Here is a 57,671-nt window from a genome sequence, read left to right on the forward strand (position 1 = left end):
CCGCGATTGCTGATCAGATCCGGATCCGCAAGCACGTACCGCTGCGCGTCGCCGAGCCGCGCCAGCACGATGCCACCATTCCCATCTGTGACGAGTGGGCGGAGGACGAGTGGTTCTGTTTCCTCTTCGTCTTCGTCCGGTTCAGGCGCCGTGATGCCAGTGATGACCTGCAGGATGCGCGGGCTGCGGAGCGCGACGGCGGGGGGCAGGCCGACGGTGACCAGCTTGCGATCGGCCATGCGTTCACGCCGCATCGTGAAGCGTACGCCGGGGGCGAGGACGCCGATCGGTTCGGCCAGCGGCAGCAGGCCGATGCGCTGCACCCAGCCTGCGTGCTCGGGATCGGCCTTCGTCTGCCATTTCGGAAGCACGAACAGGGTGGGCTTATAATCACGGTCCTGCAGCGCGGCGGTAATGTTCGTGGCGCCGCTTTCGGGCGTGACGACGAGCAGATCTGCCGTGTTGAACAAATGCGGATCGCGCACGATCCGCGGGTTGCGCCCGGTCGCCTCGGCCAGTTCGACCAGCGCGCGATAGCCGGTTGCGGCATTCGACAGGGCATGCGCGCCGCCATTCTGACCCGAGCGCAAATCCGGTGCGTAGGCGCCCAGCACGAGCATCCCTGCGAAGCCGATGATGCCGAATGCCAATAACAGCGCGACGGTGCGTGCGCTGAACAGCGCGTCTTCCTGACGATCGGGCCTGTCGGTGGCGCTCATCCGCGCCACGCCTGCGGAAGCGCGAATTCGGTGTAGGCGGCACGGCACCGGCCCCAATCATCGGCATCGACCGGCGCGCCGCCGAACAGGCTACGCTCGACGACGGCGGCGAGCCCCGCGAACAGCCCGCGTGGCGCGTCTGGAATGGCATCGGCGCGGGCGATGTCGCGGCTGGTGAGCGCCGGACGCACCAGGCGGGGACGGCGGCTTGCGATGTCCTCGACGCTGCGAAGCAGGATATGGTGGATCGCCTCGCCGTAGCGCCCCTCCGCCGCCAGCCGATCGGCCTCGTCGAGCCAGCGCCGTGCTGGGGCCGCGTCGGGTGCCCAGTCGGCGGGGGTTTCGGTGTCGTCCGTCGCGAGCGCGGTCGCGCGGCGGCGGCGCGGCAGCCGCCATTCACCGCTGCGCACCCGCGTCCAGATCATCCATGCAACGAGCACGGCGAGTGCGGTGATCATCGCCCAAAGCGCGATGCGCGCATAGGGCGCCTCGGGCATCAGGCCGGAGATCCAGCGAATCAGCCGGCCGATCGGCGAGAGCGCCCATTGCAGCCACTCGCCAAGCGCCTTGAGCCAAGCCGGCGGTGGTGCGGGCGGGGTAGCGGGCGGCAGAATGAACTGCACCTCGCCGCCCTCGCGCAGCGCGCGATGCGCCGCGGTTAGCCGCTCGTCGAGGGCACCAGGCGCCGCTTCAGCCATTCGTTCGTGCTTCCCCCGAGCGCCCGGATCAATCCTAGCCGCGGGATGGGTGACAAGGCTATCGATTTACGACAACAATTGCCGACAGGTGGCAAGCAGGGGCGGCGAGATGGCAACGAAGGGGCAGGCCGGCGAGTCGCTCGCAATCGGAGCGGTGCTGGGACGGGCGTTCGGGGTGATGCGCGGTAATCCGCTCACCGTGTTCGGCATTGCCTTCCTGCTGGGTGCCTTGCCGCAGGGGATCCTCGGGTATGCTGTCCGCGCCGAGGCGACGTCGCCTGATCCGGCCGCGCAGGCGGGGCTGGTTGGTCTCTACATGGGATATGGCCTCGTCGTGCTTTTGTGCAGTGCGCTGGCGCAGAGCGCTTTGGTGCGCGCAAGCAGCGCGTATCTCGAGGGGCGATCAGCCTCGATCGGCGAATCGCTGTCGGTCGGCCTTGCCAAGGTGCTGCCGGTGATTGGTGTCTCGATCTTGTTGTCGCTGGGGCTGATGGTCGGATTTTTGCTGCTCTTTGTCCCTGCGATCATCCTCGCGCTGATGTGGATCGTGGCCATCCCCGCGCTGGTGGAGGAGAATACCGGCGTGATCGGCGCATTCGGACGAAGCCGTTATCTCACCAAGGGATCGCGGTGGCAGATCTTCGCGCTGATGATCGTGCTGCTGGTGATCATCTGGCTCGTTGCGCTGCTGGCGTTCATTCCGGGCGCGATCCTGGGTTTGGGTGTGGTTGCGGCGGCGGTTTCACCGGCGGCCACGGTGCTCTCGCTTGTCACCACGACCGTGACCACGGCGCTGTCGTCCACGCTGATCACCACCCTCTATTTCGCGCTGCGCGAGCGGCAGGATGGGCCGCAGGCGGCGCAGCTTGCGGACGTGTTCGCCTGAAGCCGGATCAGGCGGGCTGACCCGCCTCCATCTCCGCGACGAGCCGGCGCCCGATGATGTTGGGCGAGGCGGCACGGCGGGCGAGCAGGCGGTAGAGAACGGGGATCAGGAACAGCGTGATCGCGGTGGCGATCGAGACGCCGGCGACGATCACCACGCCGATCGCGCTGCGCGCACCCGCGCCGGCGCCGTGGCTGAGCGCAAGCGGGACAGCGCCGAAGACGGTGGCGATCGACGTCATCAAGATCGGGCGCAGGCGGCGAGTGGAGGCTTCGCGAATCGCGGCATCGAGCGTTTGGCCGTCGTCGCGCAATTGATTGGCATATTCGACGATCAGGATGCCGTTCTTCGCCGCGAGCCCGACCAGCATGACGATGCCGATCTGGCTGAACAGGTTGAGCGTCATCCCCGCGAGCCATAGCCCGATCACGCCGCCGCCGGCCGCCAGCGGCACCGTGGCGATGATCACCGCGGGGTGGACGAAGCTTTCAAACTGCGCGGCGAGCAGCAGGTAAATGATGACCACGGTGATGCCGAACACCAGCCAGATGGCATTGCCGGTCTGCTTGAGCGACTGGCTCTCGCCACGATAACCAATCGCCTGGACTTCGGGCGATCGGCGCGCGAGATCTTCAAGGAACGCGAGCGCCTCGCCAAGCGAATAACCAGGTGCCAGGCCACCCTGCAGCGTGATCGCGCGCATCTTGTTGAACCGGCCAAGCTCGCGTGCGGCGGCTGCTTCGCGCACGTTTACGAGGTTCGACAGCGGCACGAGATCGCCCGAACGCGCGCGAACATAGACGCTGGCGAGCCGCGATTCGTCGTTGCGATCGGCCGCGCCGGCTTGCACCATCACGCGGTATTCCTCGCCACGATCGACATAGGTCGAAACGCGGCGCGATCCCATGGCGGTCTGCAATGCCTGGCTTACATCGTCGACCGAAACGCCGAGATCGCCGGCTCGGTTCGCATCGACGTCGATCAGCAATTGCGGCTTGGATTCGACATAGTCGGCGTCGAGGTTGACGAGGCCGGGATTGTCGCGCGAGGCGGCCAGGATGCGATCACGCGCGCGGGCGAGATCGGCGTAGGTCGCGCCAGCGATAACGAAGGCCACCGGCTGGCCGCGCCCGCGGCCGAGCGAGGAGCGGACGTTGGCGTTGCCGCGGACGCCCGGGACGTCCTGAAGCTTAGCGGTGATCTTGCGGGCGACATCCTGCGATTCCTGGCTGCGTTCCTCCCACGGCTTGAGAAAAACGGTCATGCTCGAGGCGTTGAAATCTTCCGACAGGCCGTTGGTGACGGGAAGTCGGGAATTGAAGCCACGGATCGGCGCCTCTTTCGCGGCGAGCTCGGCGACCTTCGCTTCGACCTGTATGGCGTAGCGGTCGAGTTCGGCGAAGCTGGTGCCTTCGGGCGCATTCACGCGCACTTCGATGACGCCCGTGTCTTCCGGCGGCACGAGTTCGCCGGCAAGCCCCACGAAAAGAAACGCGCAGCCGGCGAGGAATGTGGTGACGCCTGCGAGCACGGGAAGCGGATGTGTGAGCGCGCGTCCGAGCGCGCGACCATAGCCGTGCTCGAGCCGGCCGAAACCGCGCTCGATCCGCTGCGTGAACTTGCCGCTCTCTTCCTGCTTGAGCAGCTTCGACGACAGCATCGGCACGAGCGTGAGCGCCAGCACGCCCGACAGCGAGATCGAGGCGATCATCGCCACGGCAAGCTCGCGGAACAGCAGCCCGGTCTGCCCCGTGATGAACATCACCGGCACGAACACCGCGCAGACCACCGCCGTGGTGGCAACGACCGCGAAGCCTACCTCGCGCGTGCCGCGGAAGGCGGCCACGAGCGGCGTCTCGCCGGCCATGATGCGGTGATGGATGTTCTCCAGCACCACGATCGCGTCATCGACCACCAAGCCGATCGCCAGCACCAGCGCGAGCAACGTCAGCAGGTTGATCGAATAGCCGAACGCCCACAACACCGCGAACGTACCGAGCAGGCAGATCGGCACCGTGATCGCGGGAATGATCGTCGCGCGCCAGCTGCCGAGGAAGAGGAAGATGACGATCACGACGAGGATTACGGCTTCGACGAGTGTACGCCACACTTCCTTGATCGCGCGATCGATGAAGAGCGAATTGTCCGAGCCCATCGTCAGCGAAACGCCTGGCGGCAGATCCTTCCGCGCGGCGGCGATCACTGCCTTCACGTTGTTGGCGACTTCGAGCGTGTTGGCGCCGGACTGACGCACGATGCCCAGGCCGAGCGCTGTCTGCTGCTGGAAGCGGAAGGCGCTGTAGGGGTTCTCGGCGCCGCGTTCGACCTTGGCGATGTCGCCGAGCCGGACGAGATAGCCGTCGACGCCGCGCCCGATCACGAGGCCGCCGAAGGTTTCCGGGCTGGCGAATGCGCGATCGACCCGCAGCGACACGTTTTGCGCGGAGGATTCGATCCGCCCGGCGGGCAGCTCGACGTTCTGGCGGCGGAGTGCATCCTCGACATCGCGTGGCGTCAGGCGGAACGCCGCGAGCCGGCCGAGGTCGAGCCATACGCGCATCGACGGCCGCGCCTGGCCGGTGAACTGGACCTGCGCGACGCCGTCGATGGTGGAGAAGCGATCGACCAACGCGCGCTCGACATAATCGGATAGCGCGATCTTGTCCCACGACGGCGCCTGTACGACGATATACATGATCGGCTGCGCATCGGCATCGACCTTGCGCACCTCGGGCGGCAGCGCTTCATCCGGCAAATCGGCGAGGGCGCCGGAGACGCGATCACGCACGTCGTTTGCGGCCGCGTCGATGTCTCGCGTGGGACGGAATTCGATCGTGATATCGGAGCGACCGTCGGTCGAGCGCGAGGACAGCGTCTCGATCCCTTCGACGCCGGCGAGGCGCTCTTCGAGCGGTTGGGTGACCCGGCTTTCAACGACCGTCGCGGCGGCACCTACATACGTCGTGGAGACAGAAACGACCGGGGGATCGATTTCGGGGAACTCGCGCACCGACAGATTGAGGAAGGCGACGATGCCGACGATGACGATCAGAATCGCCCCCACCGCCGCGACAACCGGTCGGCGGACCGAAAGGTCGGATAACATCATGTGCCGGACTGCCGCGTGATGCCCGGTTTGCTTGCCGACTTCGCGGGTTTGTCTTTGTCACCCTCGACTTTTACTTTTACGCCGTCGTCGATCTTTACGACGCCTTCGGTGACGACGCGGGCATTCGGCGTGATCCCGCGCAACTCGATATAACCGCCGTCGCGCGCGCCCGTGGTCACTTTGGTGCGGCGCGCCACGCCCTCCCGATCGATGACATAGACGTAGCGTTCGGCGCCGTCGCCGAGCACGGCGAGTTCGGGGACGGCGGGCGCGTCGCGCTCGCCAGTCACGAGCGAGACGGTCAGCAACATGCCCGGCTTCAGCCGGTTGCCCGGATTGGGCAGGATTGCGCGAATGCTCGCCGCGCGCGTCGTCGGGTCGATCACCGGGTCGATCGAACTGACCAGCCCGACGAACGGGACATCGGGATAAGCCGCCGAGCGCGCGGTGACGCGTTCACCGATCCGCAGGCTCGCCATCGCGGTTTCGGGAACGCTGAAATCGAGCTTGATGCGCGCGATATCGCTGATCGTCGCGATCGGTGTACCTGCCGAAATGATCGTGCCCTGCGAAATCAGGCGCTGCGACGCAAAGCCGGAAAATGGCGCACGGACAACGCGATCGGTGATTTGCGCGCGTGCCGTATCGGCATCGGCGCGGGCGCGCTGGGCGAGTGCACTTTGCTGTTCCACCGTTGCGGGGGTGACGAAGCCGCGCGAGGTGAGCGCGTTCAACCGGCCGAGCTGCGCCGTCGCCTGGCGTTCGGCCGCAACCGCACCTGCCAGTGCAGCGCGCTCCTGCGCCTGCGCGAGCACGGCGATCACTTGCCCGGCGCGGACATAGCCGCCGTCGGTGAAACTGATCCGCTCGATCCGCTCGGTGACGGGCGACGAGAGCGTGACCTGCTCGTTCGCACGCGCGGTGCCGACCGCTTCCACCACGTCGACGAAGTGACGCGTCGTCGGGGTCGCGGCGCGCACCAGCGGCGGTGCCTTCGCCTGGGCCGGCTTGTCACCCTCGCCGCAGCCGGCAAGCGCCAGCAGAACGAGCGCGGCAGCGCTGTGATATCGAGATGATCGCGCGGTCATCGCCTTGTCCAGCATGTTCGGATCGGGCGACGTGCGACCACCCACGACCAACAAACCACAAATAGCCGGGTGGCTGCAACAGTTTTCGCGAGCGATCACGACAATATTCGTGCGACGTACGCAAGCAACTAGGCCGGTTCGGGCAGATCAATAATAAGATGGCGCACGTCCGCGCGTGTAAGAAATATCCCGCGCGCGCGAGGCCGTGAAAAGGCGGTTGGCAGACCGTCCCGCCGTGTTATCGTCCTGTCATAAATATAGATTCGCTGGAGAGGCCAGGACATAGCAAACGGGGAGCCGCGATGAATCTTCGCCATATCGAGGTGTTCCATGCCGTCTATTCGGTCGGCTCGATCAGCGGCGCCTCACGGCTGCTGAACGTAAGTCAGCCGTCGGTGAGCAAGATCGTCAAGCACGCCGAGACGCGGCTTGGCTTTCCGCTGTTCACGTTGGTGCGTGGCCGGCTGACCCCGACCGACGAGGCGCACATCCTGTTTCGCGAGGTCGACGACCTGCACAGCCGGATCGATACGTTCCAGCGCGCGGCACGCAACATGCGGTCTACATCTGAAGGGCATATCCGCGTCGGCGTGCTGCCGTCGCTGGCGTTGGCGGCAACACCGATGGCGATTGCGCGTTTCCGACGTCAGCTTCCGCTGGTCACGTTCGAAGTATCGGCGATTCACCACGACCAGTTCCGCGAAGCGCTGATGTCGCGCGAATGCGATTTCGTGATTGGGCATGCGGCGCCGCCAGATCTGGAAATCGCCTCGGTGCCGCTTGGGACCGGCCGGGTTGGCGTGCTGTTCTGCGCGGGGATGTTCCCGCTCGACCACGACACGATCTCGCTCGAGCAACTGCGCCATCACGAGTTGATCGGATTGGCACCGAGCGTTGCGATCGGTGATCTGGTTGGGCCGATCGTGTCTGCGGCGACCGGTGGTGCGCCCGCGATCCAGGTGAGATCGGTGTTCATCGCGGCTGGCTTGGCACGGAGTTGCGCAGGTGTGGCGATCGTCGATGAGTTCACCGCGCAGGCGTATGTCGATGATACGCTGCACTTTCGCCCAATTGCGCCAGCGAGGACGTTCGACCTGTCGGTACGCCACCTTGCGTCGCATCCCTTGTCTCGGCTTTCGCGCAGTTTCATCGCCTTGAAGCGCGAGATGCTCGACACAGCTGCGACCGAGGGGGAGCGGCACGTGGGTTGCACAAATGCTATGGTTGCCCACCAACACTGAATAGCCCGGCGCATTGTGCCGACAGCCGCGTCGTGGAAGTTTCGGGCGGGACGGAGACTGGCGTGATGACCCGGACGGCAATCGCAATCGCAAGCGCTGCAGGCTTAGTGTTGGCCTCCGGTGCGCACGCTGGGCCACTCGATCCGGCTGCGCGTGAGCAGGTGCTCGCCGGGGTAGACGCCAACCAGGTCGAGGCGAACGGCAAGGCAATCTGGGGCTTTGCCGAAACGGGCTATCAGGAACAGAAGAGTTCGGCGCTACTCGCCAAAACGCTGAAGGATGCCGGGTTCGAAGTGATGATGGGCGTCGCGGGCGAGCCGACCGCATTCATCGCCCGCTTCCGCAGCGGTGCGGGGCCAGTGGTCGCGGTTACCGCGGAATATGACGCGCTGCCGGGGTTGGCACAGCAGGTCGCGCCGACCAAGACCCCGATCGCAGGCCAGGCGCACGGCCATGGCTGCGGCCATAATCTGCTCGGCTCCGCCTCGGTAGGGGCGGCGATCGCGGTGAAGCGCTGGATGCAGGCGGGCAAGGTGCCGGGCGAGGTGCGCGTTTACGGTACGCCAGCCGAAGAGGGTGGCTCGGGCAAGGTCTACATGGTCCGGGACGGGCTGTTCAAGGATGTCGATGCGGCGGTGCACTGGCATCCCAGCGGTGTGAACTCAGCCGCGCAATCAATTTCGATGGCCAACACCAACGGCAAGTTCCGCTTCCGCGGTATATCTTCGCATGCTGCCGGCAACCCAGAAGCAGGCCGATCCGCTCTCGACGCGGTCGAGATCATGAACGTCGCGACCAATTATCTGCGCGAACATATCCCCGATCGCACGCGCATCCACTACGTCATCACCAGCGGCGGCGGCGCGCCCAATGTGGTGCCCGATTATGCCGAGGTCTTCTATTACGTCCGCTCGACCGATCCGCAGGTCGTCCGCTCGGTGATGGAACGGGTGAAAAAGGCGGGCGAGGGCGCGGCGATCGCGACCGAGACCAAGATGGAGTTCGAGCAGATCGGCGGCGTCTATTCGATGCTGCCCAACGACACGCTCGGCAAGCTGATGGACCGCAATCTGCGCTCGCTCGGCGGGATCGAATGGACGCCCGACGAGAAAGCGTTCGCAACCAAGATGCGCGAGAGCGTGCCCAATGCGCGCAGCACGATCGCGTCGGTCGGCGAGGTGCAACCTTATGCGGTGCGCACCGACGCCGACGCGGCCGGGGGATCGACTGACATGTCCGACGTATCGTGGGTCGTTCCCACCGTCGGGCTGGGCACCGCGACCTTCGTGCCGGGCATGCCGGGACATAGCTGGCAGAATGTCGCTGCGGCGGGCGCGAGCATCGGTGCCAAGGGATCGGTGCTCGCCGCGCGCACGCTGGCACTGACGATCGCCGAGATGCTGTCGAGCCCCGACGTGCTGGCGACGGCCAAGACCGAGTTCACGGGGCGCCGTGGCCCCAATTTCAATTATGTCGCAATGGTCGGCAATCGGCCGCCTGCGCTCGATTATCGGAACAATGACCGGGTCGAGTGAGCGATCGTCCATCCGAATTAGGAGTATCAAACAATGAATCTCGCGCGTTTCGCGCGCCGGCGCTACACGCCCGGCGCCACGGCGATCGAACCCATGCCGCATCTGTCGAAAGCGCTGGGCGGCGCCGATTTGTTCATCAAGCGCGACGATCTGCTCGGCCTGACGGGCGGCGGCAACAAGACGCGCAAGCTCGAATTTCTCGTTGCCGATGCGCTGGCGCAAGGCGCCGACACGCTGATTACGGTCGGCGCGGTGCAGAGCAACCATTGCCGGCTGACGCTGTCGGCGGCGGTGCGCGAAGGGCTCAAGTGTCGGCTGGTGCTCGAGCAGCGCGTCGCCGGAAGCTATAGCCCGGAGGCGTCGGGCAACAATTTCCTGTTCGACCTGCTCGGCGTCGAGGCGGTGACGGTGGTCGATGCCGGAACCGATCTCCACGCCGCGATGGAGAAGGTGGCAGCCGATCTCGCGGCCGACGGCCGCAAGGGTTATATCATTCCCGGTGGTGGATCGAACGCGCTGGGCGCACTGGGCTATGTCGCCTGCGCCGAGGAGATCCTGACGCAATCGTTCGAGATGGGGATCGCCTTCGATCGCATCGTCGTGGCGAGCGGCAGCGCGGGCACGCATTCGGGGATCGTTGCCGGGCTGATCGGCAACAGTGCCGGCATTCCGGTGACGGGCATCAACGTGCGCCGGCCGCGCGCCGAGCAGGAAGGCAATGTCCACAAGCTGGCGGTCGCGGTGGCGGCGCTTGCCGGTGTCGAGGCCGAGATCTCGCCCGACGCGATCGTGTGCCGCGACGAATGGGTCGGGCCGGGCTATTCGCTGCCGACACCCGAGATGATCGACGCGGTGCGGATGTTCGCCAGCCACGAAGGCGTGCTGCTCGACCCGGTTTATACCGGCAAGGCGGCGGCCGGGCTGATCGCGCTCGTCCAGTCGGGTGAGATCGCCAGGGACGAACGCGTGCTGTTCCTCCACACGGGTGGCTCGCCGGCGTTGTATGCGTATCAGCCGATCCTGTCGGGCGCTGTGGCGCATTGAGCGAGCATACAAGCCGGATCGTCGGGGTGCTTGGCGGCATGGGGCCGGCGGCGACAATCGATTTCATGGGCAAAGTGCTGCGGTATTCGCAGGCAGGTGCGGCGAGCGAGCAGGACAATGTGCGCCTGCTCGTCGACAGCAATCCGTGGCTCCCCGATCGCAATGCGGCGATTGCGGGGACCGGCCCGTCGCCGGCGGCCGAGCTCGCGGCAATGGCGCGCGGGCTGGTGGCGGGCGGTGCCGAACTGCTGGTGATGCCGTGCAATGCCGCACACGCCTTTGCCGATGCGGTGGTCGCGGCGACGCCGGTGCCGTTCCTGAACCTGATCGACGAGACGGTCGCTGCCGTGGCGCGCGATTATCCGACGGCGCGGCGGATCGGCGTGCTCGCAGTGTCGGGCGCTGTGCAGGCGCGGCTTTACGAGGATGCGCTGGCGGCGCGGGGGCTCGAACCGATCGTGCCGATCAATGAGGAGCGCGCGCATTTCATGCAGGCGGTGTGGGCGATCAAGGCGGGGGATCTCGCCTGCGGTGGCGCTGCCGTGCGCGAGACGGCCGAGCGGTTGATCGCGCGGGGGGCGGAGGTGATCGTGGCCGGCTGCACCGAGGTGCCGCTGGTGCTCGGGCCGGCTGACCTTGCAGTGCCGCTGATTGACTCGACCGACGTGCTGGCGCAGCAGGCCGTCCTCACTGCGCGCAACAATGTTACGTCTATAGCCTGACGTTATATCCTTCCGAACAGTGGGAAGGGGCGATCTGCAACTAAAGGACTCGTGCTTCGGCGAAGTGTCGATAGCATGACGGTGGTGGGGGATTTTGCGTGTTCGACGAGCGCGGCCTCAATCGGCCGGCTCGGCGGCGGGCGTGCCAGGCGGCGATCGATCGATCCGGCATGCGCGTTTATCAGCAAGATCCCGTAAGGTTCGGTGATGGGGGTCGCGCGTATGAAGACATCGATGATGCTGGCATTGTTGGCCGCGGCGGCGACGCCCGCGGTGGCGAGTGCGCAATCGCGCGACGCGGCGGCCAAGGCGCTGCTCGCGAGCCCCAAGTTCGCCACCGCCAAGGCGTCGCTCGCGGCGGATCACGAGCGCATCGTCGCCGACGTGATCAAGCTGACCGAGATCGAGGCGCCGCCGTTTAAGGAAACCGCGCGCGGCGCTGCCTTCCTCGAGATGCTGCGCGCCGAGGGGATGAGCGATCTGACCACCGACGCCGAGGGCAATGTCTATGGCACGCGTAAGGGGACGGGTGGCGGACCGCTGATCGTCGTCACCGCGCATCTCGATACGGTATTCCCGGCCGGCACCAACGTGAAGGTCCGGCGCGAAGGCAACATGCTCTACGCGCCGGGGATCGGCGACGACACGTGCAGCCTGCCGGTATTGCTGGCCTTCATCCGCGCGATGAAGGCGGCAAACTATACCACCAAAGCCGACATCATCTTCATGGGCAATGTGGGCGAGGAAGGACCGGGCGATCTCCGCGGCACTCGCTATCTGTTCACGAAAAGCCCGCTGAAGGACAAGATCAACTATTTCATCTCGTTCGAGCCGGGGCGGGCGGGCGAGATTACCGACGCGGGGATTGGATCGAAGCGTTACAAGGTGACGTTCACCGGGCCGGGCGGGCATTCGAATGGCGATTTCGGGATCGTCAATCCGGCCTATGCGATGGCCAATGCGATGGTCGCGTTCGGCCAGATGAAGGTGCCGACGCAGCCGCGTACCGTCTATAATGTCGGGCTGCTCGAAGGCGGAACCTCGGTCAATTCGATCCCGTTCTCGACCGCGATGACGATCGACATGCGCTCGCCGGGTAAGGCCGAGCTCGACGCGGAGGAACAGGCATTCCTCGCGCTGCTGCCGCCAGCGGTCGCCGCGGAAAATGCCGCGCGCTCGACCGCGAAGGGCAAGATCGCGTTCGATGCCAAGAAGGTCGGCGACCGGCCGGTCGGCTCGACCGCGCACACCGTCGATATCATGCAGATCGCGACGGCGGTGACCAAGGCGAGCGGCTTCACGCCGACCTATGGGCCGGGATCGAGCGATTCGAACATTCCGATGAGCCTCGGCATTCCGGCGGTGACGCTGGGATCGGGTTTCGAGAGCCAGCGAGCGCACTCGCTCGAGGAATCGATGATCGTCGACAAGGACAAGGACGTGGCCAGCATGGCGGTGGGTCTCGCCACCGTCCTGATGCTTGCCGGCGCGAAATAAGGGGAGAAGAAAAGATGCGTGCATTGATGTTGACCGCGACGGGACTGTCGCTGGTGATGGCGGCGACGTCGGTCGCCCAGACGCGACCAATCACCGATCCGGTAACCGTGCTGAAGACCAAGCCGGGCTCCGATTATTTTCTCGCCAATTACAAGCAAGTGACCGAGTGGCTCCAGCGCGTGGCGCAGGAGAGCGACCGGATGAAGCTCGTCAGCATCGGCAAGACCGCCGAGGGCCGCGAGCAATATATGGCGATTATCTCCTCGCCCGAGAACATCCGCAACATCGACAAATATCGCGGCATTTCGCAGCAGCTCGCGCTGGCCAAGGGGCTCACCGACGATCAGGCGAAGGCGCTGGCGGCTGATGGCAAGGCGGTGGTGTGGATCGACGCCGGGCTGCACGCGACCGAAGTGGTCAATGCGCAAAGCCACGTCCAGCTGATCCACGAAATGCTGACCGGCACGGACGCCGAGACGATGCGCATCCTGAACGACACGGTCGGGCTGTACGTATTCGCTAATCCTGACGGGCTCGATCTGGTCGCAAACTGGTATATGCGCCCCACCGACAAGACGAAGCGCAACACCAACTCGATCCCGGTGCTGTACCAGAAGTATATCGGGCACGATAACAATCGCGACAGCTACGCCTCGACCCAGCCCGAAACGACCAACCTGAACCGCGCCGCGTATCGCGAATGGTTCCCGCAGATCCTATACAATCAGCACCAGACCGGGCCAGTCGGCACCGTCGTGTTCATTCCGCCGTTCCGCGACCCGTATAACTTCAACAACGAGCCGCTCGTCATCAACCAGACGGACGCGGTCGGCACCGCGATGCACGCGCGACTGATCGCCAAAGGCATGGGTGGATCGGTCTCGCGCTCTGGCGCGCCGTATTCCACCTGGTTCAACGGCGGCGTGCGCACGATCGGCTATTTCCATAACCAGATCGGTATCCTGACCGAGATCATCGGCAGCCCGACGCCGATGGAGATCCCGCTCGTACCGTCAAAGCAGATCGGCACGCAGGATGCGGCGATGACGATCGCCCCACAGAAGTGGCATTTCCAGCAGTCGATCGACTATGTGAAAGAAATGTCGAAGTCGATCCTCGACTATGCTTCGCGCAACCGTGAGGTGGTGCTCTACAATCGCTACATCATGGGTAGTAACCAGATCCAGAAGGGCAGCGAAGACAGCTGGGTGATCACGCCCAAGCGCATCGACGCCGTGAAGGCCGCGGCCGAGGCGATGAAAAAGCCCGGTGAAGGCAGCGCACTCGACGATTTGGCCGGGTACAATACGCGCGATATCGTGCCGTCGTCGCTGTACAAGACGGTGCTGCAGGATCCCAAGCATCGCGCGCCACGCGCCTTCGTCATCCCCGCCGATCGCCAAGCCGACATGCCCACCACGGTCGCCTTCCTCAACTCGCTGATCAAGACCGGCATCGAGGTGGAACAGGCGCCGTCGGCATTCAGCTATGGCGGGAAGCGCTACCCCGCCGGCTCCTATGTCGTGCGTTCGGATCAGGCGTTCCGTCCGCACGTGCTCGACATGTTCGAGCCGCAGGATCACCCGCAGGATTTCGCCTATCCCGGCGGCCCGCCGATCCGGCCGTACGACATCACCGGTTACACGCTGGCGTATCAGATGAACGTCACCTTTGATCGGCTGCTCGACGGCGCGCCCGCGCACTTTCCGCAAGTGCCTGACGTCATCGAGACGCCGCCTGCCGGCCGCGTGATCGGCAGTGGCTCGGGCGGCTATGTCGTCAGCCACGCGGTCAACAACGGCTTCATCCTGACCAACCGGCTGTTGAAAGCCGGCGCCCCGGTGTTCTGGATCAAGCAGGGGATTACGGTGGGCGGCGAGACGCTGGCGCCGGGCGCCTTGTGGATCCCGGCCGGCGGCGCGGCGAAGGGTATCGTCGATACCGCGGTTCAGACGCTCGGCATTGATGCGCTTGCGGTTGCGGCCAAGCCGGCGGGTGACGCGGTAAAGCTGAAGCCGGTGCGGATCGCGTTGGTTGATCACTACGGTGGCTCGATGGCGTCGGGCTGGAACCGCTGGATCTTCGAGAAGTACGAATTCCCTTATTCGGTCGTTTACCCACAGGAGCTCGACAAGGGCGGGCTCGACAAGAAGTACGACGTGATCGTGTTCCAGTCCGACGTGCTCGGGCGCGAAGGGCGGCCGCCGCAGAGGCAGCCCGACCCGGCTGATCTGCCGGCCGAATGGCGCATGGCGCTCGGCCATGTGACGACGGAGAAGACGGTGCCGCAGCTCACCGCCTTCACCAAGGCTGGCGGCACGGTGATTGCGGTTGGCAATGCGACGCGGCTTGGCGCCGAAATGGGCCTGCCGGTGTACAATGCGCTGACCAGCGTCGATGCGGCGGGAAAGCGCACCCCGCTGCCGGGCACGAAATTCTACGTTCCGGGTTCGGTGCTGCAGGCGAAGGTCGATCCGACTGATCCGCTGGCGTACGGCGTGCCCGCGACGCTCGACGTGTTCTACAACAACAACCCGACCTACAGCTTCACGCCGGGACAGGCTGGCGTGCGGCGCGTGGCATGGTTCGCGAGCGAAGATCCGCTGCGCTCGGGCTGGGCGTGGGGGCAGAAGGCGTTGAATGACACAGCAACCGTGATCGACGGGTCGCTTGGCAAGGGCCATGTCTATCTGCTCGCCAATGAAGTGACGCAGCGTGGCCAGCCCTATGCCTCGTTCAAATTCCTGTTCAACGCTGCACTATACGGCCCGACCCAAGTTGGGATGACGACCAGCGCCGACAATTAAAAGCGTCGCTGCCGAGGGAGTCGGGCCCATTGCGCGGATATCGCGCGGTGGGCCCTTCTTGATTCAGCGCTGCGTCAGCGGATCAGAGTGTAATGGGATCAACGTCGGCGAGGAACACCGTGCGGCCCCAGTGGAAGCGACCTGCCGCCGCGCGCGCCGCGCCAAGTCTTAGGCTTGCCGGACAGCTTCGATGACCGGGGCAGTCTTGGCCGAGCCTAATCAGAACGACGTCTGGAGACGAATCGTCAGGCTAATGAAACGGTGGCGGTAGAAATGGTGCCCAGGGACGGGTTCGAACCGCCGACACTGCGATTTTCAGTCGCATGCTCTACCAACTGAGCTACCTGGGCCTGTCCGCGGATTGCGCGGGAAGCGGTCCCCTAGTCAGCCACGGGGCGGCTGTCCAGCCCATCCGGATCTAGCGGCGGCCCTGGAATGAGGTAGCCGTCGCTGAGCCATTGCAGCAGATCGCGATCACGGCAGCGTGGCGAGCAGAAGGGCGCATGCGTGCGGTTCGCCGGTTGAGCGCAGAGCGGGCAGGTGGTGATCATGACGCGTCTACCTTGCGCAACCATCGATGCGCGATGCCGGCCGCCGCTTCAGAAGGGCAGCCAGTTCGATTTCTGGGTGAACTTCATATAGCCGACGTTGATCCCGGCGCGATAGCCGACGCCAAGCCGCACCGGGATCAGCACTACGTTACCGCGGCGCAGATAGGTCGCTGCGAAACCGCCGATAAAGTACAGTCGGCCCTCGGCAGCCGGGAAGCGGCGGTACAGGTCTGCAGTGTCGTAGAGATTGTAGACCAGCACGAACACCTTGTTGGCATCGCCACCGACGTCGAAGCCGATCGACGGCCCGGTCCAATAGACGGGCATCTGCCCCTCGATCTTGTGCGTCATTACGCCCGAACCATATCGCACCCCGACGACGAACGCGCCCGCCGCCTCGCGGCCAGCGATATAGGCATTGGGTTCGCCCTGTTCGCTAAGGATTTTCTCGATGATCGAGCCGAACCCCGCGGCGCCCTTCCCGAACACGTCCTCGCCTGCGCCGATAAGGTCATCGCGTTTGAACGTGCCATCGGCCTGGGTAGTCGCCTCGGCACGCTGTTCGGCGGCGGGGATGCCGACTTCGCCGCCCGCCTGCGCTTGCGCGGCTGCCTGAGGTGGGACTGGGTCCGTTGGCGCTTCGCCAGTGTAGGTTGGTTCGCGATACGTTTGAACCGGCGCGCGCGGTGTGGTGCGCGGCGCGGCCGGCGAAACGCGTGTGCCGGGAAGATCACCATCGATCGCCTGATTGGGATCGATCGTCTTCACCTGGGCCATCGCCAGCGCGGGCGCGACCCCGGTGACAGCCGTCGCCATCATTCCAACCGCGATCAACAACCTACGCATCGTCACATCCCCCGTTCGCCGGGCGCAACCCGATCACCGACGTTAACCCCGCTAAACCTGTCCGGGCAATGAACGCTGCGCCGGCCCGAGTCCCTGCCACGCCAAAGCGAATCGCCATGCGATGTTGCTCGCCCGCGGAACGCCCGCTATAGCCACCGCTCCGCAAGACCCGGAGACGTGGGTGAGTGGCTGAAACCAACGCTTTGCTAAAGCGTCGTACGGGAAACCGTACCGAGGGTTCGAATCCCTCCGTCTCCGCCAGAAATCATTGATTATGCTGCTCTTTTTGCCAACTTTGGGCGCCGTGCCCACTGGCATGCCCACTTGCGGATTGGCTCTCGGCGCACGCTGACGTTCGTTGGCGGGCAACCGAGCGCTGACAGTCCGTGGATGGATAGTTTGGACTTATGGGTCCGTATCGCGCCTTATCAATGATATATGAGTCTTCGGGGGACGGAACGTTGGCGAGCAGCCCAATTATCGAGAACGGCGAGCTGCCGATCTCCGTTTTCCAGAGCGATTTGCCGATCGACGAGAAGCTCGATCGCGCCCGTACCGAACTCCTCGACCTCTCTGCTCGCAACCGATTGCTCAACATGCCGCGGTCATCGAAGGGTGCGAAGGCTGTGGAGGTCGTCGATGAGGTCGGCACCGAGGTGTTCCGGCTGCTCGTACAGGAGGGTAAGCCATTCACCTTTCTTGCTGGGAGGTCGGCTCAGTCCGGGGAGCCGGTGGACGGTGAGGCCGCCGCCGAGGAGGCCGACGAGATCGCGGACCTCGCGCAGCCCGAGGACGACATTATCGATGGCCGCGGCATCTTCTCGCGGTATGCCGACACGCGATTGCAGACACGGCTTACCCCGAAGGGGCTGCAGAAGCGCCTGCTCGAACTATACTTCGACGCGCGGACGCTTGAGGAGGAGCAGGGTGTCAACATCCTTTACCTGGCGCTCGGGGCTCTCAAGTGGATCGATCCAAATAACGCGGCGAATATCCGGTTCGCACCACTCGTTCTCGTCCCGGTCCAGCTCGAACGCGGCAACGCCGGCGAGAAGTTCAAGCTGCGGATGCGGCAAGAGGACTACGCGTCCAACCTTTCGCTGGAGGCCTTCCTCGACCGGGTGCACGGTATCCGGTTGCCGGCCTTTGAGGCGAACGACGGGTTTGATCCCGCCAGCTACTTCGGCGAGGTCGCCGACGCAGTCTCGGCGAAGCCGGGCTGGGAGGTACATCCCGACGTTATCGTGCTCGGCTTTTTCTCGTTTGCAAAATTCCTGATGTACCGCGATCTCGATCCACAGACGTGGCCGAACGGGGGCAGGATCACTGACCGGACGCTGGTGCGCGGGCTGCTCTCCGACGGGTTCGACGGCAGTGAGGGGATGATCCCCGAGGATGCGAACATCGATCCGTTCATCCCGCCATCCGCGATGCTCCACATTGTGGACAGCGACAGTTCGCAGGCACTTGTAGTGCACGAGGTCAGGCGCGGACGGGACATGGTCATACAGGGCTCACCGGGCACCGGGAAAAGCCAGACCATCGCAAACATTGTTGCATCAGCGATCGCTGACGGACCAGATCAAGGTAGAGCCGGAGCTCGGCACCTTCGACGGAACGCTGCACGGCCGACTGGCGCGCGATTTCGCGGACATGGATCGGCAGCGCATTGCGTCGGCGAGTTTTGAGGTCGTGCGCGCCCACCATGACGCCGTCCCAGCCCGCGATGGCGGCTCGGTGGGGCCGTTGGGAGTGCTCCGCGCCGAGATAGCGCGCAAACGCGGGCACATGCCGATCCGCCGGCTAATGGAAAAGGCGGCGCCCGCGGTGCAGGCGCTCAAGCCCGTCTTCATGATGAGCCCGCTGTCAGTCGCGCAATTCCTCGCGCCAGGCGTGTTCGAGTTTGATTTGCTCGTGATGGACGAGGCGAGTCAGATCCAGCCCGTGGACGCTCTGGGAGCATTAGCGCGCGCCAAGCAGGTGGTCGTCGTCGGTGATCCGAAGCAGCTACCGCTCACGGCATTCTTCTCCAAGATGACGGGGGGCGGCACAGACGACGACGACGACGCGCGCACCCGCGTGGCGGACATCGAAAGCATTCTTGGCCTGTTCACCGCCCGTGGGCTGCCGATGCGGATGCTGCGCTGGCACTACCGCAGCAAACACCAGTCGCTGATCGCCGTCAGCAATCGCCAGTTCTACGAGAACAAGCTGTTCATCGTTCCCAGCCCGTACACCGCCGAGGCCGGGATGGGCCTGCGCTTCCATCGGATCGCGCAGGGCGTGTTCGATGCGGGCGCCACAAGGACGAACACGGTCGAGGCGAAGATCGTCGCGCAGGCGATTGTCGCGCACGCCCGCGAGCATCCCGAACTTTCCCTCGGCGTAGCTGCTTTCTCCGCCGCGCAGCGCCGGGCGATCCTGGATCAACTGGAGTTGCTTCGCCGTAGCCTGCCTCGGAAGGTAGAAGGCTTCTTCCAGACCCATCCGTCGGAGTCGTTCTTCGTCAAGAACCTTGAGAACCTGCAGGGGGACGAGCGCGACGTCATCTTCATCTCGGTCGGCTACGGACCAACCGTTCCCGGGGGGAAGGTGCCGATGCGTTTCGGTCTACTTGGGACCGACGGTGGCGAGCGCCGCCTAAACGTGCTGATCAGCCGCGCAAAGCAGCGCTGCGAGGTGTTCGCCTCCATCTCGGACGAGGATATTGACCCGAACTTCGCCTCGACGCGCAAGGGCGTGCTGGCGTTAAAGCTCTCCCTGCATTTCGCCCGCACTGGGCGGATGACGATGGCCGAAAGCACTGGACGCGACCATGACAGTGTCTTCGAGGAGCAAATCGCGAAGGCGCTTCAGGAAAAGGCTTACCAGGTACACCGGCAAGTCGGCCTTGCCGGGTTCTTCATCGATCTTGCAGTCTCCGACGCCGACCGGCCGGGGCGCTATCTGCTAGGGATCGAATGCGACGGCGCGTCGTATCACGACGCCCGTTCGGCCAGGGAGCGGGATCGTCTGCGCCAATCTGTCCTAGAGAGCCGCGGCTGGACGATCCAACGTGTCTGGAGCACCGACTGGTTCCAGCGGCCCAATGAGCAGATCGACCTTGTCGTGGCGCGGATCGAGGCGGCCAAGGCCGAGCACGACGCCGAGGCGGCGGGAGCCGCAGCTCGGCGTACCGTTGGCGTCGAGATCGTCACCGTGGAGCGGGAGGGCTTCACCGAAGTCGGTTTGGCCGCAGCAGACGCACCGGTGGCCTCGACGATTTACGAAGAGGCAGTGCTTGAACGTCCTCGTCATCTCATGGGCGAACTCCACGAGACGCCGCGTGGCGCTCTCTCGGCGTTGGCTGAGGAGGTCGTCAGGATCGAAGGGCCTGTCCGCATCTTCGAAGTCGTCAACCGCATTCGGGACGCATGGGGCTTGAAGCGTGCAGGCGGTCGGATCCAGGAAGCAGTCGAAAAGGCTGTTGAGGTGTCGGTCCGAGAAGGGCGCATGACTCAGGAGGGTAACTTCCTGAGCATTTCAGTGAAGACAGCGAAGGTCCGCGACCGCAGCAACGTCCGTTCGCCTTCCCTCCGGAAGTCCGACAGCTTGCCGCCGGCGGAGCTCGCGATAGAAATTCTTCGCGTCGTCCTCGAGAACTATGGCGCCACTGACGATCAGGTCGTCCAGGCGGCGGCGCGCGCCGTCGGCTTCAAGTCGACAAGCGGACAGCTTCGCGACTTGCTGTTGGGGATCATCGCCGAGGCGGTGAGCGGCGATAGGCTCGCGCGGCGGAATGGAATGCTGGTCACGGGATCGGCTGCGCCAACGATCACGAAGGCCGAACAGCGACCAAGTCCGCTTGCGGCGTTGATCGTCGAAGGTGAGAGCGAGCGGCTCGAGTTCAAGGAGACACTCCGCTGGGACGTCGCGCTCGCCGAAACCAACAGGAAGTTGGAGGACGTGGTCATCAAGACGCTGGCCGGCCTCGCAACCCGTTCCGGGAGGATACTGCTGATCGGCGTGGCGGACGATGGGACGGTGCCCGGGCTTTCCAAGGACTACGCCAGCATCGGAGGCGGCCGTGACAAGCTGGAACTACACCTCACGAACCTGCTCGCCAAGCACTTCGGCTCGGCATTCCGGGCGTCGAAGATCAGGATATCATTTCCTCAACAGGACAGCGTCGAAGTCTGCCGGGTAGACATAGAGTCGGCAAACTTAGCGGTGTTCGTATCGCTCTCTGATTGCAATGGAGCGACCACCGAACGGTTCTTCGTTCGCTCGGGAAATTCGACCCAAGACTTCGGTCCGAGTGAAACCCATGCTTATGTCAGGGAAAGATTTCCATCCTAGTCCGGCAGGCGCACCGTACACCGGCACCTCGCTCGGTTTGCATGCAACCATTGGTGATGGGGTGGACGCCCCCCGACGGCATCGATGTGCCAAAGTGGAGGTGTTGAACACCACTTGAGGGAGGCGTCCGTGTCGGAAGTTACCACAATCGGTTTAGATATAGCCAAGCATGTTTTTCATGCGCACAGGGCGGATGCTGCCGGACGAGCAGTGTTCAGCCGCAGGCTCACGCGCGGCAAGCTGCTCGACTTCTTTGCGGCTCACCCGCGCTGCCTGGTGGCGCTGGAGGCGTGTGGCGGTGCGCATCACTGGGCACGCGAGCTGCAGGCGATTGGTCATGAAGTTCGGCTGATCCCGCCGGCGTACGTGAAGCCGTACGTGAAGCGGCACAAGAACGATGCGGTGGATGCCGAGGCGATCTGCGAGGCGGCACAGCGGCCGAGCATGCGGTTCGTGGCGGTGAAGACCGAGGAGCAGCAGGCGGCGGCACTGGTGTTCCGCACACGCGACCTCGCGGTGAAGCAGCGCACGCAACTGGGCAACGCCATCCGCGGTCACCTGGCCGAGTATGGCTGGGTCGCGCCGAAGGGCACAGCGCACTTGGCGATGCTGGCGGACCTGCTCGAGGGCGGCGAGATCGGCGAGACACTACCCGAGGCGGCGCGGCCGATGTTCGCGATGATGGTCGAGATGCTAGCCGAACTCGACAAGCGGGTAGCGGCACTGGACAAGGAGATCGCCCGGCGTGCCCGCGAGGACGAGGTAGCACGCCGGCTGATGACCATCCCTGGGATCGGTCCAATCACGGCCACAGCCATCGCCGCGATAGCGCCGCCGGCCGAGATGTTCGCCAAGGGGCGCGACTTCGCTGCCTGGCTCGGCCTGGTGCCAAAGCAGGCATCGACTGGCGGCAAGCAGAAGCTGGGCGCGATCTCGCGGATGGGCGAGCGAACGCTGAGGCGCCTCCTCATCATCGGTGCCAGCGCGGTCGTGCTCCAGGCAAGCAAGCGCGGTGCGCCGGCCGGCTCATGGCTCGAAGGCATGCTCGCCAGAAAACCGCGTATGCTGGTGACGGTTGCGCTGGCCAACAAGATGGCGCGCACCGTGTGGGCGTTGCTGGTCAACAAGAGGATTACAGAGCTCCGGTCGTCGTCGCGGCGTAAGCCGAGGCGGGCCAGAGGCGTCGGAGGGCGCAGTCGGTCGAAGGAGGGTATGGCACAACAGTCGGCGAGACGGGGCCGGAAGAACCAGGGCTTTCCACCGTGCCACGAGCACGCCGTTGGTGATATGGTTCCGGTCCGCGAACTCCCATACGGGCCAGCAGCTCACCGCTGCATTACAGGCCGGACAGATGGCAGCATCCGACTACGTGTCAGAACCTCCAGAAAACCGCTTGCAATCGAAGGGGCGTCCACTGGTGGAAAGCTGCCCGTCCGCTTACCGGCGGGGGCGGCCGTAAATAGTCTTTCGTTCAGGCGGATGGGCACACCCGTCGCGTCAGTAATCATTTCGTCCCGCAATCTCGAAAAGAAATCCTGAGCCTCAGCGCTCAAGTAATCTCGCGCGAACTCAAATAGTTGCCGATGAGGAATCCTGACTATGACCGCGATGTCGCTGCCACATCCTCGGAAAGGTTCTCAACTCTCTGCATAACCGAGCAGGCGGGCAGCCATCGGCGCGGCGGCGAGATCCTCAGGTACGTATGTGTCAACAAAGCCGAGAAGAGCCTCTAGGGTCATCGGACGGGCGATCTGGTGGCCTTGGATGATGTCGCAACCCATAACCTTCAGCAGCGCCATAATCTCAGGTTTGTCGACTCCTTCCGCCGTCACCCGCAATCCAAGACTATGCGCGAGATCAATTGTAGAGCGGACAATAAGCGGACCGCGGTGGCTGTCCGCCAAGTCCCTGATGAAGCTCATGTCAATCTTGAGTTCGTTTGCAGGCATCTGTTTAAGGTAGGTAAGCGAGGAGAGCCCCGCGCCATAATCGTCAATTGCGATTGGAACGCCGGCGGTCGCAATGAGTGAAAGATTATCAAGCGCACAGGCAGGGTTCTCAAGAACTGCAGTTTCCGTCACTTCGATGCCGATCCGACCGTTGGTTGAAAGCAAGGCGGCGATAAGCCGTTTCGTGAAGGCATCATCACTTACCAGCCGCGCCGAGATGTTAATGTATAGAGGTTGCATGATCTTGAGTTTGTCGAGTATTACCCGATCAGCACACGCGCGCTCAAGGACCCAAAGCGTCAGTGCTCGTATGTCGCCGCTTTCTTCAGCTACCGGAATGAAGTCTGCCGGTGAGATCATCCCGCGTTTAACACAGGGCCATCGGACCAGTGCTTCGAAGCTATCGATCAAGTTCGTTCGGGCATCAACCTTTGGTTGATAGTAAAGTTGCAGCGCGTTCATAGTGATCGCATTCTGCAGATCGTTCATTAGCTCGACATTGTCCCGCTGTCGCAGCTGCGCGTTATAGTCAAAATTGACGCTTACGCGACCCAGGCGGCGCGCTTCATCAAGCGCAAATTGTGCTTGCTCGACCGTGTCGCGCAGGCCGGCGTCGCCTCTGGGCACCGCATGGCCGAATGCCATTCCGCTTTCGACGGCGACGCCTTCAAGGAGATAGCTGCCGGAGAGCATCTGGAGCGCTGCGATCGTTTCCTCGACTGCCTCGACCGGGACTAGGACGCCGAGGACGTCGGAGCTTAGCCGCTCGACTGCCAGGTTGGGAAAATGCGCTTGAACGCGTTCCCGCATTGCGCGCGCCAGCTTGCCGGCGTGTCCATAGCCGAGCGCATGCTTCACACTGCGGAACTGCTCTACACCGATCGCGACGACTGCGTACGTCGCGGCGACGAGGGGATCGTGAGCGGGGTCGCGCTCGAAAGCGCGCTCGGCGGGATGATCAAGCGAGGCGCGCGTCAGGGCGCGATCGCGCTTGGCTTTGTACATGGCGAGATCGGCGGATTCGAGCGCCTGTTCGACGCTGTCGATATCATCGCAGCGGGCAGCGCCAACCGACACGTCGACCGCGCCGATGCATTCGAGGAAGAGCGGTGCGGACAAGCGCTCGCGGATTACTTGCTCGTCGGGGATTGGCGGGGCGACGAACACAAATTCGTCGCCGCCCAGACGCGCTGCGACTCCACCGAACGCAGTTTGCATCGAGCGCAAGCGGTCGGCCAGGCGTTGAAGCAGTACGTCGCCGACCGCATGCCCATGGGTGTCGTTGAACGCCTTGAACGTATCGAGATCAGCGACGAAGACCAGCCGGTTTCCGCTGCATTGTGTTGCCAGTGCATCATCGAGCCCGCGGCGGTTGAAGAGCCCGGTGAGCGGATCACGCAGCGCCAGATCACGCGTGCGCGCGCTTTCGCGGTCGCGGCCGGCAATGTCTCGGCGAAGCTGACCGACTGCGCGCCCGCTGATCGTTAACAAAGCCAATAATGGTACCAGGAACAGGAGCAGCAGTTCGTCGAGGTGCCACCCGCCCGATGCCAGCGCCTGTCGCCACCGCTCAATTACACCTGCTTGCCCTGCAGTCTGCACCGTGGCGAACGCGGCCGCGACTACGCCCACGACCAGCGCAGCACGGTCACGTTGGACATGCGAGACGAGGGAAGCGTGCGGCGGCATCGGTGCGCTTAGAACGCGATCTGAAAATGGCTACCCAACATCAGGCGCGGCGTGCCCGCTTCGAGCGCGCGCAGCTCGCCGCGACCGAACAGGCTGACTTGGCCACGGCCATCGAGGATCGAAGCGCCGTAATTGCCCTCGATCACCAAGCGACGCGCTTGAGCGTCACCGATCGCATAGCGCTGCGTGACGAGCCCCTTTTCGCCCGTGTCGCGATCGATCACCTGCATTTCGGTAAGCTCGATTGCGCCGCGGTCGTAGCTGAGCGGCTGGGCCACGGTCATCCGGAGCGCGTCGGTCTTGCCGAGCAGGCCAAGCTTGGCGATGCCGGCCTGGAACGAAGTGCCAGACACACCCTCCGCGCCGATCCGTAGCGAGCTGTCGTTGACGGCCGACCGGCTCGTCGCGGTCGTCGCCGAGCCGAACAGCGAGACGCCGCTGCCGAGCGTCGCATGGCCGCCGATGGTCATGCCGCGGCTGGTGGTGCCGCCGGCCAGATCGTCGCCGACGATTGGACGTACGCCGAGGAAAGCGGTCGGCTCGCGCAAATTGGTCGCGGATGCCGAGAGACGCAGCCATGGTGCGGCCTGATATTCGACGCCGACAGCGGTTGCGCGGGCGCTGTACCGCGGCACGCCGCCCAGTGCGCTGCGATCGATCAGTGTCGGCATGTCGGCCAGATCCGCGCCGAGTGCGCGACGCTGCTCGGTGTAGCCGGCGCGCAGCTGCAGGCCTGGTAGAACCGCCACTTGAGTTGCAGCATGTGCACCCCCGCTGGCGAAGCCGAGCAGCGGATTGACGCCGCCACTGCGCGGATCGAAATCCGCTGCAAGCCCGAAGCCGGGCTGACCACCGACCGCGACCGCACCGTCACCGCTGCCGAAGCTGAGCCCGAATCCACCCGACGGCGCGCTGAGGCTGACGGTGGAGCGGAGCAGCGCGCGGCGCGCCGTGCTGTCGCCCGCATAGCCCGACAGGACGCGGCCGCTCATCTGCACGTTCCAGCCGTCACCTGCGGGCAGCGCGCCGGTCTGAATGCCGTCGGCAAAGCCGACCGCGCCTGAAGCGAAGCTTGGCCGGCTGAGCCAACTCACCATCCGGTTGTAGACGAACTCCTGAAAATACTCGCCGCCGCGCCGCTGACCGTAAAGTCGCGACGATAATGGGATCAGGAAATCGCGTTCCACCTGATCGAGCTTCTCGAACGCGGTGAAATACATGTTGTTGAACGCCCAGGTAGACTGGAGCCCGCGGTTCTTCAGCGTCGAGACGGAAACTTCGGACTGCGACGTTCCGGACGTGTTGTTGAGATAGAACTTCAGATTGTTGAAGTTCAACGGCGACATCGCTGCCTCGACATCGAGCATGCCGACGCCATAGACCGGATCGATCCCGGGCGCGCCGATATCCTTAGCCGAGCCCAGGATCACCATGGCGATGTCGCGCGGCTTTTCGCGCATCCACGGCCAGCGATCCTGGATCAGCGCGACTGCGCCAGTGACGAGCGGCGCGGCGAGCGATGTACCGGACTGGCGGACGAGCCCGCCGGCGCCGTCCGACACTAGGATCAGCTCGCCAGGCGCGACGATGAAGCGGTTCATCAGATAGCCGCTCTCTTTGAGCGACGTGCTCGCCTTGCATTCGGTGCCGCCGTCGGTGAGGCAGACGGTGCCAGGGCGGTTCGAGAATTCGGAGATGCCCGATGGGCCGACCGAGCCGACCACGATGAAGGTCGTGTCGAGCGCGCCGGCCATGTTGACGATGCCCGACTGGCTTACGCCATCGTTCCCCGCCGCGATGACGTAAAGCGTCTTGTCCTTGTGGGTGTTGATCTCGGACTTCGTGAAGATCCGTCGCCATTCGGGCGAAAAGGTGACGCCGGGTTCGCCCAGCGACAGGTTAATTACCGTCGCGCCTTTTGCAGCGACCGCCTGAATGCCGGCCGACACGGTGGTCCAATCGGCCGATCCGGTCGCGTCGAATGGATTGTAGGCGACGACCTTGGCGGCGGGCGCGATCCCCATGATGCCCTTGCCGTCGTGCGGCGACACGATCAGGCTGAGCACGCCCTCGCCATGGCCGCCCGCCGACCCGGCCTTTTTGGAAAGGTCGTCCACCTTGGCGACGACGCTGACCGTCTTCGCCGAATAGTCGTCGACCAAGCCCAGCGTGGAGCCAGCACCCGCGCCCATCGTTTGGGTGAGCTTCGGCGTCCAGTTGACCGACTTCATCCACCAATCGGCGTGATCGGTGCCCGAAAAGGCCATTAGGCCGTCGTACCATTCGATAAAGAACTGCGACTGCCGCGACGCGTCGAGCTTGGCGAGCGATGCCGGATCGTTGAGATTGATGCCGTACTTCGCGAGGAACGGGTTGGCAAAGGCCGCATCGAAGCTCTTGCCGGTTTGCTTCGTGACGGCGGCGCCCCAGAACGAGCGCGACGTCGAGACGAGCGTCGACATTTGTGACGCGATCAATCTGTAGCGGACGGCGGTCAAAAGATTGTAGTCGCCAGCGGTCTGCCAGGAGGTGGCGATGCCTTCCCATTGCGTTCCGAGGCCCTGCCAGAAGGGGCCGACCAAGGAATAGGTAGGTGAGCCGGCGGCAGTTGCCATCGTGGCCGGGTCCATGTCGCCCCAGAACGCGCGGACGTTGCGGTAGAAGGGGTCGACGTCACCCCAGAACGCGCGGACGTTGCGGTAGAACGGGTTCACGTCGCCCCAAAACGCTCGGACGTTGCGGTAGAAGGCGCGGACGTTGCGGTACAGCGGCTTGAGCGGCTTCGTGGTCGCGGTTGTTGTTGGAGTGGGCGTCGGCGCGGGCCGGGTCTTCGACGCGTCGACAGCACCGGGGATCGTCTGCGCCACCCCAACTGTGGACGTCCCGAGTGCGAGCACGCTCACACCTGCTGCCAACATCACTCGATACCTCATCGGACGGCCCCTGTGCGAATCGCATACCTTGCGGTTCAGCAGCCGTTCTGAAGACTTTCCCCTTGGAAAAGGGAATCAAACGGGGTGAAGGACCAATTAACCCGTCGATCAATAACGTATGCTGTGAGGGTGATCTTAACGTCATGTGACTAAACCCACCCGATCTATGATGGGATGACGGCTACATGCGTTCGAAACTGCTTGCGGGATTGATCATGCCGGCGCTGATCGCGGGCGCGATACCTGTGTGGGCGGCGGCACCGGCCGCGACACTCGATCGGGCGCGCGCGGCGATGGTAGTCGATCCGCACAAGGTGGTCGCGCTGGTGGCGCAAGCGCGGCGCGAGCTGGCGTCGGCGCCGGGCGATGTGGCCGGCGAGCGAATCCGTGCGGACTGGCTCGAGGCGGAAGCGCTCGGCCGGCTCGGCGAGCTCGATCGGGCGCTGACGATCAGCGCGCGGGCCCTGGCAGACGCGGAGCGGCTGCAGCCCGGCACCAAGCTTCACGGCGACATCCTGATGACGCAGGGCGCGATCGCGCTCGATCAGAACCGCGTGCGCGAGGCGTTCACGCTGTTGCGGCGGGCGCATGCGATCTTCGCGAAGCTAGGCGAGACGCGGTCGCAGGCGATCGCGCTGCAGAATATCGGCACGATCTACAGTTTCGCGGGCGATCAGCGGAGCGTGCTGCGCTATTATGCGCAGGCCGCCGAGGTGCATGCCGACGATCCCGCGCTGTTGCAGGCGGCGGCGAACAATCTTGGCCTCGCCTATCGCGAACTGGGCGAGTATGACCGCGCGGAGGCGCAGTTCCGCACGGCGCTGAAGCTTGCGAGGACGCTCGAGAGCCCGGTGCTCGAAGTGCGGGTGTGGAACAACCTTGCCGCGGTCGCCCTGCTCCAGAAGCGCTATGTCGAGGCCATTCGCTTTGCCGATCGCGGGCTGGCCGCCGCATCGGACAGCGATACCGCGGAGTGGCGGCCGTTCCTGTGGGGCGTAAAGGCGCAGGTCGCGCTGGCGCGCGGCGACGTGCCGCAAGCAGTGGCGCTGTTCGACCGCACCTTTGCTGGCGTCGAACTCGCCAAGACCAATTTCTACTTTCGCGATTTTCACGCGAGCGCGATGAAGGCGTTCGAGGCCAGCGGCGACATGCCGCGCGCGCTGCAGCATATGGCGGCGTTCAAGCGGCTCGACGACGAGGCGCGCGAGATCCGCTCCTCGACCAACGCCGCGCTCGCCGCCGCGCAATTCGACTTCTCCACGCAGGAATTGCGCATCGCCAGGCTGCGGCAAGGGCAGTTGCAGCGTGACATCGCGATCGAGCGGGCGCGGGCGCACCAGCAGTTGCTGCTGCTGCTCGGCGCGCTTGCGCTGGCGATCGTCAGCACGGCGGCGTTCTTCTGGATCCGCCGCAGCCGCAACGAGACACGCGTTGCCAATCGCCAGCTCGAGACGACGAATACTGCGCTCGACAAGGCGCTGAAGGCGAAGTCCGAATTCCTCGCGACCACTAGTCACGAAATCCGCACGCCGCTCAACGGCATCCTGGGCATGACGCAAGTGATCATGCAGCGGCGCGACCTGGATCGCGGTGTGCGCGATCAGGTGCGGCTGATCGACAGCGCGGGCAGCACGATGCGGGCGATCGTCGACGATATCCTCGACATGGCGCAGATTGAGCAGGGCCGTGTCCAGGTCGAGCGCAGCGACGTCGCGTTGCCGGGGCTGATCGAGGACGTCGCCGGGCTGTGGCGCGCCGCGGCGGAGCGCAAGGGCCTTACGTTCGAGGTCGACCTGACGGATGCGCCGGCGATGATCGAGGAGGACGAGCGCAAGCTGCGCCAGATCGGGTTCAACCTGCTCTCCAACGCAGTCAAGTTCACCGCCGCCGGCACGATCCGGGTGCGCGCGGCGGCGGACGGCGACCGGCTGGTGCTGGCGATCACCGACACCGGAATCGGCATCGCGCCGGCGCAGCACGAGGCGATCTTCGAGCCGTTCCAGCAGGCCGACAACAGCACCGCGCGGCAGTTCGGCGGGACCGGGCTTGGCCTCGCGATCTCGCGCAAGCTCGCGCAGGCGCTGGACGGCGACATCTCGGTGGTCAGCGCGCTGGGGGAGGGCAGTGTGTTCACGTTGAGCCTGCCGCTGCGCGTGATCGACGCGCCGGCGGGGCGTATGGCGGGCGGCGATGGGACGGTGTCCAGCGTGGCGGATGCGTGCGTGTTCGTTGTCGAGCCCAACCCGCTGTTCGCCGCGATGATCGAGGCGTGCCTGGGGGAGGCGGCGAAGGTCGTCATGGTGGACGAGGTGGCGGAGGTTACGGACGCAGCGGATGTGATCGTCGTGGACGAGGAGGCAAGCGTCGATAAGATCGCGCGGCTGCGCTCTATCGCTCCGAACGCGCTGATCGTGGTGCTTGGCGATGCGGCAGGCGATGCTGACGGGGCGGTCGCCCGGACTATGCCGCCGCTCCACCTGCCGGCTGCGCTTGACGAGCTGCTCGCTCAGCCCCGTGAAATGCCGCTTGCGCGCCTGGCAGCTGCCTGATGCGACCGCGACAATACTTTCTTCGGATTCTGCCGCTACGGCGGTGGTCATCGACAGGGTAAAAAGCGATGCACGTGCTGTTCGTTGAAGACGATGCGATGAATCGCCGGGTCGTTCGCGACATGCTGAAGGTCGTGGGCGCGGAAATGAGCGAGGCGGAGGACGCCGAGACCGGCCTGCGGATGATCGAGGATGACAGCTACAACGTCATCCTGATGGATCTGCGGATGCCCGGCATGGACGGCCTCACCGCGATCCAGCAGATCCGCGCGCGGCACGACACCAAGGCCGCGCTGCCGATCATCGTCGTGACGGCTGACACTGCACTCGACATCCGTGCCAGTTGCCTTGCCAAGGGCGCGGACGACGTGATTCTGAAGCCAGTGGCAATGAAGCAGCTGTTCGCCGCGATGGGCAAGCTGATGGTCGCGGCGGAGCGGCGGAAGGCGTCATAAGAGCCGTACCCGCTTCAGCGTAGCGTCGCGAGGGTGCTGTCGGCTCTGTCAGACCTAATGCGCCGCTCGTTGTAGGAGCATGGCTAGGCGCCGCGCATACCTTGCTCACAGATCCGCCAGTCCGCTTAGCTCGTACGGGCTTTCACGAAGGACTTCGGCAACGCCAAGATCCGTCAAGTCCGCTGCAGGGCCAACAATCGCGTCGAGGACAGCCATCTCTCGTTCCGACGACGCGAAAGTAGACGCTCGAGGAGCTGGCCGCAGCTGTATCATCATCCGGGGGCTCCGCGGCAACTGCCAGCAGTATACCGCCTTCAACAAGGTCTGACCTTCACCTTAACGCGCGCCCTGTTCCGGGGTGCCGTAAGCGCCGTCTGAACATCCGACCATTGGTTAGCCGGTCATCGGCGCCCGCTTACCGGGGCAAGAACTTGGGCAATCGCCTGGGTCGCGCACCTCTGGTCATTGGCCGCTCCGCCCGATCCGGCGACGCCGATGCCCCCGATAACGTCACCGTCGATGAGCAGCGGCATCCCCCCACCGAGCAGCAGCAACTCCGGAATGGTCAGGAGATTGCGCGACGTTGGATCGGTCACCGCACGTTCGGCTAATGCGGCAGTGCTCGTCTTCGTCGACAAGGCGGTGAACGCCTTGCGCTGGGCGGCAAGGGTGTTGTGCGGACCGATGTCGTCACCGCGTTGCAGGGCGACGAGGTTCCCGGCGCGATCAACTACGGCAACCACCGCTTCCTTGCCAATCGTGCGACATGATGCGACCGCGGCATCAGCCAGCCGTTTAGCCAGTGCCAGCGACACCGTTTTGCGCTCTAGCGGAACCACCGGACTGGATGCTGCCACGGCCGCTGAAAGTAGGAGGAGTATGCTCGCCAAGGCGACAGGCCTTTCAAATTCAAGCAACGCAACATCATCGACAGGGAAACTCAGGGCGCGCTCGCCGCATATGACGCCCGAGCCAAGCGCGGCGAGAAGCTGCCGCCGCGATACCAAGTGGTCGCACTGCTTTGTGAGCGGCAACGTGCGCTCGAGGCGCGCGCGATGCTCATGAGAAGCGTCAGGACGAGGCGCACGACGCCGCCAATAATGCGGTAGCTGTGCAGGAGAAGGCCGCGCGCGCTAGGCGCGCGAGACATCAGGAGTGGCGTTGCAGCACGCGATCCGGAGCCGCTGCTAGCCAAAGTTGAACGGATGAACCAGTCGACGATGGCGACGAGGTAGACGAAGCCACGCGCCATCGGCACATACGTAATGTCCGTCGCCCAGACCTGGTTCGGCCGGATCACCGCGAGCTTGCGCAGCAGGTACGGATAGATCTTGTGCCCCGGTGCCGGCGTCGAGGTGTTCGGCCGGCGGTAGATCGCCTTGATCCTCATCCGCTTCATCAGCGTCGCGACATGCAGCCGACCGACGCTCACGCCTTCCTGCCGCAACAGGTCGCGCAGCATCCGGCTACCGGCAAACGGGTAGAGCAGGTGCAGCTCGTCGATCCGGCGCATGACCGCCAGATCGGCCAAGGATACAGAGCGAGGCAGATAGTAGATGCTGCCGCGGCTGATGCCGAGCTGCCGCGCCTGGGCGACCAGCGGTAGCGAATGACCACGGTCGATCATCGCTTTGCGCTCGGCAACAGACCGGCCTTCCCGAGCGCACCGGCCAGAAAATCATTCGCCAGCGTCAGCTCGCCGATCTTGGCGTGCAGTACCGTCACGTCGACCGCCGGCTCTACCGCCGACGACGCCGCGCCGAACCCGTCCGCCGCGCCCTCCAGCAGCCGCGACCGTGACCCGGCACGGCCTAACAGCACCATACCCCGCAGCATCCATGCCTGCGGGGCCGATGTCACCTGTGCCGATCGCCGTCAGCGAGGTCCCTACCTTGAGCCAAGCTGAGCTGCCCACGCAAGTGAGCCCGTCATGGCCACCTAGATTCAGACCGCCCGCATCCAGGGTCGCGCCCGCACCCACCGTGCCGCTCGTCACCCTTGCGGGTCGAAAACCGAAAACCCCATAGCACACCGCTCTTGGCCCGCGGGTTTGGGCCTCCAAGACTTTCGTACGCCTGCCGGCATCCGAAACTCTTCAGGAAAATCAGCCCGGCCGCTTTCGGGTGCCAGCGGCCGCTTGTTCATGCGAGTGGCAGGAGCTTCACCGGCCACCGGGGGTCCAATTAAGCTCGCCCTTTACCTTGCCCGCGCTCATGTTCGCCGACACTGGTGGATATCTGGTTGCGGCTTGATATAAATCGATATCACGTCACATCTCATCTACGCACGGGGTGCGCGTGCCTCGATCAGGCGGATTAGTTCTGGATCTGCTCGCCAGATCGTCCGAATCCGCGACAGCGCACCGACACTAACCCACCGCTCCCGATCGATTTCGGCTTCGTGCAACAGACGAAGCACGGTGGCTCGATCCCGTGCGATGGACGCGGCTGCGACGGCCCAGACCCGAGTTCGGGTTCCAGCGGCGAGCTCCGCCAGCGCCTGGCTCAACGCGACGCTGTGCAGCGCCTCGGTGCCGATCTCGAGTGCCGAGCCGAGTTCGCCTGCACGCGCGACCAAGAGGGGAACTCGTCGCGCGCGCGCGAACTCTGCGAAGTGGCGGACATAGCCCGCATCGTCGCCCGACAGCAGCGCGATGGTGGCAAGGCAATCATGCGCCACCGGAAAGCTCGGGTTGCGCCGGGCGATCTCTTTCAGGGCAGCAATCGCGGGCGCCTCTTCGCCAGCCGCCCAGCGCGCCCAGGCGAGATCGGTCCTGATCGCGACCGATCCGGGCAGCATCAACCGCGCCGTGTTCAGCGCCGTCAATGCAGCCGCATGGTCGCCGTGGTCCGATAGGATGTTGCCCAGCCAGAAATGCGAAAGCGCATCGTCGGGATCGAGCTCCAGGGCTTCCTCGAAACGGACCTGCGCCTCAGCGAAATCATTCTCCGCCCAATAGGCGATAAAGCCGAGCAGGCGATGTCCTGTTGCGAGTGCCGGGTCCAGCCGGATCGCGGCCCGCGCGGCATGGCGCGCGCGACGGAAGGCGTCCGCATCATCGCGCTTGCCGAACTCGCGAGACAGCAAGAGCGCCTCGCCAAGCGACGCATGGCCCGGCGCGAAGCCTGGTGCCTGCCGGGTGACGCGCTCCAGTATCGCAATGGCGCGCTCCAGGCCTTCCGCCTCGCGACCCGCGACAAGATCGCGGGCATCGAGGAACGCGCTCGCGATGGCGGGGGTGAGTGGCAGTCCGTCCGTCACGGAGCGGCGCGGCGCCGCGTGCGGTCCGCTGGCCGCCGCCACAAGCGCGAGTGCGCCGAACAGCAGCCACGGCCGGCCAACCGACCTACGGTGCACGGGCGCCAAGGACGGCGGAACATCCGGAATCGGCGCCGCCGGGGGCGCAGCGTCGTGATCGATGGTACTCTCGCACAATCCGGCCCAAGCATCGAGTTCGTGGCGCAACGCATAGACCGTGCCGGACCGACCGCCTGGAATCCGGTGAACTGGCAGGCCGCGGTCGCGTGCCCAGCGGATCACGGTCGTCCGGTCGCGTCCGAAATGGGCGGCGATCAGCTTCCATCCGTCCAGCCGGTCCCCGCCATGCGGGCCGCGCGCGGATCGCGTGGAGATCGGCGTGTCGGGAATGCCACTGATCGCGACGTTCATGGCCTGGATCACCACCCCTGATGCGTGCGCCGCCCTCAGCGCCTACGCAGAAGTTTAGGCAGGTCCGCGCCGCGCCGCATCCATCATCTGTTTACCCGGGTCGATACCTGCGGCGCGATCCGACCGAAGCGATGAACGAGGTTGGAGAGGCCCGCGAAGCTGCGCGTGGCCGTCTTTTCATAGATGCGGTGGAGGTGCGTTCGGGCGGTGGCCCGCGCCATCCCCAGTCGATCGCCGATGGCGGTGATGTCGCCCGTCTCGATCGCATCGCGCAGCACGCGCGCTTCGGTCGCGGTCAATCCGTAGAGGCTCGCGATCGCGGGAAAGGCGATCGCCCGCCCGCGATCGACGCGGCTTACATGAATCGCGTGGGTCGCGCCCGGGCCGCTGGCGAGATCGCCGAAGCGCTCGGTGTCGAGGGCTCGCGCTTCGATCAGCAGTCTAAGGGTGGCGCCGTCGGCGTCGCCATCGTCTTCATGCGTAAGCGCGATCGCCACCGGCTCGTCGCGGCGGATAGCCTCCGCAACCGCCGCACCGAATGGCCCATCGCCAAGCGGTTCGCCAATCCGCAGTCGCAGGGGCGCGATGAGCGACGCGTCCGCCTCCAGCAGCAGCCGGTCCGCCGCCAGCAACAGCATCGAACTGCCCGCGCCGCCCGCGAATGCGAGATTGCCGGCGGTGCGATCGGCGGCGCGGACCAGATGACTCTGGATATAGATTGCGCGGCGGAAATGCGGGACCAGAGTGGCCATTTCCGCGCATTCCGCGGTGGTAAAGGCTCCGGCGGGTGCGCGGCGCAACAGCGCAAGATGCGCGACGATCCCTGATCGCGCGATCAGGTTGATCGCCAAATTGTCGACGATGCCCTGCGGTTGCAGAAACTCGCGATAGAAGACGCTGGCCTTCACTTCGTCGGTCTGGAGCAGCGGCCAGACCGACTGGCACACCCCTTCCGGTATCGCGTGCAGGTGCGGCCGCAGAATGTCGTGTGCGGCATAGGTCTCGACATAGCGGCGCAGCCAGACCGGATCGTTGCCGTATTGAAACTGGAAACCGGCGTCGCGATCGGCATCGCTCCAGCCGATGAACCCGGCCTGCGCGCCAAAGGCATGGACCAGCCGTTCGATCACCGCCGCGAAGCGCGCGCGATCGAAGGCCGCATCGTAGATCTCCTCGATCGCGAACATAGCGCCGACGTCCCGTCATCCCAGGCCCGTACCAAGCGCGTCGGCCCCGGCTTGTCGAGCATCGCCAGACCCGATGCGACGATTTGCCACAGGATGCGACATCTTGCCCGGTTCCGCCCCTCCCCCTTCGTGGCGCACTGCCCTCGCGACACACGCGTCGTCGCATCGCGGATCGCACTCCGGCCAAGGGAAACAGACATGGCATCGCAACGGGCACCAACGAACGGGCATCGTCTGGCGCGGCGCGGGCTCTTGATCGCCCTGATGGCCGGCAGCGCGCTGGCCGGAACGGCGCAAGCGCAGACATGGACCGGCGCGGTCGACGATGATTACGCAAACGGTGCAAACTGGTCCGGCGGCGTCGTACCAGTTCCTGCGGCTGGTCCCGCTGTGGTCGCCATCAACACCACCGCCGTCGCTCCGGTTGTCGACGCTGGCGACATCGTGACCGGAAAGGAATTGCGCATCGGTGCCTTCGGCCCGGCGACCCTGACGGTCCGCAACGGTGGATCGCTGACAGCGGCTTCCACTACAGTCGGCGGTTCACTCGACGGAGGAAGCAACGCCGATGCCGACGGCACGTTGCTGATTTCAGGCGCCGGAACACAGGTTTCCGCGGGACGACTGCTCGCCGCCTTCGGTGACGGCTCGGTCGGAACCATCAGCGTAACCGGCGGCGGCGTGCTGAACAGCGCCAGCGGCGAAATCGGCAACCGCCTTTCGATCGGCGCGGTCACCGTTTCGGGCGCAGGTTCACAATGGAATGTCGAAAGTGGCGTGCGCCTCGGCACGGGCATTGACACCGGCTCGCGTGGCTCGCTGACGATCCTTGATGGTGGCGTGATGACGTTGGGCGTGAACAGTGCCCTGACAGTCACCGATGGCAGCGTTTTGCGGGTTTCAGGCGCGAACTCGCGGATCGATGGGGCTGCAAATTCCCAGCTCACGCTGGAAAGGTCGACCACCGGCGGCACGTTATTGCTGGAGAATGGCGGTGTGATAAGCGTCGAAAGCGCCGCATTCGGCAATACTTCGGATCTCACGATCAGAAACGGCGCACGGCTGGAATTGTCTGGCGGTTCCACGACATTCAATGAAACGGCGCGCGTACTGGTTACGGGCGTCGGTTCCAGGCTCACTTCAGGCGGCAACTTCGGCTTCAATGCCAACGGGATTGGTGCCGACGTCGTCTTTGAAGACGGTGCGATCGTCACGTCTACAGCCAACGTTAACAGCGCGCTGTCGTTTGGTGGCAATCGTCGCCTGATCGTCAGAAGCGGTGCGCAATTCAACCTGACCGGCGGATCCGCAGCCAGCTTCTCCATTGGCGGCGGAACGCTGGACGTCAGCGATGCATCCGTATCGTTCAGCGGTGGCCTGATCACGGGAAACGGCGGTGGCAACAACACCGTCATCCTTCGTAATGCCGATTTCGTGGCCAGCAGTGTCACACTCAACGGCGCCAACGATCGGCTGATTGTTGGTGCAGACGTCGGCCAGGCAGCCGCCACAGCCGGCATCTTCGACGTCGATGGCAACATCGGCGTGGTCACCGACGCCACGCTGGTGCTGAACTACACTGGCAATCCCATCACTATCGAAGGGCCTTTTTCAAGGGACGGCACAATTCGCCATCTGGCGGGCGACACACGCCTGACCGGTTTCTCCAATCAATGGCGCGGCATCACCGACCTTTCCGGCGGGAGCCTCGCGGTCGACAATCTGTTCGGAGACAGCAGCGGGCCCATCACCGCGATGAATGTCAGCGGCGGCGCGATCCTTTCGGGACGCGGGACGATCGGGGGCGTGGTTAGCGTGGCCGACGGGACGATCCGGCCCGGTGGCGATCCGGTGGAGGTGCCGGAAGCGGGAACCCTGCTTGCGGCTGCGCGGGTGTCGGCCGCCGCGGCATCGCTTGGCGGCGAAGCTGTCGGGACGCTGACCTTTACCGGGCCGCTCGCCCTGAGCAGCGCGTCGCGCCTGGAGTATCAGCTCGGCGCGCCGACCGGTACCGCGGGGACGGACAGCGACCTAATCAACGTCAGCGGCAACCTGACCCTCGACGGAACGCTGGACGTTACCGACACTGGTGGTTTCGGCGCAGGGCTGTATCGCCTGTTCAACTATGGCGGGGCACTGACCGACAACGGCCTAGTGGTCGGTGCGACTCCGACAGGCTTCGTACCCAACGACCTGACGGTCCAGACCTCGGTGGCCAGCCAAGTCAATTTGCTGGTGGGAACGCCAGTTGGTCCGAGCATCTTCAATTTCTGGGACGGCGCAAACACGACGGCCAACAATCAGGTCGATGGCGGGACCGGAACGTGGAGCGCTGGCCGAATTAACTGGACCAATGCGGCTGGCACAGCGAACGGGCGCTATAATCCGAACGCGACGTTGATCTTCGCAGGCGCGGGCGGCGTCGTAACGATCGACAACAGCAGCGCGCCGGGCGTCGACAGCCCCCAGGTAATAATATTCGACACCAACCAGCTCGCGCCGACGGGCCTGCAATTCGCCAGCACGGGCTACCGCGTTCAAGGCGGGGATCTGAGCTTTGGAGGCGGCGCCGGTATCGCGACGGTCCGCGTCGGCGACGGGACAGCGGCCGGGGCGGCGATCAATGCGACGATCGCATCGAATCTGATCCTCGCTAACCGGCTCGACAAGATCGACCTGGGCACGTTGACGCTAACGGGGCAAAACCTGTTCATCCCCGATGGCGGGCGATCGCGGGTTCTGGGCGGCACGCTCGAAATTGCGGGCGGCGGCCAGATGCTTACCGGCGGCCTGGATATCGCGTTGGCGCAAGCTGCGACGTTCCGGGTTACCGGCGCAGGGTCGATCGCGTCGGTCGGCACCGGCATCAGCACCGGCTCTGTCACCAACGGGCCCGGCACGATCGAAGTTCTGGACGGCGGCACGCTGCGCGACAGCGAGCGCGGCGGCAATGGCTTCGGTACGGGCTCGCTGGTGCGGGTAAGCGGGGCCGGGTCAATCCTTGACCTGGCCAATAATTCGACCTCGCAAGGATCGTTCCTGGTCGAAAACGGCGGGCTCGCCAGAGTTGCGCCGATCGCCTTCTCTAGCACCGGTTCGCTCGTGGTTCGCAGCGGCGGGCGTATCGAGCCGACGCGCGGCGATACAACGTTCGGGAGCGGACCTTTTGTGGTGACCAACGGGTTGATCCAAGGCGCGGGCTCGGCGTTCAATTCGGTGTTCGCGCTATCGATCGCACCGGCGATACCGACGAATCCAGCGGCAAACTTCATCGTAGAAGACGGCTCGTCGGTGACCGTGAACACGAACACCAATTCAGGATTGGGGTTCGATGGGCCGATCTCCACGCTGGATATCCGCAGCGGCGCATCGTTCACCCTGACGGGTGGAACAGACGCCGGACTGTCGATTGAGAACAGCCGCCTGACGGTCGATAATGCCACGCTTAGCATCGGCGGCGCGCTGCTGGGTGGGCAACGCTTCGGCAACAACACCGTGATCCTGCGCAACGCCGATGTCTCCGCGCGTCAGGTTGAACTGCGCGCCGCGACCGATCGCATTGTGATCGGCGGGAATGCAGGCGAGGCAGCCACCGAGGCCGGTCGGTTCAATGTTGGTCAGGTGTCGCTGGGCAACGCGGCGACATCGTTGATCCTGAATCACACTTCGACCGGTTTCACGATCGGCTCGGAATTTCAGGGCGCCGGCGCAATTCGCCACATGGCTGGCGACACCCGCCTGACCGGCAGCTCCCCGTTCTGGGGCGGTACAACCCAGCTCACCGGCGGCAGCCTGGCCGTCGACGGCGTGTTCGGCGGGGCGGCGCACCAACTGGCAGCGGTCGGCGGGGCCGTGCTCTCCGGGCAGGGAGCGGTTGGCGGCGCGGTCACGGTGACAGACGGTACGATCCGTCCTGGCGGCGATGCGTTGAATGCGACTGGCGCACTGCTGGGCGGCAATTCAGTCGGCACGCTGACAGTCGGCGGACCCTTGGTACTTGGCGCGACATCGCGACTGGCATTTCAGCTCGGCGCTCCGGACACGCCTGGAATCGGCAGCGATTTGATCAACGTCACGGGTGACCTGACGCTCGACGGAACGCTGGATGTTACCGATGCGGGCGGCTTCGGCGCAGGGCTTTACCGCCTCATCAACTATGGCGGCAGGCTGACCGACAACGGGCTGCAACTGGGCGCGTTGCCTTCGGGCTTCGATGACTTCGAGATCCAGACATCGGTCGCCCGACAGGTCAACCTGATCGTCGCCGCGACGCCTGCACCCACATCCTTCCCTTTCTGGGATGGCAGCGCCACGACGGCCAACGGTAGGATCGATGGCGGCAGCGGCACGTGGACGGCGGCGAACACGAACTGGACCACCACGGCGGCAACTGACAACGGTGCTTACAACCCGGAGGACCTGCTGATATTTACCAGCCCCACGGCGGGCGAGGAGGCGCAAGGTCAGAGGTTGCTGCGGGTATCGACGCAGGTCACTGCCGCCGTGCCATCCGCCAGCGCCGGGACGGTGACGGTCGATGATTCGGCAGGCGCGATCACGCTGGAAAACGGGATGCAGTTTGCTGTCACGGGTTACACCCTGAACGGCGACGACATCGTTCTGGCGGCGACCACGCCTTGCGGGGAATGCACGCCACTGCCGGGGCAAACCATCGTGCGCGTGGGCGATGGCACTGACGCCAGCACCGGCTTCGTCGCCACCATCCGGTCGCGGCTCATCGGTGAATCCGGTCTGCTCAAGACCGATCGCGGCACATTGATCATGTCGGGTGCAAACTCCTATTCGGGCGGCACCGAAGTCGCCGATGGCAAGCTGCAGGGCGATGCCACCAGCCTGCAGGGCGATATCGCCATCGGCGGCGCTGGCACGCTGCTGTTCACGCAAGCCGCTGACGGCGAATATGCGGGCACGCTGTCCGGGTCCGGCGTCTTTGCCAAGCAGGGTACGGGCAAGCTGCGGCTGAGCGCTGACTCATCGGGATTCGACGGTACTTCGGTGCTAACCGGGGGCGAACTGGCGGTCGACGGCACCCTGGGCTCGGCGCTGTCCACCGTGCAGGCCGGCGGGGCCGCGACGCTTTCGGGCGCTGGCCGGATCGGTGGTTCGGTGGCGGTGGACGATGCCACCGTGTCGCCCGGCGGCCTCCCGGTTCCGCCACCGGTGGATACAGTCTTCACCGCTGCCGCACTGGCGGAAGCTACCGGCTCGGTCGGTCTTCTCACGATTGACGGCGATCTCTCGCTGACCACCGCCTCGATCCTCGCCTTCCAGCTTGGCGATCCTGCCGGTCTGGCAGGAGTCGCCGGCGATCTCATCAACGTCGGTGGCAGTTTGACGCTGGACGGCACGCTGAACGTACGCGACGCAGGCGGCTTCGGCGCGGGCCTCTATCGGCTGATCAATTATGGGGGCACGCTCGCCGACAACGGCCTGGATATCGGCCTGACGCCGACCGGCTTCGCATCGAGCGACTTTGCCATCCAGACAACGAGCGTAGCGGTCAATCTGCTGGTCGTCGCGCCGGTCTCCAGCTTCACGTTCTGGGATGGAACGGATGCAGGCGCGAATGGTGTCGCGGCCGGCGGCGCCGGTACATGGACCAATGCCGCCACCAACTGGACGACCGCCGACGGCACCCGAAACGGCGCCTATGATCCGGCCGCGTTGCTGATCTTTGCCGGCGCGCCGGGTGCGGTGACGATCGATAACAGCGGCGGACAAGTCGCGGTCGGCGTGGGTGCGCAATTCGCGGTCGATGGCTATTCGCTCGGCGGCGGCGGGCTGCGGATCGACGGCGCGGAGACGGTCTTCCGTGTCGGCGACGGCACCAATGCGAGTACCGCTTATGTCGCCACGATCGGATCGGCGATCAGCGGCGCGGGCGGTCTCGTCAAGACCGATCGCGGCACGCTCGTGCTGACCGGCGCGAACAGCTACACGGGCGGCACAGCGATCCTCGGCGGGACGGTCCGCAGTAGCGCGGCGACCATCGGCGGGCCGGTCGCGATCGCGGGCGCGGGTACGCTCCAGTTCGAGCAACCCGGCGATGGCGGCTTTGCCGGGGTGCTGTCGGGCGATGGCAGCGTTCGCAAAACCGGCGCGGGAACACTGTCACTGACCGGCGATTCGCGCGGCTTCGCGGGCGGTACGACGATCGAGGCGGGCACGTTGGTGCTCACCGGCCAATTGGGCGGTACGACGAGCGTTGGCAGCGGCGCGACTCTGACGGGTAACGGTACGCTGGGCGGCCTCGACGTCGCCGGGCGGGTTTCGCCGGGCACCGGTGCCGCGACGTTGAACGTGGCGGGCAACCTCGTCTTCCGTGGCGGATCGACCTATGCCGTCGATCTGGCGGCCGCCGGGGGAGCCGACCGCATCGCCGCAACCGGTACGGCTCGCCTCGAAGGCGGAACCGTTGCGATCACCACGCTCGATCCGGAAACGGACTATCGCGGCGGATCGCTGTACCGCATCCTCGATGCGGCGGCGGGCCTGAGCGGTACGTTCGGTGGGCTGACCGAACAATCGGCGTTTCTCGATTTCGCGCTTGAGTATGACTTAACCGGGGCATCGGTGCGCGTCGCACAGATCCGCACCTTCCCCGACGTCGCGCTGACCTTCAACCAGCGGCAGGCGGCTGGTGCGCTCAAGGACCTGGAGCGCACCGCAGGCTCTGATAGCCTGGACGTCTACAACACCCTGTTGATGCTCGACGCATCCGCAGCGCGCGCGGCATTCGACGCCAGTTCGGGCGAAATCTACGCCACGCTGCTTGCCACCGAAGAGCGCGGCACATTGGACCTCGCCAACCGGTTCACCGCACGCGGCAACGCGGCGATCGGCGAAGGCTTCGGGATCTGGGGCGGTGTCACCGGAGAGGTCGGCCATGTCGACGGCGACGGGAACGGCGGTCGCATCGGGCACGACGGCGCAGGCGGTGAAATCGGCATCGATTACCGCGGCCCCGACAACGAATGGGCGGTGGGCATCGGCGGTGGCTGGCAGTCCGGTGGGGTCGATCTGCCGTCGCGCGGATCGCATGCCGAAACCGACACCTGGCACATCGGCGGCTACGCCCGTTACGGCAGCGGCGGGGCTGGCTTCACCGCATATGGCAGCGCGGTCCACGCAGCGACCGACGCCAAGGCTACGCGCACGATCGCGTTCGGGACGCTCGCCCGCTCGGCCCGCGCGGACGCCGATATGCGGACCACGGCGATCGGAGGGGGCGTCCGCTACGGTCTATCGCAAGGCAATTTGTCGCTCGGACCGACCATCGGCGTGGACTATGCCAGCAGTTCGCTCGACGGCTTCCGCGAGGAAGGGGCCGGCGCGCTGAACCTGTCGGCGGGGCGCAACCGCGACGGCTGGGCGCGCTATGGCGGCGGCGGCTTTGTCCGGATGGAGAGCGCCAGGGGCCAGTTCGACCTGACCGCCCGGTTCGTCACGGGCGCCCGCAACGATGCCGGGGTATTTCTCGACATGGCGGGATCGTCGCGCCGCTTCGAAGTCCGCGCGGCGCGGGGCTCGGCCTCCGGTGCTCAGGTTCATGCAAGCGGCCGCTATGACCTCGGCGGCTACTGGACACTCGGAGGGCAAGCCGGAATGCTGGCGGCAGGTTCGGAGCGATATGTCAGCGGCAGCATTCGGTTGGGGTGGACATTCTGACGTGATTGCTTGGACGGTCTCTGCACGGATGTAGCTGTGAGGACTGTCGCAGCAACGTGGTAGCCCCTCGCCTAGCATAAACTCGAGTCCAAGCCTTCGCGCGGCGGACGAGCGCCAAACTTGCGGTCCTGTCGGCATGCAACACCCCGGCCGCGGACGGCAGCCCGGGCAGCGGAGACTTGCCCGGGCCGGTCAGGGGTTCCTTCCTAGCGCCAGAAGCCGCTCTCCAGCAGTTGCGACATTCGCTATTGAAAGCCAAGTACCAGAACTGGTCACAGCGGCGAGATGAATGAAGGTCTGAAGTCGCGGAGCGGGGAAGGGGACGTGAATGGGAGATTGTGGGTCACTCATCCCTGGCGTTGGGGTGAGCATTTGGCGTAACCTGGCCCGCGCACTGCGCGACCAGGGGTTGCGCCGGTGTGCTCTTCGTCTACAAGCACCAGCACACCGTTAACAAAGACGTCGCGAACGCCTGTAGAGTACGCGTGAGGCTTTGCAAACGTCGCGTGGTCCTGGATCGCCGCCGGATCAAACACCACGACATCGGCAAGATACCTGCGTTTCAGCGATCCGCGATCCTTAATGCCGAGATTGCTAGCCGGAAGCGAGGTCAATCGCCGAACCGCGTCGGCGATGGTCAGCCGCCTTTCGTCACGGACGTATCGCGCGAACAAGCGTGCAAAGTTGCCATAAGCGCAAGGGTGCGTGCTCGATTGGAGGAAAACACCTTCCGCCGCGATCGAGGCTGCATCCGAGCCAAAGCCCATCCACGGCAGTGCAGCCTGTTTCGCAACATTACCTTCGCTCATCAGGAAGTAGATGGTGCCGACCCGGCTCCCATCTTCGATCACGAGGTCCATGGCGGTGTCCGCCGTGCTTTTGCCACGGAATTTGGCGACATCGGCCAGCGTCCTGCCGGCCAGCGGCTTGAGCGAAGGGTTCTCAAAGTCCGACAGGATCATCCCTTCTGCCCCGGCCCCCAGGTACAAGTTCTCCCAATCTTTTCCAGGCATCGCCATCTCGGCTGCCACGCGGCGGCGCACTGCTGGCTGCTTTAGCCGCGCGATCCATGCTTCAAGTCCACCATCCTGTACCCAGGTCGGCATCGCGGCATCGAGGCCCGTGGCGCCAGCAGGATAGGTGTACATGTCCGCGGTTATGCGCAGGCCCGCCTTTCGCGCTGCCTCGATCCGGTCGATCGCGGCGTCATACTTCGGCCAGTTGGACTTGCCGGCCATCTTGAGATGATAGATCTCGGCCGGGGCACCTGACTTGCGTGAAATCTCGATCAACTCGTCGATCGCTTCGAGCAGTCGGTCGCCTTCCGATCGCATATGGCTGATATACATGCCGCCACATTTCGCCGCAGCGGTGGTGATGGCGATCAGTTCGGGGGTCTTGGCATAGGGCCGGGCGCGTAGATCAGCGAGCTTCCCACCCCCATCGCGCCCTCGTCCACCGCCTCGCTGACGAGTGCCTGCATACGCCGCAACTGCGCCGGTGTGGGATCGACTCTGGCCTCTCCTAGCTCATGCACCCGCACCGTTTCTGCACCGACGAAGCTCGCGACGTTAGGAGACACGCCGTTGCGCGCGAGCACCTCGAGGTACTGACCGAGTGTAGTCCAGGTGATCGGGTAGCGTATGTCGCCCTGACGCTTGAGGTCATTCGCCCTCATCGTCGGCGAAAGGGGCTCCATCGAGCTGCCTTCCCCCATCACCTCGAGCGTCACGCCTTGGCGAATCTCGCTCTGACTTCGCCCGTCGGCAGGCAGCGAGACAGTGGACCAACTCAGCATGTTGATAAAGCCAGGTGCCACCGCCATGCCGCGAGCGTCGACCTCGCGCTTGCCGTGACCCTCCACCGTGCCGATCGCCACGATGCGATCGCCTTTAATCCCTACGTCGCCGGGATATCCCGAACCCCCCGAGCCATCATAGATAGTGCCACCGCGGATCACGACATCATAGGGCAGTGGTGGTGCCGGCGCCGCGCTAGGCATCGTGGACAAAGGGTATCCACAGCTTTGCTGATGCGAGGGTGACGAAGCCGAGGTAGGATTCTGCGGTTTTGTCATAGCGGGTGGCGACGCGCCGCCAGTTCTTGAGCTTGCTGAACAGGCGCTCGATAAGATTGCGCCAGCGGTACTTCTGCCGGTCGTGCGGGATGGGCGTGCGACGGTTGCTCCTGGCGGGGATCACCGCCTCGACATCGGCCTTGGCGAGCGTCTCGCGGATGGAGTCTGCATCATAGCCCTTGTCCGCGAGCAGCGCTTCGACCCGCTCGGCCAGCATGCAAAACAACGGCCCGAAGCCTTGCACGTCGTGCGCCTGGCCGGGCGTCAGGACAAAGCAGAGCGGCCGTCCCTGTCCGTCGCACCGCGCGTGGAGCTTGGTGGTGAACCCGCCACGCGATCTGCCGAGCGCCTGGGTGTCCTGATCCCCTTTTTTAGTCCGACGGCGCAATGGTGCGCCCGGACTACCGTGCTGTCGATCATGTCGGCGGTCGTGTCGCGCTCCACTGCCTCGGCGAGGCTCTCCAGCATGGCATCGAATACGCCAGTCTCGAGCCATCGCCGGTAGCGACGGAAGACGCTGTTTCATTTGCCGTACTCGTCAGGCAGGTGTCGCCACTGCGCTCCAGTCCGCGCCATCCACATCATGCCCTCAAAATACGGTCGGTTGTCACCAGCAGGGCGACATCCCCTGCCACACTCGGCCGGCAGCAACGGCCCAATCAGAGCCCACTCGTCATCCGACACCCCGATCCGCTCGCCCAACGCCGCCTCCAAAAGACAGCCTTGAATCAACCGCAGAGTCGCTCGTCAACCTTTGTCCACCATACCTAGGCCAGCAATGTGGCAAGCGTCAGCAAGACGATTTGGCGTTTCATGGACGAGACTATACCGGACGTGTGCGGCGCGGTCAGCATCCGGCACGCGACCTAGGCGAAAGTGCTCTTAAAAGCCTCTTTCCGATCGAGATGAGTCAATGTCCGCAATCGGGGAGCCGCACGTCCGGACGTGGGTCAGTCGGCCCAAGGATCGTAGCTTCCGAAGCTCCAGACGTTCCCCTCGGGATCGCGCGCCGTGTAGCCGCGGCCGCCATAGTCCTGATTGGATGGCTCAAGGATGATTTCCGCGCCCGCGGCGCGGGCGCGATCGGCGTGCGCGTCGACATCGTCGACGATGAGATAGAGGGAGACGGTGGACCCGCCCGCCTCGGCGGCAGTCTTCATAATAGCGACTTTCGCAAACTCGCTGTCCTTGACGCTGGACAGCATGAGCATGCGATCGGCCCATACAAGCTGCGCGTGCTGGACGACCGCCGAGTCCTGCTCGTCCAGATAGATTGCCTTGCGCTCGAACCCGAACGCCTCACACAGGAAGTCGATCGCGCGCGGCGCGTCGGCGTAGCGCAGGTTTGGGATGATCTCGTGTCGCATTTTGGTCCTCCGTTCTGCCACGTGAATGGCATCTAACGGGCCAGCGGGATTGGACGAAACGAACCTCAGGCCTCGACCAGCCCGCCGCCATTCGGAAGCGCGCGGGCTAGGTACGTGCCCGGCGTAAGCCCGCTGAACTCGCCGAACTCGCGGATCATGTGCGACTGATCGTAATAGCCGGCCTCCAAGGCCAGTGCCGCCCAGTCGGGCCGGCCCGCCGCCGCCCCGATCAGGCCGGTGAGCGTCTGGAAGCGGAGCAGCCTGCGGAACGAGCGGGGACCCACGCCGACCGCATCGCGAACGCGAGCCGCCAGATGCTTGCGGCTCCAACCGACATCGTCGGCGACTCGCGCGATGTCGCGGTCGGGTCGTTCACGCAGTACCGCCAGCGCGTGCGTCAGCCGCCTATCGAGGGGTGTGGCGCGGGCAAGGGCCATCTCCAGAACCTGATCGAGAATTTCCGCGCGCGAGTTCGCGCCGCGGGCATCACCAAGCGCGTCGCCAAGTTCCCTCGCGCTACGCCCCAGCAGCGCATCCAGCGGCACGACACGGTCGACGAGCTCGTCCATCGGCACGCCGAGCAGTCGGCGCACAGTCGCGAGCGGAAGGAAGACATGGATGCCCGCCTGAGTACCAGTCGAGTGCGACAGCGCGGAGCGGGTGTGGACGCCCGCCACGAACGCCTCGCCGGCTAGCAGTCGGATTGCGCATCCGTCGCCACCCGTGATCTCGATCGGATCGGCGAAGTTGACGATCAGCACGCCCTCGGCATGAGGAAGCTCGCGCCGCACGGTGAAGCCTCCGGTCCGCTCCCAATAGTCGGCGTAGCCGTGAATCTCGCCTTCAAGCTGAGCGGATGCCGCCATGCGCGTGGTGCGCCACGCGTTAACCTCGTCGACGTAGGACAACTCCACGGATCGACGTTGCGCGGCCATCGAAGACGTTGTCCTGCAGCATCAGCTTCGATGCAAGCGCGTCGATGCATGTGGCACCAATCAACCCGCCTAACGCCTGTCGCAGACGACATGAACGAATGGCGAGATCTAAGAAACGGTAGGTCGCCGCTGAACGTCCACAATTGAGTCAGTCGTAGCCACTAAACTGCCCGGCGGCTTTCGGCCCAGCTTCAGTCGTAACGCCACGTCGCGCGGACAAGCGCTGAACGTCGGCTTCCGACAAGAGCTGACGCTCAACTTGCGGCATCGGAACGACGGGTTTGTCCCAACCCAAGCCCTTCCAATCGGTCTCATACAAGAGGAACAAGTGGCCGGAATTGAGAAGCTGAAAAGAGCTGGTGAGCGTCCGGTTGTGTGTCTAAGAAACCGCTGAGCCTCGGCAGCTAAATCGCCTTCTCCGCGGCTAACAAACATGCCCGTCAGGCAAAATGAGCTGCTGCCGGTTCCGTGGACACCGAGATAAGGTGTTTTTGGAACCGGAGGATGGAGATGCAACGACGGAAGTTCAGCCGCGAGTTCAAGCTCGAAGCGGTGAAGCTGGTGCGGGAGCGTGGCGTGGCGGTGTCGCAGGCAGCCCGCGATCTGGACCTGCACGAGAACGTGTTGCGCAAGTGGGTGCGCGAGCAGACGGCTGACCCGGGATCGGCGTTTCCCGGGCACGGCGTGATGAAGCCCGAGCAGCAGGAGATTGAGCGGCTGCGCCGCGAGTTGGTTAGAATGAAGGCCGAGCGCGACATCCTAAAAAAAGCGGCGGCCTACTTCGCCAAGGACTCGATATGAGGTTCGAGTTCATCGCGAAGCACCGAGGGATCCGGCCTGTCTCGTGGATTTGCGAAGCGCTCGGTGTTTCGCGCAGCGGCTTTCACGCCTGGCTGGTTCGCGCGCCCAGTTCCCGCGCTCGGAGCGATGAGGAGTTCGGCGCCAGAGTCCGCGCCAGCTTCATTTCCAGCTATCGGACCTACGGCGCGCGGCGCGTCTGGCACGACCTTCTGGCCGAAGGCCAATCATGTGGCTTGCATCGCATCGAGCGGCTGATGCGTGTCCACGGCCTGAAGGCCCGTCCGCGACGTTGTGGCCTGCCCAAGGACGACGCGGTCATTGCAGACAACATCCTCGACCGCCAGTTCACCGCCGAGACGCCCAACCAGAGGTGGGTCGCCGACTTCACCTACATCTGGACCGCCGAAGGGTGGCTCTACGTCGCTGTCGTCATCGACCTGTTCTCGCGCCGCGTGGTCGGATGGTCGATGAGCGACACCATGACCGCTCAGCTCGTGACTGATGCGCTGATGATGGCGATCTGGCGACGCGGAAAGCCCGACGCCCTGCTGCATCACTCGGACCAGGGCAGCCAATACACGAGCGAGCAGTTCCAGCGGTTGATGGCCGACAATGGCGTCACCTGCTCGATGAGCCGGTCGGGCAACGTCTGGGACAACGCGGCGATGGAGAGCTTCTTCTCGTCGATGAAGACCGAACGGATCGGCCGGAAGACATATCGCACGCGCAATCACGCAAAGGCAGACGTGTTCGATTACATAGAGCGCTTCTACAATCCCACACGCAGGCACTCTACCCTGGGCTATCTCAGCCCCATGGACCTCGAGCGGCAGGCGCAGGTAGCTTAACCTCGTGTCCATTGAACCGGCAGCAGCTCACGGCGCGCGATCTGGTGACAGCGGGACCCACGATCGTAGTCTCTCACCCGATCGGCGCCGCCTAGCGCAACCTGCTGATGAACGCCGATCGGAGCGGTGAGCGGAAGCGTGGGCCATCTAGTGGATGCTCATGCCTCCTAACGAACGCTTCTGGCGTGTGCGATGCGGGCGTCACGTAGTCGTCCTGGTTTGCGTGAAACGCGCGGCCGCCTACTGATGCTGATTACGTCACCTCCTTTTCCGCTAGCCGGCTAAGAGCTTCTCGATATGATAGAAGCGTGCAGCCGCACCCGCAAACAGCTCGTGCCTTTCCTCGGGGCTCGCACCTGATGCGATCAACTTAAAGGCGTTCCACAGCGTGGCGTAATCTGCGCCCCAACGATCGACGGGAAAGTTGCTCTCAAACATCGCGCGATGAGTGCCGAACGCCTTGATCGAGGTCTCGACGTAAGGACGGAACAGGCGGGCCAATGTCTCGGCATCGGTGTGGGTGTCCGGCCCAAGGTCCCCAAGCGCACAGAACGGCATCGCGAGTCCGCCGAGCTTCACCATCACATTCGGGCAGGTCGAGAGCTCGTTAATGGCTGCTCTCCAAGCGGAGAACCGCTCCTGGTGTCGGCCCTTGTAGACACCCAAGCCCAGCGGGGTGCCGACGTGGTCGAGCACGATGGGCTGGTCAGGAAAAGCGCGTGCGAGGCTGGTGACATGAGCGATTTGCGGCTTGAGGACCCACGCGTCAAAGGTCAATCCGCGCTTGCCCAGTTCGGCGAAAAGCAGTTCGCGAAAGCACTGCCACCGGACGACCGAAAAGCTAACGGAGGCGTTGCCGTTTGGGCCCCTCCACCATGGGAATGATAGCCGGTGCCGCCCTTACGATCGTTGTGGCACCCTTGACCGTTGAGCCCGCCGGGTGTTGCGTCAGCCACTTTTATGGTCACGAACGCTGCAGCCGCTACAACTTTCGGGACGAGGGGCAAGGCCCGCATGACTCAGCATCTGTCGAACACTATCTCCGTGCAAGTGAATGATCGCGCTGTTTGCTGCTCAGTCGCGCGGGCCCGGCTTCACGTAGGCGTCTTCCTCCCACAAACAGCGCGGCCGTCGATAACTGCCTAGTGCCTGATACAAAGCTGATCCTCTTGGAGCTGAATTCTCGCCAACACAGATGGGGGGCGCTTTGGCGAAGTGTCGCCCGCTTCCGGCAGATCTGCATGCCGCGGATAATCGGGGATAAATGACATGGATCGCAAACAGGTACTGGCAGTGTGCGGCGGTTCACTGGTTGCAGTAGCAGCGGCAAGCTATGCTTTTGTTGGAGGCAAAGGAGAGGCTTCACGCAACGCCGTGCCCGTAAGCAAGCAGGCGGCGGTCGTTGCTCGTACCAAGGCCAAGGCAGTTCTCGCACCTCCCGCCATCGCGCCGCCGGGACTCGATGCTGCCCGCCCGTCCGATTGCCTGATCGAGCCATCGGCGGTCGTGCGCGTCAACAGCGGTGTCGAGGGGGTGATCCAGGCAATTTATGTCGACCGCGGCGATAGGGTGAATGCGGGTCAGGTTGTCGCTCAGCTTCGCGCGGATGTTGATCGCGCCGGCGCGGCTGCCGCCCAGGCCCGGGCGAACAACGTCCATTCGGAACGCGCCGCAGCAAGCCGCGCGGCCTACCTCGAATCGGTCAACCAGCGCAGCCAGAAGATCTCCGAGTTCCTCGCACGGGACTCGGTGGAAGAGGCGCAGGCCAACGCCCGCGCCGCTCAGGAAGAGCGATTGGCGGCGGCCCAGAACCGTCGCGTGGCTGAGCTTGAATCGGTGCAGACCCAGCGGATCATGGGTGAAAAGACGGTGCGCACGCCGGTTTCGGGCATCGTGACGCAGCGGGTTATGTCGCCGGGCGAATATCGCGGCGCGGATGCGACGCACATCCTTACCGTAGCCCGGGTGCACCCGCTGCATGTGGAGGTGTTCGCGCCGATCGCCCAGCTGGGTTCAGTTCGCGTCGGCGACATGCTGACCGTCAAACCGGAGATGCCGGTGGGCGGGGAATATCGCGCGACGGTGAAGGTCGTGGACCGCGTGTTCGATGCTGCGAGCGGCACTTTCGGCCTGCGGTTGGAATTGCCCAACGCTGATTATGCGCTGCCTGCCGGACTGCGGTGCACGACCGAGTTCGACAAGCTGCCAGTCGCGCCCAGCCGCGCCCGGGCGAGCCGATGACCAGCACCGCCACCTATTATCCAGTCCGTTGACAGGAGCCTGCCGATGACCCGCAAGTCTGTGTTTCTCGCCTGCACTTCTGCGCTTTTGATGGGAGTTCCCCAGGCGAGTGCCGCCGACACACTCCAGGAAGCGTTGCGGACGGCCTATGTTCGCAATCCGACGCTGACGGCGCAGCGTGCGGCGGTCCGCGCGGCCAGCGAGGAAGTGCCGCAGGCACGCGTCGAGGGGCGACCGACCCTGGACGGCGATGTCACCTACCAGGAGAACGTCCTGCAGGGCGAACCGGCGGGCGGCGGCCTGCTCTCCGATCCCGACCGCCAGGTGAGCGCGCAGCTTAGCGCCAAGGTGCCATTGTTCAACTTCGGCGCGGTGACCCAGAACGTCCGCGCAGCCGAACAGCGGGTGGAAGCGAGCCGGCTCGGTCTGCGCAGCACCGAGAGCGAATTGTTCACCAATGTCGTGGGCGCCTACATGGACGTGCTCAAGGACGAGGCGGTGGTGCAACTGAACCTGCGCAACAGCGAGGTGATGCGTTTCACCGTCCGAGAGACTGGCGAACGTCGGCAGGCGGGCAATCGTGGCCCGACAGATGTCGCACAGGCCGAGGCGCGGATGGCGCTCGCCGAAAGCCAGCTGGAGACCGCCAGCGCCCAGCTGATTTCCAGCCGCGAGAATTATGTCCGTCTGGTCGGAAGTCCACCCGGCACTTTGTCACAGCCCCCGGTGCTGCCCAACATGCCGACCAACGTCGATATGGCCGTGGCCGCAGCGCTGGAGAAGAATCCTCGGCTGCTGGCCGCGCGCAAGCAGCAGACCGCGGCGGGCTATGATGTAAAGGTGGCAACGGCACGCCGATATCCGCGGCTGAACGGCATCGGCGGGCTGAACCAATATGGTTATCTCGGGTCGCTCGCCGATAACACCGGGCCGCGCAACCGTGCCAATGAGGGTACGACGGCCTATGTCGGCGTTCGACTGGAGATGCCGATCCTCGACGGTGGCCGCGGAATTTCGCAGCAACGAGAAGCGCGCGCGCTAGAGCAGCAACGATACTTCGAAGTGCTGGCTGCGGAACGCGCCGTGGTGGCTGAGGTGCGATCGGCCTACGCGACCTGGCTTGCTGCAGGCCGCGTCGTCAAGACCGCGCAGCGTGGCGTAGATGCCAATTCACGCGTGCTTTCCGGCCTCCGTGCCGAGACCGTGGCCGGATTTCGCCCGCTGCTTGACCGCCTGAATGCAGAGCAGGAACTGCTCAACGCGGAAGTCACGCTGGTGACCGCCGGGCGCGACGCCTACGTGGCTGGCTTCGCCCTGCTGGCAGCGATGGGCATGGCCGAGGCGCGTGACCTGAATTTTGACCAGGGTGTGCTGTATGACCCGACACTGACCTACAAGGAACTCCAGCGCCGGACGGTCGGCGGTGATGCCGGTCAATCATTGATCGAGGGCACAAGCACCGCGGACAGCCCTGCCCAGGATGCCGTAGTTGCCCCCACCACCGTGCCAGCTGTTCCCCAGATTCCGCCTGAAAACTGAACGCCATGCATGCTCGGCAGACATCTCCGGCCAGTATTGCGCGATCGCCACAACTGTTCGATTCTCGAACAGATCGTCGCCGCAAGCATCGGCACGCCAAGGTTGCCATCGCCGCGGGCGTTAGGCATGTTTCGAGCGACGGTGGGGGGCAGATCATCGATTACGCGAAACTCGCTGCGGAGTGGCAAGAGGGCGATCGCGAGGCCGGAAACGAGCTTTTCGGAGCTCTGGGCAATGAGCTTCGCGCTATTTCGGGCGCACTGCTGCGGCAGGAACGGAACACTTCGCTTTCCATCGGCGATCTTGTCAACGAGGCGATGATCAAGCTTTTGCGGCTGAACGTGATGGAGTTGCAGAGCAGGGCTCATATTCTTGCGATGACGAGCCGGTTGATGCGGCAGATCTTGATCGACGAGGCACGAAAGCGCGCGGCGACGCGGCACCATCACACGTCCGTTACGCTAACCACCCATATCGCCGAATGGGAAATGTCGATCGACATCATGACGGTGGAAATGGTGCTGAAAGAGTTGGCGGAAATCGATCCCCAGCGCGCCCAGATCGTCGAGATGCGCTTTTTCGGGGGCATGTCTTCGGCCGATGTCGCTATCGTGCTCGGCATTTCGGAGCCAACCGTCAAGCGGCGCTGGGCAGCCACGCGCGCCTGGCTTCGCCATCGTCTCAGGCAGCCATGACATCACGCGGGGAGGGTACTGGCGTGAGCCGGGAAACCGAACGCCGGGCGATGGGCCTGATCGAGGAAGCGCTCGAACTGCCGTCTGACGAACGATCCGCCTACATCGAGGGGCGCGAGGACGTGTCCGCCGAGGTTCGCACGCTGGCCCTTGCCATGATGGAGTCCGACCGCGAGGGGCATCTCTCAATCCGGACCGGCGGGGCAAGGGACGCCCTCGGCCCCGACGATAACATTCCGCCCGAGCTGCCCGGCTATCGCATTCTGCGCCAATTGGGGCGTGGCGGCATGGGTGCCGTGTGGCTGGCCGAACGCACCGGCAGCGATTTCGCGCATCAGGTCGCCATCAAGGTCATCAAACCAGGGGTTCTGCAAGAAAGCATCGTCGAGCGTTTTCGGCGCGAGCGGCAGATCCTCGCACAATTGAACCACCCCAATATCGGCCATCTGCATGACGGCGGCGAAACGGCTGATGGGCAGCCCATCATCGTCATGGAATATATCCGCGGCATCACGCTGCGCGAATGGCTGCAGACCGCAAAACCGACGCTCGACCAGCGCCTGAAGCTATTTCGTCAGGTTGCCGGTGCGGTCGGTTTTGCCCATCAGAACTTGGTCATTCACCGCGACCTGACCCCCAGCAACGTGCTGGTAACCGACGACGGGCAGGCCAAACTGATCGATTTCGGCATTGCCCGCCCGCCGCTTCAGGATGACCAGGCGGCACGGACGAGCACCTTCTCCGCGCTCAGCCTAACGCCCGGTTTCGCGGCGCCCGAGCGCGAACAAGGCCTCGCGTCCAACACACTGACCGACATCTTTTCGCTCGGCCGCCTGTTCGCCTTGTTGATCGAGGGCCAGCGCGAATATGAGCTGGAGGCGATTGCCGAACGAGCCTCCGCCCCGGCGAAGGAGGAGCGATACCAGAGCGTCAGCGATCTCATCGACGATCTGGACGCCTTTCACGATCATCGCCCGGTAACGGCAGTCCCGGATAGCCGCCGCTATCGTTTTGCGAAGTTCGTCGAGCGCGAGCGGACCATCGTGATCGCATCGACCGTCGTGATGGTGGCGCTTGTCGTCGGGCTGTTGGTAGCAATCTGGGCGTACGACCGCGCCGAAACAGCGCGCGGCGAGGCAGAGCAGCGCTTCGACCAACTGCGAGATCTGGCGCGTTTCCAGCTGTTCGAACTGTACGATGCGATGGACAATGTGGTCGGCAATACTGCCGCTCGCGTGGCGCTTGCGCAACGCGCGCAGGGCTATCTGATCACGCTTGCAGCCAGCCGGAGTGACGATCCAGAACTGCAGCTGGAGACCGCGCAGGGCTTCCTGCGGCTCTCGCGGATTCAGGGCGTTGCGGCGCATCCCAACTTTGGCGAATCCGCGCTGGCGGCGAAGAATATCGATCGGGCCGAGCCCATCTTCCGGGCGTTGGCCGCGCGTGGTATATCCGCCGGCGATACGGGGCTGGCGATGGCTGAAAGCTATCGTGCGCTGTGGCTGGCGCATTCCGAGAGCAAGCCCGAGAAGGCGAAGGAAGCCATCGCACGGGCCGAGGCGGCGCTGGCCCGTGTGCCCGCCGCGGAGCGGAACTGGGAGTGGATGCAGGCACGGCGGATCGCTCGGGTGGCCGCTCTGGAACGCGCCGATCTCGAGCTCGATACGCCGGTCATCGCGCGATACGTGGCCCTGGTCGAAAGCGACATCGGTGACTGGCCGGCCAATCGCCGGACGGGGTATGAGGCTCGTTTCGACCGAGCAATGGCGGAAAACTACCGCGCGATCGCCGATCAGAATCGCGCGGGCTCCGGAGACCCGCTCAACAAACAGCTGTTGCAGCAGTCACTTGGGCGGTTCCAGAAATCAGACCGGATGTTCGGCGCGCTCGAAGCCGATTTCCGTAATGATCCCCTGGTGATCTATCGCCGGGCCTGGAACGCCTATTACGGCTATGCCGCCGCCGCCACACTGGACGAGGCCGCCGAGACGGAGCGGCTGCTGACCCAGGCGCGTTCATCGGTGGAAAGGCTGATGAAGATCGAGGAGGCCGATCACTCGCTGACCGTCTTTGCCGAGCGGTTGCGCGAAGCACAGGCGCAATTCCTTTCGAATGCCGGGCGGCACGCCGAAGCTATCCCGTTGATGGCGCAGGTGATCGAAGGGCGACGGGGCAAGATCAGAGCCAACCGGCGGTCCGCGCCGTTGAATGATCTGGCCTATGGGCAGGCCATCATGGGGACGATCTATCGCAAGGCGGGAATGCGTTCGGAGACCTGTGCTGCCTGGGCCGAAGCGGAAGCCCTGATGGTCGAGGTTGACCGGCGAGGCGAATTGCATGGCTTCATCAAGAAGCTGCGACCCGGGGTCCAGGCCAATCTGCGGCATTGTCGCGCGGGTGATCCGATCAGCGCCATGACCCCGCTGGACGCTGCGTGACATCAATGCATGGCCGCGCCGAGGCGGACTTGGCGAACATGATGCAAACCGAGCGCGCTTTGACATTTCCTGATCCGTTACCCCCGATTTTAACGCCTTAGTTATCGGGGGCATTGCGCGTCGTGCGCGATTGTCCCTTCGCAAAGTAGGGGGCGATATGGCCATGCAGGGAATGTCTGCACACCAATCGGGGCGCTTTCCGGGAGGAACGCGACCGATCGCCCTGGCAACAGCGCGCGCGATCACTCGCGCAACCGAGCGTTGCCCATCAACCATGTCTCCGATGGTGCCGGCATGAACAAGATGACCTTTTCCGACATGCGTGACGGCCTTGCCCGGCGTTTGGGCGGCATGTCGGAGCTTTCCGGCAGCTTCAGCGAACGCAAGCGCGCCGCGCTCCGCACCTCGACCATGCTGTCGCACCGGATGACGATCGAAGCGCTCGAGCCACGCCTGCTGCTGAGCGCCGATGTCCCCCCGATCGTCGGTCGCATCGATGTCGCGGGAGAGGTCGACAGCTATGTCATCGATATCAAGGAAACGTCGAAGTTCCTGTTTGATTCACTCACCGACACGGATGCGATCAACTGGACGCTGAGCCACGGCGACGGCAAAACCATCGTATCGAACAGGACTTTCGGCGCGTCCGACGGTCGCGACTTCATGGGATCGCCGGTGCTCGATCTGGCGGTCGGCGAATATGCGCTCACGATCGACGGCGCAGCCGACACGACCGGAAACTACGCCTTCCGGCTCCTTGATCTTGCCGACGCCCCGCCGCTGACGCTCGGCGACCGGATTGCCGAGAACAATCCCGGCAAGGAAACTGACCTGTACAGTTTCGATGCGGTCGCGAGCGACAGTTTCTTCTTCGATGCACAATTGTTCTCGGCTGGCGACGGTACGTGGCGTCTGCTCGGCCCCGATGGCGAGCAGGTGATAAGGCCGACCAATTTCGAAGATACCGGGCCGTTCACGCTCGCCCGCACCGGAACATATACGCTTGCGGTTGAGGGCCGAGACAGCAACGCTGCAGGGTTCGATTATGCCTTCACCGTCAATCGCATCAGCCAATCGACAAGCGAACTGCTGCTCGGCCAATCCTATGATGGCATCATCGACGGCGCCGGCAATTCGGCGATTTACAATTTCTCCATCGGCGATCGCAGCCGGGTGCTGTTCGATACGCTGCTGGCGTCGAGCGGCCTCAACTGGACGCTGACCGGCCCGCGCGGCACGACGGTCAGCGCGCGCAGCCTGCTGTCATCGGATTCAGTTGATGGCGATCCGATCGTCATGCTGGTTGCGGGCGACTATCAGTTGCGTATCGCCGGCGCGGGTGCGGCGCAGGGGGCCTATGCCTTCCGTCTGCTCGACCTCGCCGACGCGACGCCGCTGGACTTCGCCGACCCCTTCTCGCGCACCATCGGCGATGGCGGCCTGACCATGCGGCGCGTGCGTGATCCAGGCGCGCCGCTCGATTATTCGGGCATCGAAGACCGGCCGAACCGCAGCTGGCCGGTCGATCG

At 64.6% G+C, this 57,671-nt stretch carries 36 protein-coding genes, 2 tRNA genes and 2 pseudogenes (2 of these 40 running past the window's edge); 20 read left to right on the forward strand and 20 right to left on the reverse strand.

Annotated elements, in window-relative coordinates; translation table 11 throughout:
* Both LLW23_RS08740 and LLW23_RS08745 read right to left on the reverse strand, forming a co-directional pair.
* A protein-coding gene (locus LLW23_RS08740; protein WP_228948402.1) for a DUF4350 domain-containing protein crosses the window boundary here: on the reverse strand, positions 1 to 719 show its 5' portion. 538 nt of this gene lie to the left of the window's left edge; 719 of the gene's 1,257 nt are visible here — the first part of the coding sequence; it begins with the start codon at positions 717 to 719; its stop codon lies beyond the left edge, outside the window.
* Entirely contained in the window at positions 716 to 1,417 is a 702-nt protein-coding gene (locus tag LLW23_RS08745) for a DUF4129 domain-containing protein (RefSeq protein WP_228948403.1), read from the reverse strand. The genes LLW23_RS08740 and LLW23_RS08745 overlap by 4 nt, the downstream gene beginning before the upstream one ends.
* A 109-nt stretch (positions 1,418 to 1,526) precedes the next feature.
* Between LLW23_RS08745 and LLW23_RS08750 the strand changes: the two genes are divergently transcribed.
* On the forward strand, positions 1,527 to 2,303 hold the full coding sequence (locus LLW23_RS08750) for a glycerophosphoryl diester phosphodiesterase membrane domain-containing protein (protein WP_228948404.1): 777 nt from the start codon (positions 1,527 to 1,529) through the stop codon (positions 2,301 to 2,303).
* A gap of 7 nt (positions 2,304 to 2,310) precedes the next feature.
* On the opposite strand, the gene LLW23_RS08755 is transcribed toward LLW23_RS08750, so the two are convergent.
* Positions 2,311 to 5,412: an efflux RND transporter permease subunit gene (locus LLW23_RS08755; protein WP_228948405.1), complete on the reverse strand. Its 3,102-nt coding sequence runs from the start codon at positions 5,410 to 5,412 to the stop codon at positions 2,311 to 2,313.
* Positions 5,409 to 6,500, reverse strand: a complete 1,092-nt coding sequence (locus tag LLW23_RS08760) for an efflux RND transporter periplasmic adaptor subunit (protein WP_228948518.1) — start codon at positions 6,498 to 6,500, stop codon at positions 5,409 to 5,411. The genes LLW23_RS08755 and LLW23_RS08760 overlap by 4 nt, the downstream gene beginning before the upstream one ends.
* A gap of 302 nt (positions 6,501 to 6,802) precedes the next feature.
* Here LLW23_RS08760 and LLW23_RS08765 point away from each other — a divergent pair, with 302 nt between their 5' ends.
* The 6 genes from LLW23_RS08765 to LLW23_RS08790 all read left to right on the forward strand — a co-directional run bounded on the left by LLW23_RS08765 (position 6,803) and on the right by LLW23_RS08790 (position 15,346).
* Positions 6,803 to 7,741, forward strand: coding sequence for a LysR family transcriptional regulator (locus tag LLW23_RS08765; RefSeq protein WP_228948406.1), 939 nt, complete (start codon positions 6,803 to 6,805; stop codon positions 7,739 to 7,741).
* A 65-nt stretch (positions 7,742 to 7,806) separates the two neighbouring features.
* Positions 7,807 to 9,276: an amidohydrolase gene (locus tag LLW23_RS08770; RefSeq protein ID WP_228948407.1), complete on the forward strand. Its 1,470-nt coding sequence runs from the start codon at positions 7,807 to 7,809 to the stop codon at positions 9,274 to 9,276.
* A 33-nt stretch (positions 9,277 to 9,309) separates the two neighbouring features.
* A complete protein-coding gene (cuyA, locus tag LLW23_RS08775; protein WP_228948408.1) occupies positions 9,310 to 10,320 on the forward strand; it encodes a D-cysteate sulfo-lyase in 1,011 nt (336 codons plus the stop codon).
* Entirely contained in the window at positions 10,317 to 11,042 is a 726-nt protein-coding gene (gene cuyB / locus LLW23_RS08780) for a cysteate racemase (protein WP_228948409.1), read from the forward strand. Before cuyA ends, cuyB begins: the two co-directional genes overlap by 4 nt.
* A gap of 222 nt (positions 11,043 to 11,264) precedes the next feature.
* Positions 11,265 to 12,539 carry a M20/M25/M40 family metallo-hydrolase gene (locus tag LLW23_RS08785; protein WP_228948410.1) on the forward strand — a complete coding sequence of 425 codons (1,275 nt, stop codon included), beginning with the start codon at positions 11,265 to 11,267 and terminating at the stop codon, positions 12,537 to 12,539.
* A gap of 14 nt (positions 12,540 to 12,553) precedes the next feature.
* Positions 12,554 to 15,346, forward strand: a complete 2,793-nt coding sequence (locus LLW23_RS08790; protein WP_228948411.1) for a M14 family metallopeptidase — start codon at positions 12,554 to 12,556, stop codon at positions 15,344 to 15,346.
* 274 nt (positions 15,347 to 15,620) lie between these two features.
* On the opposite strand, the gene LLW23_RS08795 is transcribed toward LLW23_RS08790, so the two are convergent.
* The 3 genes from LLW23_RS08795 to LLW23_RS08805 all read right to left on the reverse strand — a co-directional run bounded on the left by LLW23_RS08795 (position 15,621) and on the right by LLW23_RS08805 (position 16,743).
* A tRNA-Phe gene (locus LLW23_RS08795) sits at positions 15,621 to 15,696 on the reverse strand.
* 30 nt (positions 15,697 to 15,726) lie between these two features.
* On the reverse strand, positions 15,727 to 15,921 hold the full coding sequence (gene yacG / locus LLW23_RS08800) for a DNA gyrase inhibitor YacG (protein ID WP_408642032.1): 195 nt from the start codon (positions 15,919 to 15,921) through the stop codon (positions 15,727 to 15,729).
* A 24-nt stretch (positions 15,922 to 15,945) separates the two neighbouring features.
* Positions 15,946 to 16,743 (reverse strand): DUF1134 domain-containing protein, encoded by a 798-nt coding sequence (locus tag LLW23_RS08805; RefSeq protein ID WP_228948413.1) that lies wholly within the window; start codon positions 16,741 to 16,743, stop codon positions 15,946 to 15,948.
* 171 nt (positions 16,744 to 16,914) lie between these two features.
* Between LLW23_RS08805 and LLW23_RS08810 the strand changes: the two genes are divergently transcribed.
* From LLW23_RS08810 to LLW23_RS08825, 4 genes and pseudogenes are all read left to right on the forward strand, one after another.
* A tRNA-Ser gene (locus LLW23_RS08810) sits at positions 16,915 to 17,004 on the forward strand.
* Between the two features lie 200 nt (positions 17,005 to 17,204).
* Positions 17,205 to 18,431 carry a DUF4011 domain-containing protein gene (locus tag LLW23_RS08815; RefSeq protein ID WP_228948414.1) on the forward strand — a complete coding sequence of 409 codons (1,227 nt, stop codon included), beginning with the start codon at positions 17,205 to 17,207 and terminating at the stop codon, positions 18,429 to 18,431.
* A gap of 229 nt (positions 18,432 to 18,660) precedes the next feature.
* The gene (locus tag LLW23_RS08820) at positions 18,661 to 21,081 is read left to right on the forward strand and encodes a DUF3320 domain-containing protein (RefSeq protein WP_228948519.1); all 2,421 of its coding nucleotides are present in this window, start codon (positions 18,661 to 18,663) and stop codon (positions 21,079 to 21,081) included.
* Between the two features lie 129 nt (positions 21,082 to 21,210).
* Positions 21,211 to 22,244 (forward strand): annotated as a pseudogene (locus LLW23_RS08825) (IS110 family RNA-guided transposase).
* Positions 22,245 to 22,718: 474 nt separating this feature from the next.
* On the opposite strand, the gene LLW23_RS08830 reads toward LLW23_RS08825, so the two are convergent.
* Both LLW23_RS08830 and LLW23_RS08835 read right to left on the reverse strand, forming a co-directional pair.
* Entirely contained in the window at positions 22,719 to 24,719 is a 2,001-nt protein-coding gene (locus LLW23_RS08830; RefSeq protein WP_228948415.1) for a putative bifunctional diguanylate cyclase/phosphodiesterase, read from the reverse strand.
* An 8-nt stretch (positions 24,720 to 24,727) separates the two neighbouring features.
* Complete coding sequence (locus LLW23_RS08835; RefSeq protein WP_228948416.1) at positions 24,728 to 27,637, reverse strand: S8 family serine peptidase; 2,910 nt, start codon at positions 27,635 to 27,637, stop codon at positions 24,728 to 24,730.
* A 200-nt stretch (positions 27,638 to 27,837) separates the two neighbouring features.
* Between LLW23_RS08835 and LLW23_RS08840 the strand changes: the two genes are divergently transcribed.
* The gene (locus LLW23_RS08840; protein ID WP_228944730.1) at positions 27,838 to 30,201 is read left to right on the forward strand and encodes an ATP-binding protein; all 2,364 of its coding nucleotides are present in this window, start codon (positions 27,838 to 27,840) and stop codon (positions 30,199 to 30,201) included.
* 68 nt (positions 30,202 to 30,269) lie between these two features.
* Positions 30,270 to 30,656 carry a response regulator gene (locus LLW23_RS08845; RefSeq protein ID WP_228944731.1) on the forward strand — a complete coding sequence of 129 codons (387 nt, stop codon included), beginning with the start codon at positions 30,270 to 30,272 and terminating at the stop codon, positions 30,654 to 30,656.
* Positions 30,657 to 31,057: 401 nt separating this feature from the next.
* On the opposite strand, the gene LLW23_RS08850 is transcribed toward LLW23_RS08845, so the two are convergent.
* The 4 genes and pseudogenes from LLW23_RS08850 to LLW23_RS08865 form a co-directional block, all read right to left on the reverse strand.
* Complete coding sequence (locus LLW23_RS08850; RefSeq protein WP_228944732.1) at positions 31,058 to 31,471, reverse strand: GlcG/HbpS family heme-binding protein; 414 nt, start codon at positions 31,469 to 31,471, stop codon at positions 31,058 to 31,060.
* 374 nt (positions 31,472 to 31,845) lie between these two features.
* A pseudogene (locus LLW23_RS08855) lies at positions 31,846 to 32,453 on the reverse strand (IS3 family transposase); the annotation flags it as partial.
* Between the two features lie 483 nt (positions 32,454 to 32,936).
* Positions 32,937 to 34,325 (reverse strand): tetratricopeptide repeat protein, encoded by a 1,389-nt coding sequence (locus LLW23_RS08860; RefSeq protein ID WP_228944733.1) that lies wholly within the window; start codon positions 34,323 to 34,325, stop codon positions 32,937 to 32,939.
* A gap of 83 nt (positions 34,326 to 34,408) precedes the next feature.
* A complete protein-coding gene (locus tag LLW23_RS08865) occupies positions 34,409 to 35,512 on the reverse strand; it encodes a helix-turn-helix transcriptional regulator (RefSeq protein WP_228944735.1) in 1,104 nt (367 codons plus the stop codon).
* A 198-nt stretch (positions 35,513 to 35,710) separates the two neighbouring features.
* Between LLW23_RS08865 and LLW23_RS08870 the strand changes: the two genes are divergently transcribed.
* Positions 35,711 to 43,201 (forward strand): autotransporter-associated beta strand repeat-containing protein, encoded by a 7,491-nt coding sequence (locus tag LLW23_RS08870; protein WP_228944737.1) that lies wholly within the window; start codon positions 35,711 to 35,713, stop codon positions 43,199 to 43,201.
* 347 nt (positions 43,202 to 43,548) lie between these two features.
* On the opposite strand, the gene LLW23_RS08875 is transcribed toward LLW23_RS08870, so the two are convergent.
* The 6 genes from LLW23_RS08875 to LLW23_RS08900 form a co-directional block, all read right to left on the reverse strand.
* On the reverse strand, positions 43,549 to 44,550 hold the full coding sequence (locus LLW23_RS08875; protein WP_333473759.1) for an N-acyl-D-amino-acid deacylase family protein: 1,002 nt from the start codon (positions 44,548 to 44,550) through the stop codon (positions 43,549 to 43,551).
* A gap of 35 nt (positions 44,551 to 44,585) precedes the next feature.
* Entirely contained in the window at positions 44,586 to 45,212 is a 627-nt protein-coding gene (locus LLW23_RS08880; protein WP_228944739.1) for an amidohydrolase family protein, read from the reverse strand.
* Positions 45,196 to 45,666, reverse strand: a complete 471-nt coding sequence (locus LLW23_RS08885) for an IS5 family transposase (RefSeq protein WP_228944741.1) — start codon at positions 45,664 to 45,666, stop codon at positions 45,196 to 45,198. Before LLW23_RS08885 ends, LLW23_RS08880 begins: the two co-directional genes overlap by 17 nt.
* A 134-nt stretch (positions 45,667 to 45,800) precedes the next feature.
* Positions 45,801 to 45,962 (reverse strand): transposase, encoded by a 162-nt coding sequence (locus LLW23_RS08890; protein WP_228948520.1) that lies wholly within the window; start codon positions 45,960 to 45,962, stop codon positions 45,801 to 45,803.
* Between the two features lie 266 nt (positions 45,963 to 46,228).
* Positions 46,229 to 46,645, reverse strand: a complete 417-nt coding sequence (locus LLW23_RS08895; protein ID WP_228944742.1) for a VOC family protein — start codon at positions 46,643 to 46,645, stop codon at positions 46,229 to 46,231.
* 65 nt (positions 46,646 to 46,710) lie between these two features.
* The gene (locus tag LLW23_RS08900) at positions 46,711 to 47,580 is read right to left on the reverse strand and encodes a helix-turn-helix domain-containing protein (protein WP_228944743.1); all 870 of its coding nucleotides are present in this window, start codon (positions 47,578 to 47,580) and stop codon (positions 46,711 to 46,713) included.
* 510 nt (positions 47,581 to 48,090) lie between these two features.
* On the opposite strand from LLW23_RS08900, the gene LLW23_RS08905 reads away from it, so the two are divergent.
* Positions 48,091 to 49,229 (forward strand): IS3 family transposase gene (locus LLW23_RS08905; protein ID WP_228948521.1). Its coding sequence is split into 2 segments (ribosomal slippage): positions 48,091 to 48,352 and positions 48,352 to 49,229, totalling 1,140 coding nucleotides; the frame shifts between segments, so codons are not numbered across the junction.
* 273 nt (positions 49,230 to 49,502) lie between these two features.
* Here LLW23_RS08905 and LLW23_RS08910 read toward each other — a convergent pair.
* Positions 49,503 to 50,006, reverse strand: a complete 504-nt coding sequence (locus tag LLW23_RS08910) for an amidohydrolase family protein (protein ID WP_333473760.1) — start codon at positions 50,004 to 50,006, stop codon at positions 49,503 to 49,505.
* Positions 50,007 to 50,498: 492 nt separating this feature from the next.
* Here LLW23_RS08910 and LLW23_RS08915 point away from each other — a divergent pair, with 492 nt between their 5' ends.
* The 5 genes from LLW23_RS08915 to LLW23_RS08935 all read left to right on the forward strand — a co-directional run.
* On the forward strand, positions 50,499 to 51,470 hold the full coding sequence (locus tag LLW23_RS08915; RefSeq protein WP_228944745.1) for an efflux RND transporter periplasmic adaptor subunit: 972 nt from the start codon (positions 50,499 to 50,501) through the stop codon (positions 51,468 to 51,470).
* 45 nt (positions 51,471 to 51,515) lie between these two features.
* Entirely contained in the window at positions 51,516 to 53,009 is a 1,494-nt protein-coding gene (locus tag LLW23_RS08920; RefSeq protein ID WP_228944747.1) for a TolC family outer membrane protein, read from the forward strand.
* Between the two features lie 5 nt (positions 53,010 to 53,014).
* Positions 53,015 to 53,704, forward strand: a complete 690-nt coding sequence (locus LLW23_RS08925; protein ID WP_228944749.1) for an ECF-type sigma factor — start codon at positions 53,015 to 53,017, stop codon at positions 53,702 to 53,704.
* Positions 53,705 to 53,727: 23 nt separating this feature from the next.
* Entirely contained in the window at positions 53,728 to 56,142 is a 2,415-nt protein-coding gene (locus tag LLW23_RS08930; RefSeq protein ID WP_228944751.1) for a serine/threonine-protein kinase, read from the forward strand.
* A gap of 294 nt (positions 56,143 to 56,436) precedes the next feature.
* Positions 56,437 to 57,671: the start of an Ig-like domain-containing protein gene (locus LLW23_RS08935; RefSeq protein WP_228944753.1), read on the forward strand. The gene runs 36,523 nt beyond the window's last position; 1,235 of the gene's 37,758 nt are visible here — the first part of the coding sequence; the start codon lies at positions 56,437 to 56,439; its stop codon lies beyond the right edge, outside the window.

It is taken from the genome of Sphingomonas radiodurans (assembly GCF_020866845.1).
GTDB classification, from domain to species: domain Bacteria; phylum Pseudomonadota; class Alphaproteobacteria; order Sphingomonadales; family Sphingomonadaceae; genus Sphingomonas; species Sphingomonas radiodurans.

What these genes read in the sequence shown, in the direction of transcription:
- LLW23_RS08765 (WP_228948406.1), top strand. Translation starts at nt 6,803, where the DNA reads ATGAATCTTCGCCATATCGAGGTGTTCCATGCCGTCTATTCGGTCGGC.
- LLW23_RS08760 (WP_228948518.1), bottom strand. Translation starts at nt 6,500, where the DNA reads ATGACCGCGCGATCATCTCGATATCACAGCGCTGCCGCGCTCGTTCTG.
- LLW23_RS08925 (WP_228944749.1), top strand. Translation starts at nt 53,015, where the DNA reads ATGCATGCTCGGCAGACATCTCCGGCCAGTATTGCGCGATCGCCACAA.
- LLW23_RS08785 (WP_228948410.1), top strand. Translation starts at nt 11,265, where the DNA reads ATGAAGACATCGATGATGCTGGCATTGTTGGCCGCGGCGGCGACGCCC.
- LLW23_RS08835 (WP_228948416.1), bottom strand. Translation starts at nt 27,637, where the DNA reads ATGTTGGCAGCAGGTGTGAGCGTGCTCGCACTCGGGACGTCCACAGTT.
- LLW23_RS08860 (WP_228944733.1), bottom strand. Translation starts at nt 34,325, where the DNA reads ATGAACGTCGCGATCAGTGGCATTCCCGACACGCCGATCTCCACGCGA.
- LLW23_RS08865 (WP_228944735.1), bottom strand. Translation starts at nt 35,512, where the DNA reads ATGTTCGCGATCGAGGAGATCTACGATGCGGCCTTCGATCGCGCGCGC.
- LLW23_RS08755 (WP_228948405.1), bottom strand. Translation starts at nt 5,412, where the DNA reads ATGATGTTATCCGACCTTTCGGTCCGCCGACCGGTTGTCGCGGCGGTG.
- yacG (WP_408642032.1), bottom strand. Translation starts at nt 15,921, where the DNA reads ATGGTTGCGCAAGGTAGACGCGTCATGATCACCACCTGCCCGCTCTGC.
- LLW23_RS08820 (WP_228948519.1), top strand. Translation starts at nt 18,661, where the DNA reads ATGGACGAGGCGAGTCAGATCCAGCCCGTGGACGCTCTGGGAGCATTA.
- LLW23_RS08875 (WP_333473759.1), bottom strand. Translation starts at nt 44,550, where the DNA reads ATGTATATCAGCCATATGCGATCGGAAGGCGACCGACTGCTCGAAGCG.
- LLW23_RS08870 (WP_228944737.1), top strand. Translation starts at nt 35,711, where the DNA reads ATGGCATCGCAACGGGCACCAACGAACGGGCATCGTCTGGCGCGGCGC.
- cuyA (WP_228948408.1), top strand. Translation starts at nt 9,310, where the DNA reads ATGAATCTCGCGCGTTTCGCGCGCCGGCGCTACACGCCCGGCGCCACG.
- LLW23_RS08915 (WP_228944745.1), top strand. Translation starts at nt 50,499, where the DNA reads ATGGATCGCAAACAGGTACTGGCAGTGTGCGGCGGTTCACTGGTTGCA.
- LLW23_RS08895 (WP_228944742.1), bottom strand. Translation starts at nt 46,645, where the DNA reads ATGCGACACGAGATCATCCCAAACCTGCGCTACGCCGACGCGCCGCGC.
- LLW23_RS08840 (WP_228944730.1), top strand. Translation starts at nt 27,838, where the DNA reads ATGCGTTCGAAACTGCTTGCGGGATTGATCATGCCGGCGCTGATCGCG.
- LLW23_RS08745 (WP_228948403.1), bottom strand. Translation starts at nt 1,417, where the DNA reads ATGGCTGAAGCGGCGCCTGGTGCCCTCGACGAGCGGCTAACCGCGGCG.
- LLW23_RS08900 (WP_228944743.1), bottom strand. Translation starts at nt 47,580, where the DNA reads ATGGCCGCGCAACGTCGATCCGTGGAGTTGTCCTACGTCGACGAGGTT.
- LLW23_RS08805 (WP_228948413.1), bottom strand. Translation starts at nt 16,743, where the DNA reads ATGCGTAGGTTGTTGATCGCGGTTGGAATGATGGCGACGGCTGTCACC.
- LLW23_RS08830 (WP_228948415.1), bottom strand. Translation starts at nt 24,719, where the DNA reads ATGCCGCCGCACGCTTCCCTCGTCTCGCATGTCCAACGTGACCGTGCT.
- LLW23_RS08750 (WP_228948404.1), top strand. Translation starts at nt 1,527, where the DNA reads ATGGCAACGAAGGGGCAGGCCGGCGAGTCGCTCGCAATCGGAGCGGTG.
- LLW23_RS08845 (WP_228944731.1), top strand. Translation starts at nt 30,270, where the DNA reads ATGCACGTGCTGTTCGTTGAAGACGATGCGATGAATCGCCGGGTCGTT.
- LLW23_RS08920 (WP_228944747.1), top strand. Translation starts at nt 51,516, where the DNA reads ATGACCCGCAAGTCTGTGTTTCTCGCCTGCACTTCTGCGCTTTTGATG.
- LLW23_RS08790 (WP_228948411.1), top strand. Translation starts at nt 12,554, where the DNA reads ATGCGTGCATTGATGTTGACCGCGACGGGACTGTCGCTGGTGATGGCG.
- LLW23_RS08770 (WP_228948407.1), top strand. Translation starts at nt 7,807, where the DNA reads ATGACCCGGACGGCAATCGCAATCGCAAGCGCTGCAGGCTTAGTGTTG.